Genomic DNA, 57,671 nt, shown 5'->3' on the forward strand with positions numbered 1-57,671 from the left:
ATCGGGCAGATGAACCTGCAACTGTTCACGGAGCGTACGTGGCGTCAGGACGGCACTGTCATCGGCGCAGAACCAGGCAACCAGGGCCTGAACGCCCCGCTCATCCTCGCGCAGCAATACCAGACTTTCCCGTACGCCGGGCACCTGCGCCAGCCGCGCTTCGATTTCCCCCAACTCCACGCGCAAGCCACGCAGTTTGGTCTGAGAGTCGTTGCGGCCAATGAATTCGATATTCCCATCGGCGCGATAACGGGCCAGGTCGCCGCTGCGATAAAGACGTTCGCCCGTCACGAACGGACTGTCGATGAAGCGCTCAGCGGTCAGTTGGGGCAGGTTCAGATAACCACGCGCAACGCCTGCGCCACCAATGTACAACTCGCCCGTGACACCCGTCGGTACCGGAGCACCGAGGGTGTCCAGCAGGTAGATCCGGGTGTTGGCGAACGCCCGCCCGATGGGCAGCGCGCCCTCGATCAGGCTGTCGGCGTTGACCTCGAAACAGCTGCTGTCGATGCTGGCTTCGGTGACACCATAGGCATGAACGATCTGCACGTGATCGCCACACAGCCTGCGCAGTTGCCGGGCGCTGTGAACCGTCCAGATATCCGAACCGCAGACCACCGTGCGCATGAACGACAAGTCTTGCCCCTTGCTTTCCACCCAGGCCAGCAAAGGGTTGAGCACGGCCGGTACAAAATCGGCGAAACCAATACGGGCTTCACTGAGCAGACGATAAAGGCCCGGCGGGTCCATCAGGGTTTCACGCGGGCACAGCACCAGGGTGCCGCCAAAACCCAGCGAGCGGATCAGGTCGGCGCTGAACACGTCGAAAGAGAAACCTGCCATTTGCAAATGGTTGAGCGGTGCGCGCAGGTCATACCGCTGTTCCCACGCGGCGCTGACTGCGCGCAGCCCGTGATGCTCGACCATGACGCCCTTGGGCGTGCCGGTGGACCCTGAGGTGTAGATCACATACGCCAGATGGCGAGCAGTGAGACCGACCGCACGAGGGTCGGGGTTGTCCGCAGGCTGTGCCGCCCACCGAGAGGTTTCAGCCAGATCCAGCAATACGGGCAGCACCGCGCAACCCTCGAGCGCCGCCTGCAAAACCCTGTCTGCCGACTTTTGCGTGAGCACCACAGGTGGCGCACTGTCAGCGAGCATATGGGCCAGACGGGCCTGCGGATAACCGGGATCCAGCGGCACATATGCGCCGCCAGCCTTGAGCACCGCCAGTACGCCGATCAGCATGTCCAGCGAACGCTCGACGCAGATACCGACCCGTACATCCGGGCCAACGCCCAGGCTGCGTAAATAGTGGGCCAGGCGGTTGGCCTGAACGTTGAGCTGTTCGTAACTCAGCGCACGCTGCTCGAATCGCACAGCGACGGCTTCAGGTTGAAGACGCACCTGTGTTTCGAACAATTCATGCACATAACCATTCTCGTCGAACGACTGCTGCGTTGCGTTCCAGTCGTGGACCAGTCGCTGGCGTTCCGCGTCCCCGATCATGTCGATCGACAGGACCGGTTGTTCAGGCTGCTCGACCATTTTCTGAAGTGTTCGGCGCAGGTAGCCGACAAGGCGCCGGGCCGTCGAGGCGTCAAACAACGCCGTTGCGTAATGCAGGTGCCCGTCGACGCGCCCCTCCGTTCCGACAAGGCTCAAGGCCAGATCGAAACCTGCCGGCAAGGCCTGATGGTGGTCACCGACACACACCACCTGAGCGACTGGATCTGCATTTTGCACAGGGTAACGCCGGGAAGCCTCATCGACGTCACGATGCACATGGTCAAGCAACTGATTAACCGTCATGGCGTTGGTCAATGGCACCCGCAGCAGCCGCGAATTGTCACAACCCGGTGCGCGCGTGCCGACCATGATCTCGTGTTGACCACACAACCGCGCCAGCACTGCAACCCAGGCAGCAAGCACAACAGCGAACAGGCTGCAGCCATCGGAACTCAGCGCTGCCAGGTGGTAAACGAGCGACTCATCCAGCTCGAACACCTGCGCGTCGCAGCGCAAATCCTGTACACGCGGTCTGGGACGATCCACTGGCAGCTCCAGCCACTGCAGCGCGTCCGCCGGCCCGTCCTGATTGCAATTGTGCTGTACGGACAAAGAAGCGGAATGCGCAGGGCTCTGCCCACGCGAAGAAGATCTGTCGAGCATCGGAAATCACCGTCCATGACTACTTTTTTTATGTGAAGGCGGCCATGCACCGATCGCTCAGGCAGGCGCCAGGCCCCGACGCACAGGCCGGAATGGTTCAGGTCTCAGGATCGAGCGATCAGGGGGAAGGCGCGGCGCGGGCTCGCGGGCCCAGGGTATTGTCGTGCGTAAAGACGACCTGGAAGACCGACTGAATGACTGTAAGGCGCAGGCATGCCGGAGCCACGTCATGGCGTGACCCGCGTGCAGCGAAGATTCGGGAAGGCGCTATGGCGACGTCGATCGCACGAGCCTTGAAGCTGGAGATTGCATACCGCCTGACCACTTTAAACCTCATCTTTCGTTTGAGGGTCAACGACGGGGAATGGCCTGCGCAGGGGTGTCAGCGCCTGGGTTGTCCCGATCGGCTGAGATTGCCCGGCTTGTAGTCGTGGCAATCCTTGGCCCGGGTTCGTGACCCGGAACGCAGCCGATAATAACCATGAATATAAACGCGAAAGCAAACAAAAAGTGACAAATTCGAAAGTCTTCACAACATCACTTGCGATATGGATAACAGACGTAAGTATGGCGAACCGCGTGAACTAATCAGTTCAAGAAAGTGATATCAAAACGCCCTACTCCTTAGTGGATCATGCTTTCCAGGAGCCAGCACGTACAAAACTTCGAACTTCTCGACCCCTGCTTAACAGTGTGAATCTTGTGCGCTTCATAGCGAGCACCCCACCGTCAGGAATCGTCCATAAAAAACACGGAAAATATTCAGTGTCCGCATTAATGCCCATTCACTTTGCACTCTTGCAGCGAACGTGTGACGGGAAACAAATGCAACTAAAACGCCATCATCCCTTTTTCTATCCCGAGCCGAAAAAATGGAATTCGTTCACTATTTCAACGACCTATCACCCTGAAAAATAACTCGTGATGCATTATTTATATGCATAGAAACCTGTATCAATTCTGAAATAATTCTGTTGCCAATTGAGTACGTGCGGACTATGTTCTTACGGCGCTCGATAGGGAGCTAATCAGTTTACAGGTGTGCATGGATGCAAAAGTCGAGAGCCGTTAGTGCCGTCCGTTATTCTTTCAAACCTGCTGCAACAGGCGCCCTTTGCGCACTTTCCTTCACTTTCGGCTGTTCTGCCTACGCCGACTATGTCGAACAAGGCAGGTTGGGCGATGCTGCCAGTTGGCGGTCCGCCGAGTTCCAGAGTGACTGGGGACTTGGCCGTATTCAGGCCGAACACGCGTATGCCGCAGGCATCACTGGCGCGGGTGTGAAAATCGGGGCGCTGGACTCGGGTTTTGACCCTTCTCACCCTGAAGCCAGTTCGTCACGTTTTCATGCTGTAACCGCCAGTGGCACCTATGTCGATGGCTCGCCGTTCAGCGTCACCGGCGCCATCAACCCGAACAACGATACTCACGGTACTCATGTGACAGGCACCATGGGCGCAGCCCGGGATGGCGCGGGCGTGCATGGCGTGGCGTACAACGCGCAGATATACGTAGGCAACACCAACAAGAACGACAGCTTTCTGTTCGGTCCGAGTCCGGACCCGCGTTACTTCAAAGCGGTGTATGGCGCACTGGCCGACGCCGGTGTGCGCGCCATCAACAACAGCTGGGGCAGCCAGCCCTCTGACGTGACCTACGCCACCGATGATGGCATGCGCGCTGCCTATGCCCAGCACTACAACCGAGGCACCTGGCTGGACGAAGCGGCCAGCGTCTCGCGCAAGGGCGTGATCAATGTGTTCAGCGCAGGCAACAGCGGTTATGCCAATGCCAGCGTGCGAGCCTCGCTACCGTATTTTCAACCTGACCTGGAAGGCCACTGGCTGGCCGTATCAGGCCTGGACAGCACCAATGGTCAACGCTACAACCAATGCGGCATCGCCAAGTACTGGTGCATCACCACACCTGGACGCCTGATCAACGGCACCGTGCCGGGCGGCGGTTACGGGATAAAGTCCGGTACCTCGATGTCGGCACCCCACGCCACAGGTGCGCTCGCGCTGGTGATGGAACGCTTCCCGTACATGAACAACGAGCAGGCCCTGCAGGTACTGTTGACCACGGCGACTCAACTGGATGGCTCGGTCACCCAGGCACCGAACACCAATGTGGGCTGGGGCGTGGCCAATCTGGAGCGGGCGATGCGCGGTCCGGGCCAGTTGCTCGGCACCTTCGATGCAACACTGGGCGCAGGCCAGACCGATACCTGGAACAACGACATTTCCGACCAGGCTTTGATCCAGCGTCAGGCCGAAGACCGCACCGAGCAGGCCGCATGGCAACAGACGCTGGTCAGCAGAGGCTGGCAGAACGGCGTGGCGAGCGCGGCCAGCCAACAGGACCAGACCGATTATGCAGTCGGCACCGCACGCGCGGCAGCTGCTGCACAGCGCCAGTATCAGGGCAGTCTGATCAAGTCCGGCACGGGCCGGTTGATTCTGGAAGGTGACAACACTTACCGCGGTGACACGCTGGTCAATGCAGGCCTGCTGTCGGTCAACGGCTCGCTGGTGTCTGCAGTGCAGGTCAACACTGGCGGTACGCTGGGTGGCACGGGCCGGATTGGCGGGCTGACGGCGCGCAGCGGTGGCAGCGTTGCGCCGGGTAACTCCATCGGCACCTTGCAGGTCAACGGCGACGTGGTTTTCGAGCCGGGATCGACTTACGCGGTCGAGCTTTCGCCGACAGCCAGCGACCGTCTCATCGCCACAGGCAGTGCGACCGTGTCAGGGGCGAACATGACGCTGGCGCTGGATGAAACACCGGTCGCATTGAATGCTTCATCCGTTCAGACGCTGGAAGGCCGTCAGTACAACGTGTTGCAGGCTGCCAATGGCGTCAACGGCCAGTTTGGCAGCGTGTCGTCGAGCTACGCCTTTCTGGGTGGTCGACTCGATTACGCCGCCACCGGCATCGCCCTGAATATCGATCGCACCGCCGCGTTTGACAGCGTCGCGCAGACGCCCAATCAGGCCGCAGTCGCCACGGCTGCCGAACAGCTGGGTGCCGGAAACGCCGTATACGAAAATCTGTTGCTCTCTCCCTCTGCCGCGTCGGCACGCAACAGCTTCCAGCAGTTGTCCGGCGAGGTTTATCCGGCGATCGGCACCGTGCTGATCAACGACAGTCGCCAGGTGCGCGATGCCGTTGGCGAGCGTCTGAATGCGAGTGCGTTCGGCACCGAGGGCGATACCCCGGCGCAGGACAATGTGTGGCTAAAGGCACTGGGCGCCTGGGGCAAGACCGACTCACGCGATGACACCGCCGGCTACACCACCTCGATTGGCGGTCTGCTGGCCGGTGTCGATGGCAAAGTGGCCGACGACACCCGTCTGGGTCTGGTCGCAGGCTACAGCGACAGCTCGCTTGCCATGGGTTCGAACACACATTCACGTGCATCCGTCGACAGCTACCATCTGGGCGCTTATGTCGGTCATGAAATGGGCGCGCTGCGTCTGACACTGGGCAGTGCCTACAGTTGGCACCGTATCGACGCCAAACGCGATGTTCAGGTTGGCGGCGCAAGCGGTCGGGAAACCACCAAACACGACGCCCAGACCGCGCAGGTGTTCACCGAAGCGGCGTATCGCATCCGCCTGCAGCCAGCGACGATCGAGCCCTTTGCCAACCTTGCTTACGTGCATCTGGCCACTGATGGTTTCACCGAAAAAGGCGACGCAGCCGCCTTGTCAGCCGGTCGCGACAAGCGTGATGCCGTACTGAGCACCCTCGGCGCACGCGCCTTGAAAACCATCTCCCTCAATGATCAACAGAAACTCGAGCTGTCGGGCAGTCTTGGCTGGCAGCACAACCTGAGCGACACCGACTCGCAGCAACATTTGGCGTTCGCATCCAGCGGCGCAAGCTTCGGAATCGAAAGCTCACCTCTGGTACGCGATGCCGCGCTGGTCGGTGCCCACGCCAGTCTGGCAGTGAGCAAGGACGCCCGGGTAAGCCTGGATTACAACGGCCAACTGGCCAGCCGCGAAAAAATCCACGGTATCGGGCTGAGCCTCAACTGGCAGTTCTGATTCCGTAGCCCTCTCGCTTCAAAAAAGAACAACGCGCATGCCCATGCATGCGCGCGGAGTTTTGTGTGCGTCAACTAAGGACGGTAGTTTCATGAACGATGCGTTTATCACCCGACAGACCTCTGTCACCTCCCTTCGTCAGTCCATCAGGGCGATCAACCGCGTCTCCTGCGGCGCACTGACGGTCTACCTCGCGACCATGAACGTTGCGCAGGCCGCGCCTTACGTCGAGACCGGACTGCCCAACAACCCCGCTAGCTGGCGAACGGCCGAATTCAACGCCGACTGGGGACTGGCCGCCATCGAGGCCCAGTACGCCTATGCCGCGGGCTATACCGGCAAGGACATCAAGCTGGGCATTTTCGACCAGCCGGTGTATGCCGCGCACCCGGAGTTTTCGGGTCCGGGCAAAGTGGTCAATCTGGTTACCAGCGGTATACGCGAATACACAGACCCGTACATTCCTGTGAAAGCGGGCGATGTATTTCGCTACGACGGCACACCGACTCTGGACTCCGGGGGAAAGCTCGGCAATCACGGCACGCATGTCGGAGGTATTGCGGGTGGCAGCCGCGATGGCGGCCCCATGCATGGCGTGGCCTTCAATGCGCAGATCATCAGCGCCGACAATGGTGATCCGGGGCCCGAGGACGGAATTGTGCTGGGCAATGACGGTGCCGTCTATAAAGCGGGCTGGGATGCGCTGGTCAACAGCGGCGCTCGTTTGATCAACAACAGTTGGGGCATCGGCATCACCGACCGCTTTGCGAACGGCGGGCGTGATCCAGCCTTTGCGCACTTCACCGTGCAGGACGCACAGGTGCAGTTCGACGAAATCGCGCAGGTTATCGACTCCCCGGAGGGAGGCGCTTACGCAGGTGCTGTCAACGCTGCACGCAGTGGCGTGGTGACGATTTTTGCCGCGGGCAACGATTACAACCTGAACAACCCGGATGCCATGGCCGGTCTGGGGTATTTCGTTCCGGACATCGCACCCGACTGGTTGACCGTTGCCGCGTTGCAACAGAATCCGAACGCGGCTGCGTCGGCCACCACGCCCTACACCTTGAGCACCTTCTCCTCACGTTGCGGCTATACCGCGAGCTTTTGCGTATCGGCACCGGGCACGCGCATTTATAGCGCGGTGATCAACGGCAACAGCCTTGAGAACCTTGCCAGTGACTGGGCCAACAAGAACGGCACCTCCATGGCCGCGCCCCATGTTGCGGGCAGCATGGCAGTGTTGATGGAGCGCTTTCCATATATGACCGGCGCGCAGGTTGCCGAAGTGCTGAAAACCACCGCCACCGACCTCGGCGCCCCAGGCATCGATGCGCTGTACGGCTGGGGCATGATTAACCTGCGCAAGGCCATCGACGGCCCTGCCATGTTCGTGACCGAGGCGGACATTCCGGCTGAATTTCGCATCGAGGGCGGCTATGGGGACAGCCAGTTCGTGGCCAATATTCCGGGCATCGGTGCTGTGGTCGACGCAGGCAAACCCACACAGCGTACGTGCGCCGGGCCGCAGTGCGGGCTGGATGTCTGGAGCAACGACATTTCCGGACATGGCGGTCTGACCAAACAAGGTATCGGCACGCTGATGCTGACCGGCGCAAACACCTACAGCGGGCCAACACTGGTTGATCAAGGCCTCCTGTCGGTGAACGGTTCACTGACATCAGCCGTGATCCTCAACGACAACGCTACGCTGGGTGGCAACGGCCGCATCGGCTCGCTGCTTGCCAGACGCAGCAGCACCGTTGCGCCAGGCAATTCCATCGGTACGCTGCGCGTGGACGGCGATCTTACCCTGGCGCCGGGCTCGCTCTACGCGGTCGAGCTTTCGCCTTCAGGCAGTGACCGGATCGTCGCAGCTGGCACTGCCACAGTCACCGGTGCCAACATGATGCTTTCACTGGAAACCAACCCGTCGCTCCTGAACAACAGCCAGACCAACAGCATCCTCAACCGACCGTTCGATGTACTGCAGGCTGCGGGCGGCGTACAGGGTCAGTTTGATTCGGTCCTGACGAACACTGCGTTTCTGAGTGGAAATCTGGCGTACACCGGCACCGGTATCACCCTGGCCGTCGAGCGCAATGGCAACAGTTTTGCCAGCGCTGCACAAACGTCCAATCAGCGCAGTGTTGCCTCGGCCATCGAGCAATTGGGCGCTGGCAACGCGTTGTATGAGAGTGTGGCGTTGAGTCCGGACACCCTCACGGCTCGTCGCGCGTTCACGCAACTGTCGGGTGAAGTGCATCCGGCCATCGCGACCCAACTGATCAACGACAGTCGTCAATTGCGCGATGCCGTGGGCGACCGCCTGCGGGTCGAAGGGCTGTACGACCAGCCGGCACCGGGCAGCGACGACAATAATGTCTGGGTCAAGGCGCTGGGTGCCTGGGGCAAGAACAGCGGCAGCAGCGACGGCGCCAGCTCGACGTCATCGCTGGGTGGCTTGCTCGCGGGCGTCGACGGCCTGATCAGCGACCACACGCGACTGGGCGCAATGGCCGGTTACAGCGACACCTCGTTGAGCCTGGGTGATGACACTCACTCGCGTGCATCTGCAGACAGCTACCACCTGGGTGCCTATATCGGGCACGAGCAAGGTGCGATGCGTCTCACCGCGGGCGCGTCTCACAGCTGGCACCGCATCGACGTAAAGCGTGACCTGCAATTCGGTCCGTTCTCGGACCGTCAGAAGGTCAAGCGTGATGCGCAGTCCACTCAGGTCTTCACCGAAGCGGCGTACCGTTTGAACGTGCAACCGCTGGCACTGGAGCCGTTCGCCAACCTGGCTTATGTGCATCTGGACAGCGACAGCTTCACCGAGAAAGGCGGCGCCACGGCACTCAAGGGCGGTGACGATACCCGCGACACCGTACTGTCCACGCTGGGTGTACGCGCAGGCAGCCGTTTCAACCTCAACGACACCCAGAAGCTGGACGTTTCGGCAACCCTGGGCTGGCAGCACAACCTGAGCGACACCTCGTCCGAACAACATCTGTCGTTCGTCAGCGGCGTGAACACTTTCGCGGTAAAAAGCGTTTCGATAGACCGTGACGCTGCGGTCGTCGGCGCTCGCGCCAGCCTGGCGCTGGGCAAGGACGCACGCGTCAACCTGGACTACAACGGCCTGCTGGGTTCGCGTGACAAGACTCACGGCGTGGGCCTGTCGCTGGACTGGCAGTTCTGATGGATGCCTGGCTCATGAAACACATCATGGGGTTCTGAAACAACGCGCTTTCCGTGGGACGCGGCTTGCCGGCGATACGTCTTTTCAGGCGCTGTATCAGCGACTGAGCGGACGCCATCCCCGGCAAGCGACTTCCAGCAGTACGCAGTGCATCCACGACACTGTGACACCTGACTTATGACTTATCCACGCCCCGCTTTTTGCCCCTGAACACTCGCCTGTCCAGATTGTTCGACCGCCCGACAATGTGAAAATTTTGTTAAGTATTTGTCCGCGTGAGCTTTTTCTGAAAGAAACAATCTGTCACACTAACGCGAATCATTCTTATCAACATTATCATGCAGCCAAGGAAGGCGTTCAGGGAGTGTCAGGTTCATGTCGGGCCAGCAACTGCAAAGCCGTTTTCGTTTCACGCCATGCCTGTTGGCTATCGGCATCGGGATAGCAACCTCTCAAGGGGTTTTTGCCGCAGAACCCGACCCCGTACAAGCGACCGGTACGATGGAACTGGGCGCCACCGAGATCAGCGACGACCGACTGGGCACGACTACGGAAGGCTCCGGCTCCTACACCACCGGCGTCATGCAGACTGCCACGAAACTGCCCCTGAGCATGCGCGAAACCCCACAAGCCGTGACGGTCATCACCCGCCAGCGCATGGACGACCAGGCCATGACCAGCGTCAACGATGTGGTCAGGAATACACCCGGTCTGTTCCTCAGCCAGGCCAGCGGACCGGGCCGACAGACTTACACCTCCCGCGGCTTTGACATCGACAACATCATGTACGACGGCATTCCCGCCTCGTACTCAGGCTTCACGATGGGCGTGCAGCCGAATCTGGCGATGTTCGACCGCGTCGAAGTGATTCGCGGCGCCACCGGCCTGATCACAGGCGCAGGCAACCCCTCGGCGGCGATCAATATGGTGCGCAAGCGTCCGACGGCAGAACCTCAGGTCTCCCTCACCGGCAGCGCCGGAAGCTGGGACAACTATCGCGGCGAGTTCGATGCATCGAGCAAGCTGAACGACAGCGGCACCCTGCGCGGCCGCGTGGTCGGCTCCTATCAGGATGCCAACAGCTTTCGCGACAAGGAAGAGAGCGACCACGGCCTGTTTTACGGCGTAGTCGAGGCTGACCTGAGCGACGCCACGACCGCCACACTGGGCTATTCGCGCCAGGAAGACGAAACCAACTTCTTCTGGGGCGGCCTGCCACTGGGCACCGATGGACACCACCTGAACCTGCCCCGCTCCACTTACCCAGGATCCGACTGGGAAAAGAAGAAGCTGCAGATCGATACCGTCTTCGCCGAGCTGGAACACCGCTTCGAAAACGACTGGAAACTGCACCTGGCCGGCACCGCCTCGTCCCTGGACGGGCTGTTCTCGGGCACCTACCTGTCGCGCTACAACGGCCCGCTGGAAACCACGGCTTACCAGTCGCGCCCCGAGGAAAAACAGACAGCTTTCGATGCCTTCGCCAGCGGTCCTTTTCAAGCACTGGGGCGCACCCACGAGCTGGTGATCGGAGCCAGTCGACGCGTCTATGACAAGGACAGCAAGGAATACAGCCCCTACGACACCGGCCTGCCGATCGCCGCGCCGAAGCCGAACTTCGTACGCGACGGCAACCTGCACAGCGTTGCCACGCAGGAAGGCGTCTACCTCACTACACGCCTGAGTCTGGCCGATCCGTTGACGATGATTCTGGGGGGTCGTCTGGACTGGTACGACTACGATGACCGCACCGGCGATGGTGATTACAAGGTCACCAAAAACGTGACGCGCTACGGCGGCCTGATCTACAAGCTGGACGACACTTACTCCGTGTATGCCAGCTACACCGACATCTTCCAGCCACAGAACTATCAGGACCTGTCCGGCGCGCAGCTCAAGCCCGTCGTCGGTGAAAACTATGAGGTCGGCATCAAGGGCGAATACTTCAACGGCGCGCTCAACGCGAGCCTCGCGGTGTTCCGCACTGACCAGACCAATCTCGGAACCCAGACCTCGACCCAGGCAGGCTGCCCGGTGCTCACTTGCTACGATGCGTCAGGCCTGGTGCGCAGCCAGGGTGTCGACATGGAGCTGCAAGGTGCACTGACCGAGAACTGGCAGGTTGGCGCAGGCTACACCTTCACCCGCGCCCATTACATGAAGGATGCCGACCCGGCGAACAAGAACCAGCGCTTCGACACCGACACACCTGAACACCTGTTCAAGGTGTCGACCATGTACCGCTTTCAAGGCCCGCTGGAAAAACTGCGCGTAGGCGGCAACGTCTACTGGCAAAGCCGCATGTACAACGACATCGCCCTCACCGACGGCAGCTATCGCCTCGAACAGGGTAGCTATGCCGTCGCCGACCTGATGGCCGGTTATCAGGTCAACAAGCATCTGGACCTGCAACTGAACGCCAACAATGTGTTCGACCGGGTCTACTACGCGGCGATTGGTACCAGCTCGGTATGGGGATCCACCGACACCTACGGCGATCCGCGCAACTACACGCTGACGGCCAAATACAGGTTCTGATTGGTGGAACCGTCGTTCCAAAGGCTGAGGGGTGCAGGGCAAAGCATTGGCACCCCGCTGTCGAGACGGCACCTGTGAGACAACGTATCGATCTATTGATACGGCCACTTTCGGGTGGCTTTTTTTGCAGTCAGTCTGATAAACGTTTGCAAGACAGCTGGAACTTCTTCTTGAAAAAAATACGCCACACCCAGACCCGCACTGCCGAGATGTTCTAAAAAGGGACGTCATGTCCCGTGCCTCCACCGACACGCCTTGTCGATGATTCAATACCAAAGTTCTCGACGCCTCCGGTGAGCGTCTAAATGTAGTCCTCATCCGGTTTGGCCACGATGTCGTCAGCCTCGTTCACGTAATACGGCATGTCGGCTTCGACTCCGTTCTCTCCCGTTTTAGCAACAAGCTGCCTGTACCGTTTGCCGTCCCACAGCCTGAAGATCAGCGTAGAATTTTCCCCACCCGAGAGAATCGAACCTTCACTTCCAATGAGCCTGCTACGGGCGCCAGCTGTCAGAAAGCTGTTCTTTCCAGCGGTCAACCGGCTTTGATCTCCAGCCATCAGCGTACAGTCATTACCTCCCGTCAGTTTGCTTCGATCACCGGCAGTCAGGTAGCTGTTATTACCGGCCAGCAATTTACTGCGATCACCCGCGGTCTGATTACTGTCTGCACCGGCAATCAACTTGCTGCGATCACCGGCCATTTGCACACTGCCCACACCGGCGATAAGGGTGCTGCGAAAGCCCGCTGTCTGCGAACTGCCCTTGCCGGCAATGAGCATGCTTTTGTGCCCGGCAACCTGAATGCTTTCATGGCCCGCGATCAGCGAGCTCCCATAACTTGCAATCTGGTTACTGCCGTAGCCGGCAGTCAAGGAGCTGCGCATTCCCGATGTAAGACTGCTGCCGTAACCTGCAATCAGAACGCTGCGAAGTCCGGCGATCAGCGTACTTCCATAGCCGGCGGTTAACAGACTTCGGATTCCGCTGGTGAGGGTACTGCCATAACCGGCTATCAAAGAACTGTCTTCTCCCGCAGTTGCGGTACTGCCATACCCTGCCGTCAAAGAACTTCCGCGTTCTGCGGTTTGTGTGCTGCCGTATCCCGCAGTCAGGGTACTTTCATACCCTGCTGTTTGGGTGCTGCCGTATCCCGCAGTCAGGGTACTTTCATACCCTGCTGTTTGGGTGCTGCCGTAGCCTGCGATCAGCGAACTGGCAAAACCGGCGGTGGAGGTACTTCCGTAGCCGGTGGTGAGCGAGCTGTTTTCCTGGGCAGTCTGCGTGCTGCCATAACCGGCGGTTAACGTGCTTTCATAACCTGCTGTCTGGGTACTGCCGTAACCTGCGATCAGCGAGCTGGAATAACCGGCAGTAGACGTACTTCCGTAGCCGGTCACCAGGTCACTGAGCTCCTGTGCCGTCTGGGTGCTGCCGTAGCCGGCAGTCAACGTGCTCTCGTAGCCTGCCGTCTGCGTACTGCCGTAACCCGCAATCAGCGAACTGGAATAACCGGCAGTGGATGTGCTTCCGTAGCCGGTAATCAGATCACTGCGCTCCTGTGCCGTCTGCGTACTGCCGTACCCGGCAGTCAGGACACTCTTGAAGCCCGCCGTCTGAGTGCTTCCATATCCGGCTATTAACGAACTGTTCGATCCGGCAGTTGAAGTGCTGCCATAACCTGCAACCAGATCACTACATTCCCGGGCGGTCTGAGTGCTCCCATACCCTGCGGTCAGTGTGCTTCTGTAACTCGCTGTCTGCGTACTGCCATAACCTGCAATCAGCGAACTGCTCGAACCTGCCGTGCCGGTACTTCCATACCCTGCTATCAGATCGCTTCCATCTCCGGCCGTTTGCGTGCTGCCGTAGCCGGCTGTAAGTACACTTCCTTGTTGCGCGGTCTGGGTACTGCCGTAGCCCGCCGTGAGCGAGCTGTCACTGCCAGAGGTCTGTGTGCTGCCGTAGCCGGCGATCAGCGAACTGTCGGCACCTGCTGTCCCGGTGCTGCCGTACCCTGCAGTCAGGTTGCTGCCTTCCTGAGCGGTCTGCGTGCTGCCGTATCCCGCCGTCAGCGCGCTGTCCCCGCCCGAGGTCTGTGTGCTGCCATAACCCGCGATCAGCGAACTGTCAGATCCTGCGGTTCCGGTACTGCCATACCCGGCAGTCAGGTGACTGCCCTCCTGAGCGGTCTGCGTACTGCCGTAGCCTGCCGTGAGCGAACTGTCACTGCCCGATGTCTGGGTACTGCCATATCCGGCAATCAGTGAGCTTTCCGAACCGGCGGTCCCGGTGCTGCCATATCCAGCAGTCAGATTGCTGCCTTCCTGAGCGGTCTGCGTGCTGCCGTATCCCGCCGTCAGCGCACTGTCCCCACCCGAGGTCTGTGTGCTGCCGTAACCCGCGATCAGCGAACTGTCAGATCCTGCGGTTCCGGTACTGCCATACCCGGCAGTCAGATTGCTGCCTTCCTGAGCGGTCTGCGTACTCCCGTAGCCTGCCGTGAGCGAACTGTCACTGCCCGATGTCTGCGTGCTTCCATAACCGGCAATCAGAGAGCTATCGGAGCCTGCGGTGCCAGTGCTGCCGTAACCGGAAGTCAGATTGCTGCCTTGTTGTGCGGTTTGCGTGCTGCCGTAACCGGCCGTCAGTGCGCTGTCACTGCCAGACGTCTGTGTACTTCCGTAGCCTGCAATCAGCGAGCTATCGGAGCCAGCTGTACCGGTACTGCCGTAACCGGAAGTCAGGTGACTGCCCTTCTGGGCCGTCTGTGTACTGCCGTAACCGGCGGTGAGTGAACTGTCTCCCCCGGAGGTTTGCGTGCTGCCATAACCCGCGATCAAGGAACTGTCCGATCCTGCCGTGCCGGTACTGCCGTAACCCGCCGTCAGGTTGCTGCCCTCCTGAGCGGTCTGGGTACTGCCATATCCCGCCGTGAGCGAGCTGTCTTCTCCGGAAGTCTGGGTGCTGCCGTAACCTGCGATCAGCGAACTGTCGGAACCCGCAGTCCCGGTGCTGCCGTAGCCAGCAGTCAGATTGCTGCCTTCTCGTGCAGTCTGGGTACTCCCGTATCCCGCCGTCAGTGAGCTATCTCCGCCCGAGGTCTGCGTACTGCCGTATCCGGCGATGAGTGAGCTGTCGGAGCCCGCAGTCCCGGTGCTGCCGTACCCTGCGGTCAGGTTGCTTCCTTCCTGTGCGGTTTGGGTGCTGCCGTAACCTGCCGTCAGCACACTCTCCCCTCCTGCCGTTTGGGTACTGCCATAACCTGCAACCAGCGAGCTGTCCGAACCCGCGGTTCCTGTACTGCCATAGCCTGCAATCAGGTCGCTGTGGTTACCGGCTGTTTCTGTACTTCCATAACCTGCAATAAGCCTACTGTTGTTTTCGCCACTCAACGTTCCGCCATACGTAGCGGTCTGCAGTGTCTGCGGCGTTGCCGCGGGCAGAGTGTGCTCAGGGTGATCAACTCCGTTGAACAGGGCAACGTCGAAAATCTCGTGACTGGCGGTGTGTTCTGCTACGGGAAAAACGGCGGTTGCAACAGGAGACGAAAGGTTGGCTGCGTAGTCGGCCTGATGTTTCGAAATGAACCGGGATGCACTGATCCTGTCCCCCACATGAACGACTTCCGCACGCGGAAACTTCACCATTCCGAGCTCTTCCAGGCCGATGAGGTCTGTAACAATAACTTCACAGACAACCCATCGAGCATCTGCGTGCAGACTCAGAAAAGCATGTGTCCCTGCCCCCCATAACAAGCCGACCAGTCCGTTCTCGTGCTTTCTTGTCAATTGCCAGTACTTGCATTCAACCATGCCGGAATCGGGCCAGACGAGGCCGCAATGATCGGCCATATTATTGGCACACGTACGCAACACTAACGCCTTATCGATAGTCATTTCAGCATCCTCATAGAACCATCAAAAGAAAAAGCCGCACTCATCGAGCGCCACTTTTTTCAAGACAGTCATTCATGTAAGGTTTTGCATCCAATAGCAGACAGGGGCGCATCGAGCACCTTGCCAAGCGCACCCCGCCCTGAATAACAACTACCGCCATACACTAACAAATATTTGATCGCATAAAGCGATTCACACTAAATAACTTGATAATTTCATAATTAAAGTGCCAAAAAATGCAAAGCAAAACCTGAACAGACTACGCTTGCCAATAGCAGCCTTGTAGAACTGACCCATTGCTTTTTTCAGTTAAACAAACACCTTTATTACATCAACTCTATCAAGCTTATGGCAGGCGAAGCACCCAACACTTAGTTGAATAATAAGTTTTCCATAAGAAACAACCCACTAGCCAGGACAGTAAAAGACTAGGTTTTGTACGAAAAGTCGGCGAGCGAAGGTCAGGCAAGGCAAAAACAGGCGAGGAAGCGGAGTCTACGTGTTGTAAATGAGCATTCCGATCGGACTCGCGCACGAGCCTGTTTTTAACGCAGCATCACCGAGCGCAGCCACTTTTCGTACAGAGCCTAGAACTGGGCTGCATAGGCCTTGAAGGGTCAGGGCACGGCGACGTCGTCGCCGGCCTGCGGGGCGGGCGCAAGGCCGGGCGATCAGCTTGCAAAGGACATGATCGCCAGGATGCGCGGGCAGGCCACCCGTTCTGCCAACATCACTGTTCGCGATAAGGCACGCCCTCATCCGGCCCCAGATAAATCGGGACGCGCCATCCCACATCACGCAATGACCGTTGCACCTGATCTTCAACACCCAGCAGCGAAGCGAAGATCGCCATGCGCACGGCAATGCCGTTGTCCGTCTGCTTGAAAATCGCCAGCCGGGAGTCGAGATTCAGGTCGGTGCTCAGGTCGTTGGCATCCGGTCGCGAGTCCCTTGGCAGCGGGTGCATGATCAGGGTGTTGGCACCGCACACCGCATTGACCAGCGCCTGATTGATCTGGAAATCAGCGCTGTAACCCTCAAGCGTTTCCTGCTCGGCGAAACGCTCTTTCTGAATGCGCGTCGCATAGACCACATCGGCACCTTTCAAGCCGTTGGCCAGATCCTGGGTTTGCTCCACGCGGTGGCCCTTGTCCGCAAGGTATTGCACCAGATGCTCAGGCAGCGCCAGCGCAGTTGGCGAGACCAGGGTGAAGGTCAGGTTGCGATACAGCGCCAGCAGCTTGCTCAACGAGTGCACGGTGCGTCCATATTTGAGATCGCCCACGAACGCGATGTGAGCACCGTCGACCAACTTATCCAGACGCGAGAACTCGCGCTGAATGGTATAGAGATCCAGCAGCGCCTGGCTGGGATGCTCGCCCGGACCGTCGCCTGCGTTGACGACCGGGACATGAGTGGCTTGGGCAAACTCGGCGACCGCGCCCTGTTCAGGATGGCGCACGACAATGACGTCGGCGTAACCGCTGATGACACGGCTGGTGTCGGCGACAGACTCACCTTTGGCCATCGATGAAAAGGTGAATCCGGTGGTGTCGCACACCGCACCGCCCAGCCTTGCAAAAGCCGAGGCGAAACTCAGCCGCGTGCGAGTACTGGCTTCGAAAAACAGATTGGCCAGCACGGCACCCTCAAGCACACGCGTGGTTTTCTGGCGACGAGCGACTGGCTGCATCATGTCGGCGATACGCAGCAGTTCTTCGACAGACTCACGGGTATAGGTCTCGACCGACAGCAAATGCCGGGCAACTTCCTCGTTGCCGTGCGGCCTTGAGCCGACATGCTGCAAAGCACTTGCACTGCCCTTCAGAATCTCCAGAACGAAGCGTTGTGCGATGTCCGGCATCTTGCGCATTTCGACGGACTCGTCAGGTAATAACCAGCTGTCCAGCGCACGGCGCGAGACGCCAAGACGCTGAGCGAGCGCGTCGCGGGTGAAGTTGAGACGGCGCATGGCGTCGCGGAGGAAGACTTGTTGGGACATGTGAAAGACCAAGTCGAATATACACGCTGCGTATACTCAACATCTTTGAATCACAATTCAAGCGTATACACCGATTTAGGCGACAACCTTAGGGACGCTGGACGCTCTGCGCCCCTATACGCGCTGACGACGCAGGCTGACCGGTGATCAGCGCAGGACTTCAGACAGGAGAAATCGGCAATTCACGCTTGTGAGCAGTCTTGAGGTAAGCCGCTTCGATGATCGTCGCAGCCGATGCCGACACATCCTTGCCCAGCAAGTAGTTGTCGATGTCGTCGTAGGTGCAGCCGTACGCCACTTCGTCCAGCTTGCCCGGATCCAGGTCTTCAAGGTCGGCCGTCGGGGCCTTGCTGACGAGGTGGGCCGGAGCACCCAGCGCACTTGCAAGCAGGCGAACCTGACCTTTCGCAAGACCGCTCAGCGGTGCCAGGTCGCAGGCGCCGTCGCCGAACTTGGTGAAGAACCCCATCACGGCCTCGGCGGCGTGGTCGGTCCCGACCACCAGACCACCGACGAAGTTGGCAATCGCATACTGCGCCAGCATCCGGGTACGGGCCTTGACGTTGCCCTTGGCAAAATCGGTCAGCTCCGGGCTCGGATCCAGGCCTTCGATGGAGATTTCGTCCATCACGCTGTCGACCGCACCGGCGATATTCACGTTGGTGATCAGGTCGGGCTGGATAAAGCTCAATGCCGCCTGAGCATCGTGTTCATCGGCCTGAGTCTTGTAAGGCAGGCGCACGGCAACGAATTTAACGTTGTGACCATCGCCTTTCAGCTCATTGACCGCGAGCTGGCAGAGGCGTCCAGTGGTCGATGAGTCCACCCCGCCGCTGATGCCCAGCACCAGCGCTTTGGCGCCGGATTCAAGCAGCACGCCTTTGATGAAGCCGATGCGTCGGGCGATTTCGGCGTTCACGCTGGCAGCGTCGGTGATGCCTCGGTCAATGCCCAAGGCTGACTGGATCTCGGTTTGCAGACTGGTTTGCGTATTCATGATGTCCTTACTCCTTGACCTGAAAAACCTGCTTGAGGTACGACAGAAACTCCGGCGATTCACACTGACTCTTGCCTGGCGCATCGGAGATTTTGGCCACGGGCTGGCCCTGGCAATTGACCATTTTCATCACGATGCTGAGCGGCTTCACGCCCTCGACGCCGTTGGTGAGGTCAGTGCCGATGCCGAAGGAAACGTTGATGCGCCCCCGGAAGTGACGCAGGATTCGCAGCGCCTTGTCGCCCAGATTCAAGCCATCGCTGAAGATCAGCGTCTTGGTCTGCGGGTCGATGCGCAGCGATTCGTAGTGCGCAATCATGCGGTCGCCCCACACCAGCGGATCACCCGAGTCGTGACGGCAACCGTCGAACAGCTTGGCGTAGTACGAATCGAAGTCACGCAGGAAGGCGTCCTGATTGATGCAGTCGGCCAGGGTCAGCCCCGGATCACCCCGGTACTCCTTGATCCAGCCGTCCAGCGCCGCTTTCTGGCTGTCGACCAGGCGTGGCCCCAGTTGCTGATGCGCCTGAAACCATTCGTGAGCCTGTGTGCCCACGGCGCGAATATCGAATTCGCGGGCCAGTTGAATGTTGCTGGTGCCGACGAACTCACCGGGAAAGTCGCGCATCATGGTGCGCACGACTTCTTCCTGGGCCAGGTACGAAATCCTGCGACGCGTGCCGAAATCGGCGACCTTGAACGCCGCCAGTTCTTCCGTCGTGGCATTGGCTTTCAACCAGTCGAACTTCTTGTAGAGACTTTCACGCACCTGCTCCAGAGACAGATCCGGGTAGACGTGACGGTTACGAATCTCGCTGACGATGGCCAGAATCTTGACCTCGAACGGCGAAACGCCAACCCAGGGACCGCGTGCACGGATTTCCAGCTGACCGTCTTTCTCGCCGACCTTGACGAAGCGCGGCTTGAGGCGGAAATCCTCCAGATAGTCGATGTAGTCGGTGCTGATGTAGGGAATACCACGCAGATGACGCAGCATGTCCTGACTGCTTTCCAGCTCCTGAAGCTGATCGACTGCTTCGCGGATTTCGTTGATGTACGGCGTCAGATCGTCCTGAGAGCGAACCCGCAACGCCCATTCGGTATCGGCGCTGGGATAGGCGTGGTAGATCGCCTGCCCCATCGACAGCTTGTACATGTCGTCGTCAGTCGGCGAACGCACGATCGGTTTGCTGAAATCGTAAACACTTTCCATGTCTGTCTCCCAGGCCTCAGGCCAGTTCAGTCAATTCTTGCGCAGTGTTGGCAATCAGAATGCCGGCCTGCGCCATTTCAGCCAGCGCCATCAGCGAACCCTCCTCGCTGATACCCCGGCAGGCAGGCACATAAAGCACCACGACAAATCCGGCTCTGGCCAACTGCAGGGCGGTGGTCTTGACACAGAAATCCAGCGCAAGGCCGCCGACGATCACGCGTTCGATCCCGTTGGCTTTCAGGTATTCGATAACGCCTGTGGACAGTTTTTCATCCAGATCATGCCAAACCGCTCCGTAGGGATGCAGATCCGGCTCTACGCCCTTCCAGACGAAGTAGTCGTATTCGAGTGGCTCAGGCAACACATCCAGCAGCTTGAAGCCTTCGGTGCCCGGTATGCAGTGGCTCACCCAGGTCAGGTCGGCGTGCTTCAGCCCGGTTGGCTGGAGCATGCCTTCATGGGTTTCAACGATCCAGGGTGCATTCACAGCGTGGGCATCCTTGCTGCCCAGGCGCAGTCGGGCAAGGGTCGCCATAAAGTTGAGCGCTTCACCAATCTGGTCTCCCCCGCTGACGGGCAGCTCGTCAGGGCACAACGGCGTGAAGCTTTTCTGGGCATCGACATCGAACGAAGCAGTCTTGATCTTGTTGGCATTCATGATGTGTTCCTCGTTTGCATGAAGCAAAAGTACACCTGATGTACTTTTACGTCAACGCCAATTTCAACTCATTTTCAAATGGGTAAGAAACGCAGGACGAATGCACCTTCAATATCCCTGGAAGCTTCGAGGCACTGAAGAACCTGCGCGCACGAGGTGATTGCCCAATAAGTACATCTAGTGTACTTTTATCTCAACAGGAGAAACGCCATGTATGAGATTGCAGTCTACGGCGGAGCCTTCAATCCGCCCCACGCCGGCCATGCCAACGTCATGATCCACGCTTCCCGAGAGGCGAGGCTCACCTTGGTGGTGCCGTCCTATCAGCACCCTTATGGCAAGGTCATGGTGGATTACGACCTTCGTCTCCAGTGGCTGCGCCTTATTACCGACAACGTTCGCAATCAGTGCGGCGGTGAGCTGTCGGTCAGCGATATCGAACGAGAACTCTTCAACCAGAGCCCAGGCCCTGTCTACAGTTTCAACCTGCTGACCTGCCTTGCGAACACGACAGGCTGCACGCCGAAAAGCATCGCACTGGTGGTCGGTCAGGACGTGGCTGACGCCCTGCCCAGCTTCTATCTGGGACCAGAGCTGCTTGAAACCTTTTCGATCATCATCGCCCCCGAACAGATTGGCGTACGCAGCACCGCTGTGCGCAAGCAGGTGCTGGAGGGCGCCCCGCTCCCGCCTCACTGGGTTGCGCCAGGGCTTGAGCCGGTAAACTACGACATTTACGCATCAGGTGCCGTTTGACATGAGCCAGACCGAACACGACACCCCGTCGAAAATGGACTACCTGCACACCATCGACCTCGTGGTTTTGCGCTACTGCCGCAAGACCCATGCGCTCGAGGTTCTGCTGCACAAACGCCCCAGCGAGCCTTTTGCCGAAAGCTGGGCGCTGCCAGGCCTGGTACTCAATGGCGAAGTGCGCGATGTGTCGATGGACGCCGGGGTCAAGCGCCTGATCGAGTCGGAAAAGATCGGCGTCAGGCTTGGCTATATCGAGCAGGTCGGCACCGTGGGCAACGCGTTCCGTGACCCCAGATGCTGGTCGTCGTCGACCTTCTACCTCGCCATCCTCGATCAGGACGCCAAGCTGAACGAGCGACAGCAATTCGTCCCGCTTCAGGCGCTGCTGAGTCGCGAAAGCCTGCTGCCTTTCGACCACAACGATCTCATCGATCAGACCGCTGAACGTTTGTATTCGAAGTCGCTCTACTCCAGCCTGCCCCTGCTGTTTCTGGGCAATGAATTCAGCGCGCCGGAAGCGACCGCCATCTACTCTGTGGCGCTGGGCCGACCGGTTCTCAAGTCGAGCATGCGCCAGCGGCTGATCAAACTGACGGAAGAAGGTTATATAAAGGAAACCGGGCGCAAGAAGTCCGGCGAAGGCGTCAAGGCACAGGCCACGGTCGAAAACATCAGGCCTGGCAGGATTTTCTATTTCGACCGTTCGTTTGCCTGAAAAAACGTGATGAACCAGCCAAGGACATGCACATGAGCGCCCCTACGAAACAACCTGTTATCACCACTCTGTTGAGCACCCGGTTCTTCGACGTCATCGACGTCAATGACGGAACCCGGCCCGAAGGCCAGGGCTACAAGATCATCAAAGAGCCCAAGCCCATCAACGGCGTAGTGGTCGTGCCGGTTCTGCCGGATGGGCGTGTGGTGCTGGCGTCGCTGATGCGTCGCGCCATCGGCCGGATGTCCATCGAATTCCCACGTGGCAAGATCGATGACGGTGAAACCGCAGTGCAAGCCGCCGTACGCGAGCTGCTTGAGGAAACCGGCATGGTGGCCCTGAACACCACCGAGATCGGCAAACTGCACAGCAACACTTCACTGCTGGCCAGCGCCGTTTCCGTGTGCGTCGTCGAAGTGTCGGGCGACGTCAGCGGAGAAACCGACGGTGAGGTGGATAACATCATGATCAAGCGCATCAAAGACGTTCAGCACATGATTCTCAGAGGTGAAATCACTGACGGCCACACGCTGTCCGCGTTGACCCTGCTGAGCTGCCACACTGATGCCTGATGACCACCTTTGCCCTGCATTTCTGGATGCTGCCTGAATGAAAGCACCTAAACGTCTGTGCCTTGTCCTCGGCGATCAGTTGTCCTTCGACCTGGCGTCGCTGCAAGGTCTGAATGCAGAGCGCGATACGGTCTTGCTGGTCGAAGTGATGGAAGAAGCCAGCCATGTGCCGCATCACCCGCAAAAGATCATTCTGATCTTCAGCGCCATGCGCCACTTCGCAGAAGCCCTGCGCGACCGCGGTTTTCAGGTGCAGTACGTCTCCCTTGAAGACCCGGATAACACAGGGTCGGTGCCCGGTGAGCTGCACCGCTGGCAATCGCTGTTGCAGGCTGACGAAGTGCACATCACCGAATGCGGCGACTGGCGTCTGGAGCAGTCCATCAAGGACACGGACCTGCCGATTCAGTGGCATGCCGATGGCCGTTTCCTGTGCTCGCGCAACGAATTTTTGGCCTGGGCACAGGGCAAGAAGCAGCTGCGCATGGAATTCTTCTACCGCGAAATGCGCCGAAAGAGTCGGCTGCTGCTCAATGGTGACGGCACACCGGTGGGAGGTGCCTGGAACTTCGACGCCGAAAACCGCAAGGCGCTGCCCAAGGGCGTCACCGCGCCCTACCCCGCACGCTTCGCGCCGGACACCATCACCCTCCAGGTAATAACGCTGGTGAAAGAGCGTTTCTCCAGCCACTACGGTGCTATGGATACGTTCGACTACCCGGTGACCCACGCCGATGCCCAGGCGCTCTGGGCGTACTTTCTGGATTTCGGCCTGGCCGCCTTCGGTGACTATCAGGACGCCATGGCCAGCAACGAGCCGTTCCTGTTCCATGCCCGCATCAGCGCGGCACTGAACATCGGTCTGCTGGATCTGCGCCAGGTGTGCAGCGATGTGGAGTCGGCGTACTGGTCGGGGCAGATTGCCCTGAACGCCGCCGAGGGGTTCATTCGCCAGTTGATCGGATGGCGCGAGTACGTACGCGGCGTCTACTGGTTGAGAATGCCGGAATATGCCACCGGCAACCGGTTCGGCAACACCCGGGCGCTTCCAGAGTTCTACTGGACCGGCGACACAAAGATGAACTGCATGCGTCAGGCCATCGGCCAGAGCCTGGGGTACGCCTACGCGCATCACATTCAACGGCTGATGGTCACCGGCAACTTCGCCCTGCTCGCGGGCATCGCACCGACCGAAGTCTGCGAATGGTATCTGGCGATCTACATGGATGCCTTCGACTGGGTCGAGCTGCCCAACACGCTGGGCATGGTCATGCACGCCGACGGCGGGTATCTGGGTTCCAAACCCTACTGCGCCAGCGGCCAGTACATCAAGCGCATGTCGAATTACTGCCGCGACTGCCATTACAAAGTGAGCGAAAGCACCACCGAAGACGCATGCCCGTTCAATGCGCTGTACTGGCATTTTCTGATGCGCCACGGCGACCTGCTGCGCAGCAATCAACGCCTGGGCATGGTGTACAAGAATCTGGACCGCATGCAGGACACCAAGCTGGATGCGCTCTGGAATCGGGGTCAGGCTCTGCTCGCCAGACTGGATGCCGGGGAGTCGCTGTGAAAAAGAGCGAGCTTCCGGTCAAGGCCTGCATCGTGTGCGGACTGCCGTTCACCTGGCGGAAAAAGTGGGCGCGTTGCTGGGACGAAGTGCGCTACTGCTCGGAGCGTTGTCGCAGACACAAAGCGAAGCCTGCATCCACCGACTGACGACGATCAGATTGAACCGTCTGGTACAAAGTGGTTCAGAACCTCCATGACTGTTCATTCACAGGAGAAACCTCATGACCCAGACCGCTTTGGTTGTTGGCGCAAGTGGCATTGTCGGTAGCGCAATCACGCAATTGTTGCTTGAACACAATTGGCAGGTGGCTGCCCTCTCCCGTAGCCCCTCGTCCGTGCCCGGCGTGATTCCAGTGGCTGCCGACCTTCAGGATCCGGCATCGCTCAACGCCGCGCTGGCCGATCTCAAGCCGACTCACGTGTTCATCACCACATGGTCGCGCCAGGCCACCGAGGCCGAGAATATCCGCGTCAACGCGGCCATGGTGCGCAATGTGCTGGACGCCGTCCGTCCCGCCAAAAGCGTGCAGCACGTGGCGCTGGTGACCGGTCTGAAACATTACCTCGGCCCATTCGAAGCCTATGGCAAAGGCACGCTGCCCCAGACACCGTTCAGAGAAACCCAGCCGCGCCTCGACATCGAGAATTTCTACTACGCACAGGAAGATGAGGTCTACGCCGCTGCCGAGAAAGACGGCTTCACCTGGAGCGTGCATCGTCCTCACACCGTGACCGGTGTGGCAGTCGGCAACGCGATGAACATGGCGACCACGCTGGCCGTCTACGCCACGATCTGCAAGGCCACTGGCCGTCCTTTCGTATTCCCGGGCTCGCGCGTCCAGTGGGACAGCCTCACCGACATGACCGATGCCCGCCAGCTCGCTCAGCAACAGCTGTGGGCAGCGACGACCCCGGAAGCCGCCAATCAGGCCTTCAACATTACCAACGGTGATGTGTTCCGCTGGAGCTGGATGTGGGGCCAGATCGCCGACTACTTCGGTCTGCAGGCCGCCGACTTCCCCGCGCAGCCCGCGCCGCTGGAAGAGCAAATGGCCGATGATCAGAAGGCATGGAGCGAGATCGTCAGCAAGCACCAGCTCAAGGAAAGCGATATCAATCGCCTGATCTCACCGTGGCACACCGATGCCGACCTGGGTCGCCCGATCGAAGTCGTCACCGATATGTCGAAAAGCCGCAAACTGGGCTTTACCGCATTCAAGGCGAGCGACGACGCGTTTTTCGAAGTGTTTGAAAAACTGCGTCGCGAGCGTTTGATTCCTTGAATCATCACCCCCATGATCGGGACCGTCCGGGCTGACCCGGCCGGTCCCACGATGACAGGAAACCCCATGAAAATTCTTGTAGCTGCTGCCTTCGCTGCCCTGAGCCTGAGCGCCGTTGCAGCTGAACCAAAACCGGTTTTGTCAGGCTGCAACCTTGTTGAACAGCGAGCGCTTGAAGGCCGGACCGGTGGCACGATCACCGACAGAAACGAAGCGCATATTTCCACGAGAGCGAGCGTATTGCAGGCGGATATCGGCAGTCTGTACAGAGCCGGTCGCCTGACGCAAAAGCAGGCTGACCCGCTGTACATCCGTATTGAGAAAATCCGTTCCGACAGCGCAGGCTTCGTGAAGACCCAGGGTTTTCTCAGTGCCGCAGAGCGCGCCAGCTATGATCGCGAACTGGATGCGATAGCGGGCAGTATCTGCAAACCTTGAACGCAACCTAGCCTTTCGCGTCCTGCTTGCGCTTGCGAAACTCGGCCACCTTATGCCGATTGCCGCACAGCGCCATGCTGCACCAGCGCCGTTTGTGCGATTTGGTTCGGTCATAAAACATGAGCGAGCATTCATGGCTCTCACATTTGCGCAGCAGCGACGAGTCACCCTCGGCCAGCAATTGTGCGGCCGCAAAAGCGATCTCCGCCACGACGCGATCCGTCGCATTCGGCTGACAGAAACGGTCCAGTTCCGGGCCTTTTGACGGCTCCCATACCAACTGCGGCACAGCCCTGAGCAGAAAGGTATTCAGTCGTGACGGATCCGCAATGCGGTTCTCCAGACGCGCCTGAACAAGCTGTTCGATGCTCCCGCGCAGTTCTTGCAGTTCATCGAGCAATCGCTCATCGAACGCATCACTTCCCAGACCAACCTGTTCAAGCCATTGAATCGCCGACGCGTGACCGATCAACAGATCGCGGCGCTGCCCGTCAATCATCATCCGGGTGTTGAGCAGATCCAGCGCGGGATGGTCGGCGAGTATCAACGGGGCCGGGAGCCGGGCGGTCGAGCCAGAGGTGGTCATCACAGTACTCCTGAAATTCAGGCAGGCATTGTAACCAATAAATACTACTTGAACAGTTACCGGCGGACGCAATGGCTTGTCTCACCCGGTCAGTCCGGAGGGCATGAGAGCTCCCGCAGGTTACGAAGGCAGTGAGGGGCTGCGCAGCGGCCCCAGGTCGCAGATTCTGCCGGCAAGCGGTCTCCCGAAGACGGGAGCTAGCGACTGGAAAGCGGAGTGCCGGTATCGCCTCATCCTCAACATCCACCAACCGCTCTGGCACGAGGCTGTCTTCCATTTCCGATGCCATTGATCCTTCAACACATTTCGACATGAAAACTCACTGAACTATCGCTTTGGCGACACGATCCTTTCCTATGCGCAGTCAATGCGACCCCGGCGGCCGGTAAATTCGTGCCGTGACCTGGCCGGGCATCGCTGAACGATAAGGAGCCGCTATGACCGTTACCGCCCATCCCGCTTACCGAAGGACACCAGGCCCGCTTCACGCGATCCTGCTGGCCGGGACCGTGCCGTTGTTTCTCGGTGCATTGTTGAGTGACATTGCCTACTACCAGACCTTCCAGATCCAATGGGCCAACTTCGCCGCCTGGCTGATCGCCGGGGCGCTGGTGTTCTGCGGTTTTGCGCTGTTGTTTGCGTTGGTGAATCTGGTCCGTGCAGCGCACAAGGCCGGGCGTCCGGTGCTGTATTTCCTGCTGTTGCTGATCACTTGGGTGCTGGGGCTGGTCAACGCGTTCGAACACGCCAAGGACGCCTGGGCCGTCATGCCTTCGGGCCTGGTGCTTTCAGTCATCGTGACCCTGCTGGCTGTCGTGGCCGCCTGGATCGGACTGACCAACCTGCGTTCGGGAGATGAGCAATGAGACCTCAAATCGCACTGACAGCCTTGAGCATGGCGTTGTTGTTGAGCGCCTGTGGCGGTGAGCCGGACAGCACTCAGGCGCGCGGCCCGGACCCTAAGCTGCCGGAACCGCAACGCGGCCTGCTGCCGAGCATGAAGATTGCCGAGCCCGTGGCCTGGGGCGATCAGAAGCCGACCGTACCTGACGGATTCAAGATCACCGCGATTGCGACCGACCTGCGCATTCCGCGCCAGACGCTTGTTCTGCCCAACGGTGACATCATCGTCGCCGAAGGCCGTGGTGGCAGTGCCGCCAAGCTCAAGCCCAAGGATGTCATCGCCAGCGTCATCAAGGCCGAGGGCAACACCAAGGTCAAGGGCGGCAACCGTCTGACATTGCTGCGTGATGCTGACGGCGATGGCACCTATGAAACCAAGACCGTGTTCGCCGAAAACCTCAACGCGCCTTATGGCCTGGCGTTCGCTGATGGCAAGCTGTACGTGGCTAATCAGGACGCGCTGGTGCGCTTCGATTATCAGGAAGGCCAGACCCAGGCCAGCGGCGCGCCGACCAAAGTCGCGGACCTGCCCTCGGCAATCAATCACCACTGGACCAAGGCACTGACCATCAGCCCTGATGGCCGCTTCCTGTACGTCGGCATCGGCTCCAACAGCAACGTCACCGAACGTGGCATGGAAGTCGAGATTGATCGTGCGATGGTGTGGCAGATCGATGCTGCGACTGGCGCGCACAAGCCCTACGCCACCGGCATTCGCAACCCGACAGCGCTGACTATCCAGCCTGAAACCGGACAACTGTGGGCCGTGGTCAACGAGCGTGACGAACTGGGCCCGGATCTGGTGCCGGATTACCTCAGTTCGGTGAAAGAAGGTGGCTTCTACGGTTGGCCATACAGCTACTGGGGCCAGAACGTCGATACCCGCGCCCAGCCGCAGAATCCGGAAAAAGTCGCCGCCGCGATCAAACCGGACTACAGCCTTGGCTCGCACGTCGCTGCTCTGGGTGTGGATTTCTCCATTCCGGAAATGGGCGACAAGTTTGCCAATGGCGTCTTTGTAGGCGAACACGGCAGCTGGAACCGCGACAATCCGGTCGGCTATAAAGTGATCTTCGTACCGTTCAGCAATGGCAAGCCATCAGGTGAACCGCTGGACTTCGCGACCGGTTTTCGTGGCGATGATGGCAAGACCCGAGGCCGGCCTGTCGGCGTAACGGTCGATCCCAAAGGCGCGCTGATCATTGCCGATGACCTGGCCAACACGGTGTGGCGAGTGACGCGCAATCAGTGAAGCCAAGGCCTCTTTGATTGCATGAACAGCCTTCATGAGAACTGACAGCTGAAGACGTCGGTCGGCAACCGAGCTTTTAAAAGCTGTTGCCGACCGGATGTTTTGAAGACTCCTGTACAGCAAACACCACGCCCCGGCACATGGCGCTCCATTGCTTGTCACCCATCGTGATGCCCGCAGAGATTCGCCTCAGCATCAGTGCTAAAACTTGAAATTCCCTACCAGGCGATTCAGTTCAACCGCAAGGTTGGCCATTTCGCCGCATGCACTCGCCGTTTGACTGGACGCCGCCGCGCTTTGGGTTGACAACTCACGAATAGCGGTCAGGTTTCGATCAGCCTCTCGTGCGACCTGTGCTTGTTCCTCGGACGCCGTAGCGATCTGTGAGTTGCTCTCGTTTATCAGGGTAATCGCCTCGACGATCTGCTTAAGGGAGGCATCTGCGCTCTGGGCGACACCGATTGCACGGGTGGCCATATCCGAACTCACATTCATCGCGGTCACGGCCTGCGTAGAATCACCCTGGATTGCGGAAATCATTTGTTCTATCTCAAGCGTGGACTGTTGAGTTCTGTGTGCCAGCGCACGGACCTCGTCGGCCACTACTGCAAATCCACGCCCCTGCTCTCCGGCCCGCGCAGCTTCAATCGCCGCATTGAGCGCGAGTAGATTGGTTTGCTCGGCGATAGCACGAATGACTTCCACCACTTTGCTGATGTCCTGGGCCCTAGTGGACAACGCTTTGACCTGAGTGCCTGTCTCAACAACGTTTCCAGCGAGCCCCTCGATGGCCTTCAACGTCTGGGCCACGTTTTCTATTCCACTCAGTGTGTACGTCATTGTCTGGCGTGACGTGATTGAGGCCGCTTCGGCATTGCGAGCCACTTCATCCACGGCCGCCGTCATCTCAGTCACTGCCGTCGCGGCCTGACCCACTTCATCGTTCTGACGAACCAGGCCTTTACTGGCGTTTTCAGTAACCGCTGTCATTTCTTCCGAAGCAGACGCCAGTTGTGTCGATGAGTCAGAGATACGAGAGATGGTATTACGCAGATTAACTTGCATTGTCTCCAGAGCAACCAGAAGCCTGCCAGCCTCATCGCGCCCGCTGGGATGAATATCTTCAGACAAGTCGCCCGCCGCAATTCGCTCTGCGATCGCCAAGGCTTCACGGGTCGGCGAGATCACACTTCTGATGAGCAGAGTGGCCAGTATCAAGGTCAACACCACAACGATTCCAATCAAACCCACGACCGTCCAGAAGCCTTGAGTATAGAGAGCGGATGCCTTTAACCCGGCCTGCCTGGCACCTTCATCATTAAAGAGGGTGAGTGCATTGATTTTCTCCCCGAGTGCATTGGTCAGAGGACGAATGACATTATTAATCAGTAATACAGCACTGGCGTTATCCTCTGCACGAACCAGACGCTCGAAGGCATCCAGTTGTTTCGAGTAATTACCCGCTTCCGTGTTGACTGCCAAGTACAAACGGCGCTCTTCTTCACTGGCGATGAGCGGCTCATATTGAGCAACTGCGTCATCCAGTTTACGTCGAAAACCATCAAATTGAACGATTGTATCTTGCCTGATTTTTTCATCCGGCGTGGTCACAGCCCTGAGGCTTTCCAGGCGCAGCCGTAGCACACCAGAGTTCATGAGGCCGGTCTGCCGGATGCTCGCCATCCAGTTCAACTCAACGTCCTGCTCCACCTCGTGCAACTTTTCCATTTGGTTTATCGCGACGATGCCGAGCGCGATCACAATAGAGATGATCAATGAAAAGAATACGGCAGAGCGTGGCGCTAAATTCAGATTTCGAATCTTCATAGCAGGACCCTTTTTGTAATTATTAATAAGAAACACTTGCCCTTAAGGCAGTGTTGTATCGACTCTTGAAAATACGGACGTCAGCGTCTTCAATGGTATGAATAAAGCACCGCAATCAATGCTGATTCGCACTGCGTTTGCTAACGACGTGTCCAAGACGCTGCCAACACCCGCATCAAAAACCGCGTATCAGTCTACGCTTGACTCACGTGATAACACTTCTCGTTGCCAGTAACGTATTAATATGTCTTGATCAGCATTCTGCAATCAATCACCAGAGAAATGGCCAAGTGATATCACTCTAGCGCAGCAAACGTGAAATTTATGTAATTTTTTGAACGATCATTCAATATCGGATAAGACTTTAGTCTCGAAAAATAATAAGTCAGCTAACCATAATATGAGCAAACTAACGAAACTTGCTGAGCTGTCCGGGCCATAACACCCGTAACACAGTGATCCGGGTATTGGGTATTTGCAATGAAGGCACGCTGCTGTAACGGGCCATGAGCTGTTGCAGCGCAGGCAGCGCAAGGCGACGCACCGCAAATGATGGCAAGACCTGAAACTACCCCCCGGACATCGAAATCGACCTGACTGTGACCCACAAGATGGTTGATGTGATCGGCGACGGGCATGACGCGGGCATCCGGTTCGGCGGTACCGTCCCGGAAGACATGATTGCCCGGTGTCTGTCGCCCGACGTGGCCTGGGCGGTGGTCGGCACGCCTGATTACCCGCAACGTTTCGGCACGCCGACGCACCCCGAAGACCTGAAACAACAACGCTGCCTGCGCATTCGTCTAGGTTTTGTACGAAAAGTCGGCGAGCGAAGGTCAGGCAAGGCAAAAACAGGCGAGGAAGCGGAGTCTACGTGTTGTAAATGAGCATTCCGATCGGACTCGCGCACGAGCCTGTTTTTAACGCAGCATCACCGAGCGCAGCCACTTTTCGTACAGAGCCTAGGCAATGCCCGACTCTATGACTGGCAGTTCATGAAGGAGGGCCAGGCGCTTGAAGTCGAGGTGCCGGGCACTATCACCATTGATGAAACACGTATCGGCGTTGCGCTGGTCACCCGTGGCGTGGGCCTCATGTACGTGCCGGCCGCCATCGTAGAACCTTACATCGCAGCCGGTTCATTGCAGCGCGTACTGGAAGACTGAACGCATGTGGACCCGGGTTTTCACGCTTATTACTCCAGCTTCAGGCAGGTGCCCGTCGGACTGCGTCTGCTGATCGAGCTCATTCGCGAACTGCAGCCCATGGGTGCCCTGCCCCAGACAACGTCCTACCCTTCCTGACGCTTGCTGAACACGTCCTTGAAGATCGGCACTGCCGAGAACGTATTCGGCCAGCCAGCATAGAACGCCAGTTGCGTGAGCATTTCAGAGGCTTCGCTCTGCTTCAGGCCATTGTCCATGGCGCGATTGAGCTGAAAAGTCACCTGTGCAACCTGCCCGTTGGCGACCAGCGAGCTGACCGTAATCAGGCTGCGATCTCTGGGTGCCAGCCCCGGCCGCAGCCAGAGATCGCGGAACAGTGCCTTGGTCGTGTATTCCACGAGGCCCGGCGCAACGGAGCCGACGTTCTTGTCCACTTGCGCAACGCGCGCCTGTTCGGTGGCCTCGTCGAGGGGGAGTCGTGCGGGCGAAACCGGTGCCAGTTGATCGGCATCGATATTACGCACGGCAAACACCTCCTTCGCAATCAGGAGGGTTGCCGTGGCATTGCCCCAGCCCGAGTAATACGCCAGATGATTAATGGTTTCCGAAAGCTCCAAAGGCGTGACGCCATTATCCAGCGCCCGATTGAAGTGGTACGCCATCTCGACCGTCTGGCCTCGCGATATCAATACCGCCACAGTCACCAGGCTCCTGTCGCGCGGGGACAGACCGGGGCGTTTCCACACCTCGCCCAGCAGCAGTGCATCAGTATTGTGGGCCAGTGCCGGAGACACGGCGCGTGCGTCGCCGGGCGTGGGAACCTCATGCTGGAGAGTCCTTTGTCAGTGGCGGCACAGGCGGTGAGCAGAACCGCGAACGTCGAGAGAGCCAGTTTGCCAGCCGTCATAACGCGGCCTCATATTGCGCTTCAGTCACGGCCTCCAGCCACTCGACGTTCTTGCCGTTCTGCGCTTCCTGAATGGCCATGTGCGTCATGCCGGTGGTGGACGTCGCCCCATGCCAGTGCTTGACGCCCGGCGGCGTCCATATCACATCGCCCGGTCGGATCACCTGCTTCTCGCCACCCTCCTGCTGAATCCAGCCTGTGCCGGACGTCACGACCAGGGTCTGCCCCAGCGGATGGGTATGCCACATGGAGCGGGCACCGGGCTGGACCGTGACGTAACCTGCCGACACCTGCGATGGCGAGCGGGCAGGAAGGAGCAGGTCAGCATGAATCTCAAGGTGGTGATTCACAGCGCCAGAGCCTCGATCCGCGTGACACTGGATCAACTCACTGATGCCTCAGCGTCGACAGACATCGTCATTGACCTTCACCGCCAATCCACACTGATGGAGTGCATCGCTGTACTCAATCGGCTCGACAAAGAGCTGTTGAACGCCAACGTCAATAACGCCATAAGTTCCTGAACATCAGGATCGCTGATACGGTCTTCAATCTTCAAAGCCTGGCGCGCGCTCATCGTGTCAGGGCGCAGGTTTTTTCGACGAGGGGGCACAGGAACGCAAGGCGGGCTCGGCAGGGACGCTTGATCAGTGTCCCGAAAACGCAAAAAACCCGCCGGAGCGGGTCGTTTTGCGAACATGACCATTCCGACATCCTGTCAGTAGCCTCCTGGCAATGGTCGATCTTCCCTGATCGCTGCACCGTTCCTTCGCTGCAGCTGTTGAATTGGATCCTACGTTGCTGGCGAGCCAGGCAACAGAGCCAATAACGTCTGACGCTGTAAGCCTTTTGCTATACCTGCAACACGCCCTCTGTAGCAAGGCACCGATATGCGGACACCAGGGTTGCGCTGGGGCAGGTTTGCACAGCGTTCGACACTGACGCACAGCCCGACACCACCCAGCATTGAGCCCTTCGCAAACCCGGTGCTACCATGCGCGACCGCCATGCAGGCAAGGGAATATCCGGTTCATGAGCAGCATTCGCGAGCGCAATAAAGAACTCATCCTGCGCGCCGCCAGCGAGGAATTTGCCGACAAGGGCTTCGCTGCCAGCAAGACCAGCGATATCGCCGCCAAGGCCGGTGTTCCGAAACCCAATGTCTATTACTACTTCAAGTCCAAGGAAAACCTGTACCGCGAGGTGCTGGAAAGCATCATCGAACCTATTTTGCGCGCCTCTACCCCCTTCAACCCCGAAGGCGTTCCGGCCGAAGTGCTCAGCCGCTACATTCGCGCCAAGATTCAGATTTCCCGAGACCTGCCGTTTGCGTCGAAGGTGTTTGCCAGCGAGATCATGCATGGAGCGCCGCACCTGACGCCTGTACAGATCGAACAGCTCAACGGACAGGCCCGCCACAATATCGAATGCATTCAGGCATGGATCGACAGCGGACAGATTGCCCCGCTCGACCCGCACCACCTGATGTTCACGATCTGGGCAGCGACCCAGACGTACGCCGATTTCGACTGGCAGATCGCAACCGTGACCGGCAAGGCTGCGCTGGAGGACAGCGATTACGAAGCGGCGACCCGGACCATCCTGCGTCTGGTGCTCAAAGGCTGTGAGCCGGACAGGTAGCGCGGCAAAAAAACGCGTTCCCCAAACGCAAAAAACCCGCCGAAGCGGGTCGTTCCTGCACATGTCCATCCCGACATCCTGTCAGTAGCCTCCTGGCAATGGCCGATCTTCCGTGATCGCTGCATCGATCCTTCGCTGCAGTTGTTGAATTGGATCCTACATTCACTCAGGGGCATCCGATAGAGCCAATGACGCCTGTTGGTGTAAGCCTTTCGCTATGGTTTCAAAATAGTTCCGCAACCCTGCAAATAAATGTGACGGTCATCTCATGTTTGGTCATGATGCGCCGAGAAGCTGGAGAGGCCCTGATAGTCGGCGTTGGCGCCAGTCGGGACGACCGCTTCAGGGAAGAAAAAAGAAAAAGAAAATAACGTATGGGGTAGAGATCATGAATATGCGCAGTTTGTCCATCAGCCGTCGGTTATGGCTGATTCTTATCGTTTCTGTGCTGATGCTCTTTGTCCTCGCAGCCACCCTGCTCAAGCAGATTCACGACGATCTCTATCAGGCCAAGGCCGAGAAGACCATGCATGTGGTGCAGACCGCCAGCGGCATTCTTACCTTCTATCAGGGCCTTGAAGCCGCCGGCACCCTGCCACGCGAGGCCGCCCAGCAACAGGCCTTGAAGGAAATCAAAGGGCTGCGTTACAGCCAGAATGACTATTTCTGGATCAACGACCTGCAGCCCGTGATGATCATGCACCCGACCAATCCCAAGCTTGAAGGCCAGAACCTGTCGGCCATTCGGGACCCGGACGGTTTTGCGGTGTTCAACGAAATGGTAACGGTCGTCAAAAGCCAGGGCGCTGGTCTGGTCAATTATCGCTGGCCCAAGCCAGGCGCCACCGATCCGGTGAAAAAGACCTCCTACGTCCAGTTGTTTCAACCCTGGGGCTGGATTCTTGGTTCCGGCGTATACGTGGACGATGTGGCCGCAGAGTTCAAGACGCAGATGTGGAACGCCGGGATTTTCATCGCGGGCATCGTGGTGGTCATGATCCTGATGCTGACCCTGATCGTGCGCAGCATTGTTCGCCCTCTCAGAGCGGCCGTCAGCGCGATGGGCAATATCGCTAGCGGCGAAAGCGATCTGACCCGCACGCTGGAAACCCATGGCAGCGACGAGATCACTGAACTGGGCACTCATTTCAATGCATTCATCGCCAAGCTGCGCAACGTGGTGGGCCAGTTGCAGAACTCTGCCGTGACACTCGGGCAGGCGTCCACCGATCTGGGCAACAACGCCGAGCAGGCGCAGAACCGCAGCCAGCAACAGTCGCAGCAGATGGATCTGGTGGCCACCGCCGTCAACGAAGTCACCTATGGCGTGCAGGACGTGGCCAAGAATGCCGAACACGCTGCCAGTGAGATGCGCAATGCCGAATCCCAGGCGCAGCAGGGTCAGGTCAACATCGACAACAGCCTGCGCCAGATCGAGCACCTCTCGGACACGATCGGCCAGGCGGTGGAAGTCATGCAGACGCTGTCCAGCGAAAGCACCCAGATTGGCGGTGTACTGGAAGTGATCAGCTCGATTGCCGAGCAGACCAACCTGCTGGCGCTGAACGCGGCCATCGAAGCGGCACGCGCCGGGGAACAGGGTCGCGGGTTTGCGGTGGTGGCGGACGAAGTACGCCTGCTGGCGCAGCGCACGCAAAAATCCACGGCCGAAATCCAGGCGATGATCGAGCGCCTGCAACGGCATTCGGATGCGGCGGTCAAGGTCATCGGCGACAGCAGTCGTTCCTCGCAGTTGACCATCGAACAGGCCAATCAGGCGGGCCAGAGCCTGACATCGATCAGTCAGGCCCTGCGCAACCTCAACGGTCTGAACGCCTCCATCGCCAGCGCCACGTTGCAACAGTCACACGTGGTCGATGACATCAACCAGAACGTCACCCAGGCCGCACAACTGTCGCAGAGCACTGCGCTGGCAGCCGAACAGTCCACCACGGCCAGCCAGCACCTGAGAAGGTTGAGCGACCAGCTGAACGACCTGCTGAAGCAATTCCGCGTGTAATTGATCGCTTCAACGGTGTGTGCGGGAACCTCCTGCACACACCGTTGCCTGAGACCTGTTCACTAACTGCAGGGGGTCACATGCGCACACTGGAATTGGCAGGCAGCACCGTGCCAGTGCTGGGTCAAGGCACCTGGCACATGGGTGAAAAAGGTCATTTGCGCTCGGCAGAAATTGCCGGGCTGTGTCGCGGCATCGAACAGGGTCTGACCCTGATCGACACCGCTGAGATGTATGCCGACGGCGCCGCCGAAGAAATCGTCGGTCAAGCCATTGCCGGACAGCGCGACAAGGTGTTCGTCGTCAGCAAGGTGTATCCGCACAACGCCAGCCGTACGGGTATTCCGAAGGCTTGCGAGGCCAGCCTGCGTCGGATGAACACCGATTATATCGATCTTTATCTGTTGCACTGGCCGGGTCAGTACCCGCTGACCGAGACCGTCGAAGCGTTCGAACGCCTGCGCGAAGACGGCAAGATCGGTGCCTGGGGTGTTTCCAATTTCGATGTACCGGACATGATCGAACTGGACAACCCGCGTTGCGCCACCAATCAGGTGCTGTACAACCCGGAGCAGCGTGGCATCGAGTTCGACCTGATGCTATGGAGTGCCAATCGTCATTTGCCACTCATGGCGTACTGCCCGATCGGTCAGGCGGGTGATCTGCTGTACCACCCTGCCCTGCATGAAATCGCCAATCGTCACAGCGCCACGCCTGCGCAGATATCGCTGGCATGGGTGCTGCGCCAGGACAACATGATCGCCATCCCGAAAGCGACCGATCCCGAGCACATCCGCTTGAACGTCGAGGCGGAACAGATCAGGTTGACCGAACAAGACCTGGCCGATATCGATCGGGCCTGGCCGACGCCCACCCGCAAGATGCCATTGGCAATGGTCTGATCACTTGGGACGGGGAATGTCGAACTGATCCAGTACAGGGTTCACGGTCCGGCTGAAGGCTTTGCGTTCCTTGCGCTCCTTGACCGAACTGACGATCTCGGAGATGCCCATCCCCAGCCCGATGGCGCCGCTGACCACCCAGCCCACCGGACCTGCCGCCGCGCCAATCGCTGAAGCGGCGGCGGCACCGGCGGCCTGACCGGCAATGGCGCCCACAATCCGGCCGCCCACCGCGGCTGCGACACGCCCTCCAAGCCCCACCGCGGCCTGTGAACCGGCGCGCTTGACGCCGATCTTGTCACCAATGTCGGTCACTTCCTGAAAGGCACTGGCGGCAAGTTTCACGTCTTCTTTCTTGTCATTGGTGTTTCTGTTGGTGCCGCCCGGTACGAACGCCGCGGACATGCCCGGTGCGCCGGACGTGGCTTTCGCAGAAGCCGTCTGGTTGACCACGCTGGCCAGCGCCGGATCGCTGCCCACAATCATCTGCGCCTGTCTTTCGACGTTGTCGCCCAGAAACGCCTGTACATCCGGGTCATTCTGCAATTGGGCGATCTTCTCGCCCAGCGCAGTTTCAGTGGCCTCGGTGCCGCGAATCGAGCGCCCGGCGACCACGTATTCACTCACCTGCTGCAACTCCACCAGAACGGCTGACTTCTGCTCGCCACTGTAATTCTGCGGGTTGGCGAACACGTCCTTGCCCAGGCTGCTGATGTCGGTCTTAGCCACGGCACCTACCGTCGCCGCATCCGAGATCACCCGGGAAAAGCCTTCGTCATCCACAGGCGCCTTGTTCTTGATCCAGGCGCTGATGTCTTTCTTGACCATCAGACCGTCCGGCGCATGGGTCGCCAGCTTTTTGCCGCGCCGGTTGCCCTGATCCATCATCTCGAACATGCCCGGCTGCGCCCAGGTGGTGGCGGCATTCCTGGCGAGATCGGAAAGGCCGGGATTCTCTTCGCTCATGGCCTTCAGCCCGGCACTTGTGGTGCGTCCGTTCACCTTCTTCTGATCTTGCGCGCCCTGAGCGTTGGACGGATCAGATGCTGCGGTGATCGGTTCATAGGCCATCATCATGGCAGCGGAACGTACCAGCTCGGTGGACTGTGGGCCGGCGTCAGGGTTGTCCTTGCGGTAATCATTCAGGCTGTCAGTGCCGCGCTCGACCTGTTTTTCCATATTGCGGGCAAAGGTCCGGGCATCCTTTTTGGTGATCTTGCCATCCGCCTTGCCACCCTGAGCGGTGTCCATCGCGGTTTTCAGATCGGGGTTGGCCTCAAGGAATGCCCAGGCCTTGTCCGCCTGAGGGCCGCCCTCGGCGATCATGCGGGCCACGGCGATCGGCCTGTTCAACTCTCGCGCAGCCTGATCCCTTTCAGCCGGTGGCGTACCGTCGAGCAGCGCATCCCACTTTCCGAGCGCCTTGGACGAGTTGAAGCCCGACTGGTCGATATCCGTGTAGCCGCTCTGAACCGTCTGTGTGTTCTGCCCTGCCAACTGGCTGCTCAAGGCGCTCAGCAGCCGTTTCAACAACGACTCTGCGCCGGTCTGGGCGACGTTGCTGCTCAGCAACTGAGTGAGCGTGCCGGGGTTGCCATACTCGACTCCCGACGCAGCCGGTCCGGACGTCTCGTTCACTTGAGGCGATCCACCGACAGGGTTGAACTGCCCTGATGTAAAAAGCTCGGGGATACTCGTTTCGCGGGAAGCGCGGGCGATCGGGTCACTCATCGGGGGTACCTGCAGGTTGAAGAGACAGCAGCATTCGCCCTGAGTGGCCCCGGAAAGAGCTGAGTTCCAGCGGCGCGAGAAAAGAAAGATCCCGTAACAAGTCGTCACAAATCTGAAATAACCGCTTGTCATCATGCGCACTTCGCCTCCCCGTCCGGGCCTGGCCGCACGTGGACTGCCATGAACAACAGCATCGCGCACCATCATCAGGACTCCGATCTGTTCGGGCTGCTTTACGGCTTCCGCTTTCGGCCCGGTGAAAGCGGTCAGGAAATCGGCTCGGTCGCGGCGCTCGACTATCTGCAGAATCCGACCGACAGCAACGACTTCATCTGGCTGCACCTCAATCTCTCGCACGCAGCCTGCGAACGCTGGATGAAGACCCACCTGGAATTGCCTGAAGAGTTTTTCGAGGCCCTGCACGAAGGCTCGCGCTCGACCCGCATCGAGCATGTGGACGCCACGTTGCTGGCGGTCGTCAACGACGTGGTGTTCGACTTCAACCGGCTCTCGACCGATATCTCCACCCTGTGGGTCTGTGCCCGGCAACGGCTGTTGATCACGGCCCGGCTGCAACCGTTGCGCTCGGTGGACAAGCTGCGCTCGGCAGTCAAGCGTGGCGAGCAGTTCGACTCGCCACTGGAGCTGCTGGCTCACCTGTTGAGCGATCAGGGTGAGGTGCTGACCCAGTTCCTGCGCAAGACCAGCGTGAATGTCGACCGCATCGAGGACCAACTGCTGTCCCAGCGCCTGAGCAACAACCGCTCGGAACTGGGTGCCATGCGCCGAGTGCTGGTTCGTCTGCAACGTCTTCTGGCGCTGGAGCCGGGCTCGCTGATGCGCCTGCTGCATCGCCCGCCACAATGGTTGCGCGAACAGGATGTGCAGGCGTTGCGCCAGTCCATCGAAGAATCATCGCTGGTCATCAACGACCTGACGGCACTGGGCGAACGCATCAAGCTGCTGCAGGAAGAGATCGCCGCCAACCTCAACGAGCAGAGCAGCCGCACCCTCTTCACCCTGACCGTCGTCACGGTGCTGGCGTTGCCGATCAACATCGTCGCCGGCTTCTTCGGCATGAATGTCGGCGGCGTACCGCTTGCCACTGACCCGGAAGGCTTCTGGATTCTGGTGGCCCTGGTCGCGACCTTCACGTTGGTGGCGGGTCGCTGGGCCTTTCGCAAGCGCGGCGATTACTGACGCCTCCCTTGAAGGAGATGACGCTGCCGGTTATCAGGAAACCTGTCTGAATACCCGATGAATTGATCTGTGTCGCATCTCTGTCACATTTTGCAATGACCATGGCAGTAATCTTTCAATCAGGTATTGCGCACATGGCTATCAACGCACTTTCCCCCGACGCCTCTGGCGGGGCGAGCCTGTCGGCAACCCAGTTCGGGCGCAAACCCGGTCGCCTGACCATGACGATCTTCTTCGCCATTCTCATCGCAGGGCTTGCGTTCACCGGTTACAGCCTCAAGCAGGACGTGGATGACATGGGCACGGTGGTCACCACCTGGACGCCTTTCATCCTGTTGGGCGTGGCATTGCTGATTGCGCTGGGCTTCGAATTCGTCAATGGCTTTCACGACACGGCCAACGCAGTAGCTACCGTGATCTATACCCACTCCCTGCCGCCGGGCTTCGCAGTGGTCTGGTCAGGGTTCTTCAATTTTCTGGGTGTGATGCTGTCCAGCGGTGCGGTCGCGTTCGGCATCATCGCCTTGCTGCCGGTGGAACTGATCCTGCAAACCGGTTCGTCAGCCGGTTTCGCAATGATTTTCGCGCTGCTGATTGCAGCGATCATCTGGAACCTGGGCACTTGGTGGCTCGGCCTGCCCGCTTCGTCTTCGCACACGCTGATCGGCTCGATTATCGGCGTCGGCATTGCGAACGCCTTGATGCACGGGCGTGACGGCACCAGCGGTGTGGACTGGTCGCAGGCGACCAAGATCGGTTATTCGCTGCTGCTCTCGCCACTGGTGGGGTTCGCTTGTGCTGCGCTGCTGTTGCTGGCGATGCGCATGTTCATCAAGAACCGTGCGCTCTACAAAGCGCCGGAAGGCAACGCCCCGCCGCCATGGTGGATCCGCAGCCTGCTGATCGTGACCTGCACCGGCGTATCGTTCGCCCACGGTTCCAACGACGGGCAGAAAGGCATGGGGCTGATCATGCTGATTCTGGTCGGCACCCTGCCGATGGCCTACGCGCTGAACCGCACCATGCCTGCCGATCAGGCGACGCAGTTCGCGGCAGTGGCCGAGGTCACGCAACAGGCGCTGATTCGCAGCGCCCCGCTGCCTGCCCCGACAGATTCGCGCCAGACGCTCTCGGATTATCTGGTCAGCAAGGAATCGACGCCGGACCTGATTCCAGCGCTGGCGGTGATGGCGGGCAAGATCGGCAATGAAGTACGCATTTACGGCTCACTGTCCAAAGTGCCTGCCGAGGCGGTCACCAACGTGCGAAACGACATGTACCTGACCTCGGAAACCATCCGCGTGATGGAGAAGAAAAAGGTCGGAAATTTCGACGTAGACACCCAGAACAAGCTGGAAGCCTTCAAGAAACAGATTGATGACGCCACGCGCTTCATTCCAACCTGGGTCAAGATCGTGGTCGCCATCGCGCTGGGCCTGGGCACCATGGTTGGCTGGAAACGGATCGTGGTGACGGTGGGTGAGCGAATCGGCAAAACTCACCTGACCTACGCCCAGGGCGCCTCGGCGGAAGTGGTGGCGATGTTCACCATCGGCGCAGCGGACATGTACGGCCTGCCGGTTTCCACGACCCATGTGCTGTCTTCCGGTGTGGCGGGCTCGATGGTCGCCAACGGCTCCGGCCTGCAGATGCGCACCTTGCGTAACCTGGCGACGGCCTGGGTGCTGACACTGCCCGCCGCGATTTTGTTATCGGGCTCGCTGTACTGGGTGTTCAGTCATTTGTTTTGAATGAGCAGTCCTGGCTGATCGTTCCCGACGCTCTGCGTGGACAGGCAGACGTGGGATCGATCACCCAGGCAGTATCCGCGGATCAAGGCATCGTCGGATCCGGCGGCACATCACCCTCGGTGCTGGTGTCGATGCTCACCACCACCGACATCCCCGGCCGCAGTCGTTCAAGCATCGGCTGGTCATCGTCGACCACGATGCGTACCGGGATGCGTTGGGAGATCTTCACGAAATTGCCCGTGGCATTGTCGGCGGGCAACAGGCTGAACTCGGACCCGGTGGCAGGCGATATACGCTGCACGCGACCATGCATCGTCTGGTTATCCAACGCATCGACGGTGAAACTGACCGATTGCCCCAGACGCACGTCGGCCATCTGGGTTTCTTTCATATTGGCGATGATCCAGCGCCGCTCCGGCACCAGCGCCATCAATTGCGCGCCGGAATTGACATACGCCCCCAGACGCACACCGATCTGTCCCAACTGACCGTCGCGTGGCGCCACGATGCGGGTGTTGTCCAGATCGATCCGGGCCAGTTGAATCGCCGCCTCGGCGTTGGCGACCGACGCCTCCAGTGAGCCCCGATTGACGATCACCGTCTGCAGGTCCTCGCGGGCGATCTGCAAGGTCGCCTTGGCTTCGGCGACGGCGGCGCTCGCCTGAGCATCGGCGGCACGGGTCACGTCCAGTTCGCTTTTCGATACCGAACCATCGGTCACCAGCGCCTGATTGCGCCGCAGGTCGGCGGCACTTTTACGGCTTTGCGCAATAGTGTTCTGCAACTGGGCCTGACGCTGGACAATGGTCGCTTCGGCACTGTGCCGCTGTTGCAGGTTGTTGGCCAACGAGGCCTTCTGCACATTCAGCTGGGCCAGCGACTGATCCAGACGTTGCCGGTAAATGCGATCGTCCAGCCGCACCAGCAGGTCGCCCGTTTTGACGAACTGGAAGTCCTGCACCGGCACTTCGTACACGTAGCCACTCAGTTGCGGGCTGATCAACGTGGTCTGGCCGCGCACCTGAGCATTCTCGGTACTCTGGATCGGACTGGTGAACGGGGGCAATTGCCACGCATACAGCACGATCAGAACACCGGCCAGCGCGACGGTACCAAACAGGACCGAAGAGATGACGCGCTTGCGCCGCGAACTTGGGCGACTGGTGACCGGAGATTTCAGTGGTGCGGGAGCCGGACCGTCAGTGCGTTTGACGGTTTCACCACTCGCGGCAGTGCTGCGCTCGGCGTCTGGTTTGGAGTCAGGAGTGTTGGGTTCGGTCATGAAGGTTGTGCGCCGGTCGGTGATACGGAAGGCGGTGCGGCTGGTGCAACAGGGGCCAGCGCCTGGGGTTGAGTGGTCATTTTCAGCCAAATGACCCGGAAGGAAATCCAGACCATGGTCAGTACCGCAATCAACGCGATCAACATGAACACGTCGTTGTAAGCCAGCACATTTGCCTCGCGGGTGGCCGCCGTGGCCATGGCCCGGATGCCCTGAACGTTGCGTTGCGACGGGTCGGCGATCACCGAGCCGTAACTGGCGCTGTAGCTTTGCAGCCGCGACTGCACCAGCGGATTGATCAGGGTCAGGTGTTCGACGATGTGGCTGGAGTGGAATTTCTCGCGCACGACCTGAAACGTGCCCAAGGCAGCAGACCCTATCAGGCCGCCAATGTTCTGCGTGATCCCGAACAACACAGAAAAACTGATCATGTTGCGCGGATTGGCGAGCACGCCGCTGATGCCCAGTACCAGCGTCGGACCCAGAAAGAACGTACCGCCGAACGCCAGCAGGAACTGACTGAGGTACATGTTCGACTGACGGGTCAGGTTGGTCGAATGACTGTCCATCCACGCCCCTGCCGCCATCATCGCCAGCGAGATCAGCAACGGCTTGATCAGATGCGCAGGATTGATGGTCAGGGCACTGACCACAAGCCCCGCGACACTGCCCAGCAGCATCACCAGATAGAGCGTGTGCAGTTGCTGACTGCCCATGTTCAACGCCTGAAGAAAGCCGACTGCACCCACCGACTGCTCCGACAGCACGATGCGAAACAGGATCACCGCCAGCCCCAGCCGCAGAATCGAGCCGCTGCCCAGCCAGCGAGTGATCAGCAACGGATTGCTGCGGTTGTGTTCAATGGCAAGGCCCGCGCAGATCAGCGCGATGGACGCCGCCGACGCAATGCCGATCCACGGCGCTTCCAGCCACCACTCGATGCGCCCCAGCGACAGCACCGCGCACAGCAATGCGAACCCCGGCGCGAGCAGGCCGAAGGTCAGGAAGTCGAGTTTTTCGAACGCCTTGAAACGATCCCCCGGCGGCAGTTTGAGCATCAGCACGCAGCCCAGCGACAGCATCGCCATGCCCAGTTCGAACAGGTACAGGCCGCGCCATTGTGCAATCTGCAGCAGGTCCTCGGAAACCAGACGCGCCAGAGGAGTGGCCAGCTGCGCGGTGCCCAGGCCGAGTACCAATGCCTTCATCCGCCATTTCTGCGGGAAGGCCTGAATCATGTAATACAGGCCCAGCGTACTGAGCGCTGCGCCGACCATGCCGTGGGCGGCCCGTACTGCGATGGCCGAATCGATGTCGTTTACGAACAGATGCGCCAGCGTCACCAGCGCATACAGCACCAGAAACAGCTCGGTGAAGGCACGCAGACCGAACTGCTGACGGAACTTGACCAGCAGCAGATTCATCGACACGTTGGTCATGATGTAGGCGGCCGGCAGCCAGGCGATGTCCTGAGAAGTAGCGCCCAACGCACCTTGCAGATAAGGCAGGTTGGCGATGACCAGTGCATTGCCCAGCGCGCCGGTCAGCGCCACGATCACACCTACCAGCGCGAACGCCCAGCGCCGCGCATTGGAGTGCAAGGGCGTCGACGGCGAACCCGGCATCGTGGGACGTTCATGGGGCGCCCATTCGCGCGGGGCGTATTTATCGCTCACCAGAAGTCGCTCATGGCAGGTCGTTCATGGAAATCATTTCATGGAAGGGCTTGAGGAATTCCCATGTGTGACAGTCACAGCAGCGAGAATACTCATGAACGCCACGATGATTCATGTGGCAGGCAGATGGATTAAAGCTCATCGCACCGAACAGAGCCGCAAACGATGGCAATTTGAAACTTGGGGCTATGCTTAAACGCAGTTTTGCTTTGCAGATTTGCACTGCTACGATCGGCTGCGACGCCGGGAACAGACAAGAAAAAAAGCGCAAACGAACAAGGAGTTCAGAATGAGTTCACAGGCTTCATCCGCCCTGCCGGTTCGACGACCTGTCAATCGGGGCGCGATTCTGGTCGATGTACGCAATCATATTGGTCACCTGACACTCAATCGCCCTGCGGACCTTAACGCGCTGGATCTGGAGATGGTGCGCACCCTCAGGCAACAGCTCGACGCGTGGGCCGATGACGAGGGTATCCATGCTGTCGTATTGCGCGGGGCAGGCGGCAAGGCGTTCTGTGCAGGCGGCGACATTCGCTCGCTGTACGAGAGCCACCGCAACGGACTGGATCTGCACCAGACGTTCTTCGTCGAAGAGTATGCGCTGGACCTGACGATTCACGGTTACCGCAAGCCCGTGATGGCCCTGATGGACGGGCTGGTCCTGGGTGGCGGCATGGGGCTGGTTCAGGGCGCGGATCTTCGCGTGGTCACCGAACGCACCCGACTGGGCATGCCGGAAGTGGCGATCGGTTATTTCCCTGACGTGGGCGGCAGCTATTTTCTATCCCGGCTGCCGGGTGAACTGGGTATCTGGCTCGGCGTGACCGGCAGTCAGATCGGCGCTGCCGACGCGCTGTATTGCGGCCTGGCCGACTGGTCGATGAACAGCGAAATGCTGCCGCGACTCGACCATATGCTCGATCACCTGAAATGGAAGTCGACCCCGCTCAAGGACCTGCAGGGTGCAATGGCCAAGCTGGGCACCCAACGCTTGCCCTACCCTCCCCTTGAACTCCTGCGCCCCGCCATCGACCATTTTTTCGGCCTGCCCGATATCCCGAGCATCCTGGAGCAGTTGCAGGAAGTGACCATCGCCGACACCCATCAGTGGGCGCTGGATACCGTCAAACGCATGCAAGGCCACTCGCCACTGGCAATGGCCGTGACCCTGGAAATGCTGCAACGGGGTCGCCACCTTTCATTGCACGCCTGCTTCGCCATGGAGCTGCACCTGGACCGCCAATGGTTCGAGCGCGGCGACCTGATCGAAGGGATCCGTGCCCTCATCATCGATAAAGACAAGAAGCCGCGATGGAAACACGCCAGTGCGCAGGACGTCAGTGCGGCGCACGTCGAAAGTTTTTTCAGCGGCCAGGAGACCTGAATCATGCACGACCTGGAACTGACCGAAGAGCAGATCATGATTCGCGACATGGCGCGCGACTTTGCCCGCAATGAAATCGCCCCGCACGCCCAGGCCTGGGAAAAGGCCGGCTGGATCGATGACGCCCTGGTCGGCAAGCTTGGTGAGCTTGGCCTGCTGGGCATGGTGGTGCCCGAGCAATGGGGCGGCACTTATATCGATTACGTGGCCTACGCCCTGGCCGTCGAAGAAATCTCTGCGGCCGATGCGGCCACCGGCACACTGATGAGCGTCCACAGCTCGGTGGGCTGCGGACCGATTCTCAACTATGGCAGCGATGAACAGAAACACACCTGGCTGGAAAAACTCGCCACCGGCCAGGCCATTGGCTGCTTCTGTCTGACCGAACCGCACGCAGGCTCAGAAGCGCATAACCTGCGCACCCGCGCCGAGTTGCAGGGCGGTGAGTGGGTGATCAATGGTGCCAAGCAGTTCGTCAGCAACGGCAAGCGGGCCAAGCTGGCGATCGTGTTTGCCGTGACCGATCCAGCGCTGGGCAAGAAAGGCCTGTCGGCGTTCCTGGTGCCCACCGAAAACCCGGGCTTCGTGGTGGACCGCAGCGAACACAAGATGGGCATCCGAGCCTCGGATACCTGCGCAGTCACCCTCGATAACTGCCGCATTCCGGCTGCCAACCTGCTGGGCGAGCGCGGCAAGGGCCTTGCCATCGCGCTGTCCAACCTGGAAGGCGGCCGTATCGGTATTGCCGCCCAGGCGCTGGGCATCGCCCGTGCAGCATTCGAAGCCGCGCTGACCTACGCCCGTGAGCGTGTGCAGTTCGACAAACCCATCATTGAACACCAGAGCATCGCCAACCTGCTGGCCGACATGCACACCCGCATCAATGCTGCACGCCTGCTGATCCTGCACGCGGCCCGACTTCGCAGTGCCGGTCAGCCATGCCTGTCAGAGGCGTCACAGGCCAAGCTGTTCGCCTCGGAAATGGCCGAATGGGTCTGCTCCAAGGCGATACAGATTCATGGCGGATACGGCTACCTGGAGGACTACCCGGTGGAGCGTTATTACCGGGATGCCCGTATCACTCAGATCTACGAGGGCTCCAGCGAGATTCAACGCCTGCTGATCGCACGCGAACTGCGCCACTATCCGGTCTGAGGAACGGTCCCTGGTGCGAATGCCCCGGGGACCGGCTGCGCCCGGTGACGCATCAATGTCATCAGCCGATGCCAAGCTCCGCCGTCTAGCGCACCAGCCGCTCGCGCCCCAGCAAAGTCACCAGCAGAGCGACGGTGTCGGCATTGGCGAGCATGATGTCGGTGCGTTTCTGGACATCGGTGTAGAACACATCGCGCGCCTCATCCAGCGTCGCTTTGCCGGCAAGACGCAATATCGTTTTCTTGCCTTTACCGTCTGCGTGCCGCAAGTCCCGCCAGCGATTTTTGTCCAGATGTTTGAACAATTGACTACGGTCCGTCTGGTACGAAAGCGTTTTCTGCTGAAGAGCGAGTTGCGCGTTCTTCAACCTTAATCGATAGCCGGCGGTATCCTCCAGAAGATCGGCAAAAGGGGCTTGAGCATCGACGTAAGCCAGGTCTTCTGTCTTGAGGACCAAGTGAGACAACTCGTGAATCAGAATAGCGGCACGGTAGTGCGCGCCGTAATGGAAGTGTCCCGAACGCATGGCACTGACCTTGAATCGGTAGCTCGGCAACCGGAAAAACTGCTCGGTCAGAAAAATCCTTTTCATCGGGTCCGTACTGAAGATGAAGGCTGATGAGTCGTGCCCGATCCGGTTGACCCCGATGACATAGCGCGGTGAATCCAACGGCGACAGCGTCGGGTCCATCAACGCGCCATAGATCTGCGTGACGGCATGCTGCACAACCTCGTACATCCGCTCATCGGGCTCGCTTTCGTCAAAGAAATCGGCAAGAACCTTTTTGACACGCGGTTCCACCGAACCGTCAGGCCGTTTCTGGCAAAGGTTGTCCAGGCAGTTCTCCAGGTAATGTTGAGCCTGGGCGTGGCCCTCTTCAATCGCCTGCGCCATTCCCCGGAATGTCCGGCGGATCTCCAGCATTCCCTGGCTATCCACCGACATGACATCGTCCACGCCGGCATCGACGATACTGCTTTTGACACGCGTCAGCAGTGCCCCTCCGCCCTTGAGCCCGCCATGAAGATCCAGTTTCCAGCGTTGCTCCTCGTCCATCACGACCGGGGGACCTACCTTGTCACCAGCGACTATGAACCACCCATCCTGGTCCGACTTCAGCTCGTAGACCCTGCCGTTGATGGCCGCATATTTCTTACCGTTGACGGGATCATTGTAGGTATTAAACAGGTCATCCTTACGCAGCGTGTTGAGAGACACACCTCGGATTTCGAACGGGCGCAGGCGGATCAGAATTTCCTGTGTCAGTGAGTTGTTCGACCAGGAGAACCGCGGAAAAGCCTCGGCCTCGGGAGGCTCGTCCAGCGCCTCAAGGACCTCTTCGTCCAGCGAGACCTCCACCTCTTCCGGGGACGACACCTCAGTCGCCTGCGCGCCCATGCCCGAGGAAATCAGCATGCTGAGGGCAGCCATAAACTCGGCTAACGCCTTTCCCCACTGTCGCTCACCGGCAGAAATTGCGGAAAGGTTCAACAGGTCACGACCTTGCCAGATGCCCACCAACGCCCCTAAACGGCCTGGCAGAAAAGCCATGGTCTGCTCGGCGACCAGACCGAAGAGGTAGCGCGCGGCGGTAATTTTCAGCTCGGCGCTGGTCACACTTTCCTGCTTCACCTGCAGTTTCAGCGCCTGTATTGTGCCGTTTAACAACAGGTCGAGTACGTTGCCTTCATAGGGTTGAATGGACAACGTAACCGGCTTTGGACGTTCGAAGGGCAGGTCAAAGGTGGACTCCGCACTGAACGGCAAGTGCGGTTCCGTGAAACCGCCATTGTCGTAAAGCTTGCGCTCTTGCGGATCGATGCGCTCCAGAATCATCGCCTGAAGATCTCTGGACGTGTGGATATCCGTTAACAGCGCCGCCTCATCAGCGTACTCCTTGAACGCAAAATCGTTGTGAAAGGGCGAGTACAGCACCCAAGGCCCAGCATTGCCTCGTTCCGGGGCAATAATATAGATATTGATGACCGTGGTCGGTGCCCAGCCCTCGCTGGCAGGCAGAAGACGCAGCGGGCTCAATACCACCTTGCGGCCCCCGACGGGCAGACGGGCGATTCCGTCGGGCATATCCATGACCGCTGCGATAAAGTGAAAAGCGTCTTCGGACAGCTCCTTTTTCAACTTCGACGTGAACGCTCTCAAGAGGCCGGTGGCCGGTAGTTGCTCGGCAAACAGCTTCTGTCGCTCCGCATAGGCTGGGTCATCCTTGGCCATCATGCCGTCCATCAGGCTTCGGTAGCCTTGGGCCACATTGAGCGAATCGACCATGTCCCGAACGTAAGCTACCGTCAGCGGGCCTGACAAAGGGGTGCCATCTTTTGCCGAGAGTGAAATGACGCCGTCCTGACGGGACATGAATCGATTGACGGCAAATTCACTGAGCGTCTGGCTGACGCGCTCCGTTGCAGCAGGAATGGCAGTCGGTACTTCGCCGGGGATGGCAAGGCCGGACACATAATGTGTCAACGTAACCTTGACCTCTTCCGGGTCAAGCGTCTGCTGCGGAAAGTCGCGTGCAAGCCTGTTGGCCAGTTGCTGAAGTGAGTAGTCATAGAGACTTGGAAGACCGAAGAGGAAATCCTTTTGCACAACGCACGCCACATAGAAGTGCTGCAGAATGTTGATCAAAATGATCTGATCGGTGGACGACGCGGTATTGACCCACTCTGGCAAGGAGGTCTTATTAATGACGTTTTGAATGATCATGCCCAGGCGATTGAGCACTTGACGATTGGCATCCCTGGATTCGACAGCGCTCATCAGGTGACGAAACAGGTCGGCGCTCAGCTCTCGCTTAAGGGCCTTTTGATAGAGACAGGTTGCTGTCTGCTGCTGCCGCTTGATCTCGCCCGCCTGCAAGGTCTCGATGAAATGTCCCTGCGTAGCGTGCAGCTCAACCTCCATAGACGGCGCGCCCTCCTGTCGAAAGAGACTGGTCACAGCTTCTATGTCGGGCTCCGCCAGGGCATACACCAGATGAGCACGCTGATCAGTCATCTGCCGAGAAAACCAGCTCTTCATGTCCTGTACGGTATCGAAGCGTCTCAATCCGGAGGCCGACAGCCACAGCACGACGCTCCCGATGTGGCCGGGTTTAGTCAGTACGAACGCATTGGGAACCACAATAGCTTGCTTGAGCCCCTTCCAGCGAACGGACAAGGTATACGGATCGACGCGCTTATCACCCAGACTGTCTCTAAGTGCAGGCAAAGGTCTATTCAGAACCTGCTGGACACTTAGAAGCGTCTGATCATCAAGACCACCGGTACGGTTGCGGATGATGACCTCAAGGCGCAGGGCATACTCGCGAATAAGCCCGGTAGTATCACCGGGGTGCACGCCCATGTCCAGATAACGTATCTGACGTGCGTAGAAGCCGCTGATCTGCCGCTCGAAGCGCTGCGCAAAATCCGTCAGTACGCAGTCAACCATTTGCTCCAGCAGCGTCATGGGCAGACGCTTGTCCAGAGACTCACCCGGCAGCGGGGACCCGCGACGCATCACCCTCACGTCGGTGAAGTCAGCGTCGACATCGCCACACACCCGGCCAAGCACCCAGGAGAGCAACGGAACCGCCTGCGCAGCGCCGTCCTTCGAAGCGATCCAGAGCGTGCGGGCATCAAGTCCGGGCTCTCCGAGCAGCGCCAGGTAGTGGTTCAGTCCATGACGCATGCATCCGTCCACACCAGAATGCAGCAGAGAAACCCGCTCGAGCAGCAACTCCATCTTTTGCAGCTTGCCAGCCCAGGTCCCGGACGATTCCGGCTCCAGGTACGGCATGACAACGGGCGATTCCCATGCGCCTTCGAAGTCTGTCCGGCCGGCGCGCCAACGGCCCAAGTCATGCAGCTCCAATAGGCGGACGTCCAGCAGTCCCCTGATATCCAGCGCATCATCAAGCCGTACCGAGGTTTTTTCATAGCCTATAGGGGAAAGTGCGCACGCATGACGCAAACTCCGCTGCTGCAACGCAATGACCGAATCCAGGAACTGATCAAAGAGCGGCCCGGTGAACGAGCTGGCAAACAGCTCGATCCCCCCACTGGCGCGCAGTAAAGGGTGATCGTTCAACGACGAACACTGCAGAAGATCGGAGCGACCCTGTGCGCTGGAAAAAAGAGTGCCGATACCGTCGAGGTCGTCAAAACGGCGGAACCCGTTCAGGCACGAGTACAGATAAAGCCCCTCGGGACTGCCGGATTCGAAATTGATCACGAACAGTCCGATCAGCTTGACCGGCTCCTGCCCACCCACAGCGGCCGACAAGCGTCGAACCCTTGCCTGTCGTGACTCGGGCGACACGCCGGACGCCGGCAGCAGTGTGCGCAGCCCTTGAAACTGCTCCTCGGTAAGCAAGCCATCATTGCGCCCTGCCAACAGGTGATAACGCAACGTCTCCGCCAGTGCTCGAGCGCAGAACTCGCGAACACTCAGGCCGTCACCGCGCCTGGACGACCAGTAAGCCATCAGCGACCGTTCGTAATAAGCGCCCATCTCGGCCACGGCATCCGACACCGCCTTAGAACAGATGCCTGACTGCCTTTCCGAAAGTATTCCTCCCGAAGCATCCAGGTACTGCCGCTTCATGCCGGCCGGCAACGTCTGATAAACGTACTGGTCCACCGCGACGTTGACCAGACTGTCGGTCCCGACCACGTCGGTACCGGACACATCCGTATTGATGAGTTGTACAGGATGATTGAAAGCATCGAAACGCAGCGCCGCCTCCTGCGCCTGAAGCTTATCGGTCAGGGCCCGTCCAAGTGCCGTGCGCAACTCGGGTAACTCATGCACCTGCTCCCAGGTCTGCTCCAGATGCTTTGCCTGATGAACAATGATCAGCCGTGTTCGGGCAGGAAAAATCGGGCCGTCCACCTGTTGGGAGTCAATTTCGATGGACGGGTCTTTGATTTCATCGAACCGCGCTCTCAATGCAACAAGCAACGACTGACGGCTATCGAATCGTTCGATCCCTGACAACAAGGTGCTCAGGAATACCGGTGCCTCAGGGTTGTCCGGATCGCTGACCATGAGTGCGGTCGCCAGCTCACTCCCCGTCTGCGCACCGTCGTCCCGGACAAACCGGTCAACCCTGGGGCGAACGGAAGCCTCCTGCGTATCGTTACCTTCACGGGTCAATATGCCTAACCATAGGCCCTGCTCGGAAGTGATACGAGATGCGCTGACGGCCTGCTGAACGTCTTGGCTGAAACGAGCGCTGAGCGACTCGCTGGAAAAATATGGAGGTAATGCTGACATGGGCGGTTTCCCTTGAATGACACCTTGCCCCACGCATCACTGCGGGGGCGAGGTCAAAAGGAAACAGCTTATTCAGCGGGGAAAAATGGCTGCGTTACATAAGGCAATCAATTGAAAAACGGCAACGTGCGCTGGTCGAATCACTGGACTGAAGCATTGCTGTTCTTCTCGACCCAGGCAGCGAAGGCGTCGATGAAGGTCTGCAGGAACGGGCGGGTCTTGTCGGAGAGCGTACCGGCCTCATCGAAGAAGGTCCCGGCATTGCCAAGATACGATTCCGGCTGCTGCAGGCAGGGCACGTCAAGAAAGACCAGCGACTGGCGCAAATGATGATTCGCACCGAACCCGCCGATGGCACCCGGCGATGCGCTGATCACCGCTCCCGGCTTGCCGCTGAAAGCGCTCTGGCCGTAGGGGCGAGAGCCCACGTCGATGGCATTCTTCAAGGCGCCGGGCACCGAGCGGTTGTACTCGGGTGTCACGAACAGGACCCCATCGGCAGCGGCCAGTTGCTCGCGAAATGCGGTGTAGGCCGGCGGCGGAGTCTCTCCATCGATGTCTTCGTTGTACAGCGGCAGATCGCCGATCTCGACGATATTGAGCTTCAGTGTCTCCGGTGCCAGCTCCGCCAACGCCAGAGCGATTTTTCGGTTGATGGACTCTTTGCGCAGACTGCCGACCAATACGGCAATGGAATGAACCTGGCTCATGGAAATATCCGTCATCTGATTCAAGGAAAGGTTAGGTATAGATCACGCAACGGGTTTAGACGAACCGAGGGCGCTTTCATTCCCTGCCCTGCAGACACAGGCGCTGACTATTTTTTCGCGGGCGGCAAACTCCCCTATAAATCAGTGGTCTACACCCCTCGATGAATTCGTAAACCAGCAGTTATATTCAGCTTCAGAGGTTTCAAAGCAAATGGCTTCAGTTCTCGTCGGACAATTCCATGCCAGAGATGCGGAAGGTCGCGTTTATCCAGTGCATGAATTCCATGAATCACAGCCCGATGAGGCTCAGGGTCAACCTGTGATCACTTATCGTCTGGCTATCGGCGACCGGGTCAAGCATTTGGGCGGAGATGACTTTGAGCTGGTGCAGTCCGGCGTGAAGATGACGCGTCTGCCGAAGTAAACCCGGACAACCAGGCCCTGTTCATGCGCAGATCAGGGCTGGGGAAAAATCAGATACCAGAAGATCGCCGATTCGCGGGTTTGCGGATCAATGCCCCTGTAGCGCATGTGGTCCACACCGCCCACCACGAATCCACAGCGCTCATACAACCTGCAGGCCGCCAGATTGTTGTTCTGGGTTTCCAGCATGATGCCGGGAAGGTTGCGCTTGCGGCTCCAGAACTGGGCGACGTCCAGCAGTGACCGTGCGACGCCATGACGTCGCGCCGACTCGTCCACCGCCAGTTCGTCGATATAGGCATAGCCGCTCCAATGGGTACTGAGCACCATGTGCCCGACAGCGCGCCCGTCCAGCCAGGCGACCAGCACTGAACTGCCGGCAGAATCCCGGTAATCACAGAACTCCTGTGAGTCGATGCCGTAATTCTTGCGATAAGGCTCTACCGGCTCCACCTGCCAGGACTCGACGCTTTCCCCGACCTTCGGCGTTGCGTAACCGCGAACGGTGAACGTGAATTCGCTGTTGAGGATGTAATCCTCGAAGCACTCGTCCGCGACGCGGATGCTCAGAGCAGGGTTTGCCACAGTCATGTCACCACTTTGCCGGTTGCTATCAGGATGAAGCCTGCGCCTGGGCCTCCAGCAGCTGCACCCACAGCGCAGGCGCGCCGGATGCCTTGGCGATGGTAGACATACGCACTTCGTGCTCGGCCAGTTCACTTTCGCTGGCGTGAATGATTCGGCACGGGGTGCGATCGGCAGGCAGGCGACGGATTTCACTGCCACGATTGTTCGACCCGCCATCCGAACCATTGCCATCGGACGCATTGCCCGCCAGCGACAGACTGGTCTGTCCGCCGGTCATCGCCAGATAAACGTCAGCCAGAATCTCGGAGTCGAGCAAGGCGCCGTGCAGTTCACGACCCGAGTTGTCGACGCCGTAGCGCTTGCAGAGTGCATCAAGGCTGTTGCGCTGCCCCGGGTGCCGCTCGCGGGCCATCATCAGGGTGTCGAGCACCGTGCAGTGCTGGCTGATGTCGGTCTTGTCGTGAGCGCCCATCAACGCGAATTCGTTGTTGATGAAGCCAACGTCGAACGCCGCGTTATGGATAATCAGCTGAGCGCCCTTGATGAACTCGAAGAATTCATCGGCGACTTCGGCAAAGCGCGGCTTGCCGACCAGGAATTCGTTGGTGATACCGTGCACGCCGATCGCACCCTCATCGCTCTCGCGATCCGGTTGCAGATAAACGTGAAAGTGCCGCCCGGTCAGGCGACGACCGATCAGCTCGACGCAACCGATCTCGATGATGCGGTGCCCGTCGGTCACCGGCATACCGGTGGTTTCGGTGTCGAGTACGATCGATCTGTTGTCTGTGTTTTGCAATGCCATGAACTGATGCCTCGTTTGCAGACCCCGATATTAGCATGTCGTGGCGGATGGCTGAATGTCGTGTCGATGCGCGCCTGACTGCCTCGAATGCTGTTTTTACAGCGTATCTCGATTTGGTTTTGCCGCTGAATGTGCAGGTATGACGGGTACCTGGGGCGTGACCAATGTACGGGCGGTCAACTGTTCTGCGCTGTGCATCATTTCGACCAAAGGCCTTCGCAAGCGCTTGCTGGTCGAGCAGCAGCAACTGGCGCGGCGTTTCTTATCGTCAGTGAGCGTTGGCCGGACGTTTACGATTTCGCTGCCATGTCCGGGGTTGAGCCAGGCCGGATACTCGCTTCCCCCACCCTTCTATCTGGCCTTGATACTGATGCTGTGCTGCGGACTTTTGATTCGGTGTTTGCGATTGTTCAAGGGAGCTTCAAGAGGCCGTACCAACAGGCTACAGGGGGCGGATGTCTTTCCAAAGGTTAATGGCTGACGTTTATTCAAGCCGCCAGCCTCTGCTGCTTAACCGTGCTTGATACCACGCACTTCGTCGACGCCCCGGTTGGCCAACTGGTCAGCACGCTCGTTGCCGGGATGGCCGATATGGCCGCGTACCCACTGCCATTTCACGGTGTGTCGGCTGACCTGCTCGTCCAGTTGCTGCCAGAGATCGGCATTCTTGACCGGCTCCTTGGCCGCCGTTTTCCAGCCGCGCTTCTTCCAGTTGACCATCCACTCGGTAATGCCTTTCATCACGTATTGCGAGTCGGTGACCAATGTGACTTCACAGGGACGCTTGAGCTCTTCGAGGCCGCGGATGGCGCCGGTCAGTTCCATACGGTTATTGGTGGTATTGGCTTCGCCGCCCCACAGCTCTTTTTCGACGCCCTTGCAGACCAGCAGTGCGCCCCAGCCGCCAGGGCCGGGGTTGCCCTTGCAGGCGCCGTCAGTGAAGAGTTCTACGCTATCGCTCATTACGACCTTTCCAGAATGATGGGCTTCCTGGCGGGCATGGGCAGGTCTGGACTCAGGAATCCCGAGTGGTGCGACTGACCTTGGCCATGGGCAGCGGAATCAGCTTGCCCATGGGCTCGCGACGCACCTGGCGCAATGGCCTGAGGCCCACCACCAGCTTGCGTGCGACCAGAAGATAGAAGCCTCCGCCGGGGCTCTGTCGCCCCTCGCCAAGGTTTTCCAGCCCTAAAAGCCGCGACTGCCACGCCGCCGAAGCAAGGGGCGGACGATAGCACCCGAAGCGGCGTTTCTCCAGCGCGAAGCCCAGCAGGTTGAGCCAGTCGGCAACGCGTGAAGGCGAGATGCAACGGGCCTTGCGCAAGGCGTCGCGGGCGAACACGTGGCGAACGCCCCAGGCGCTCCAGGGATTGATGCCAATGATCAGCAAGTGTCCACCCGGGCGCACGCTGCTCGCGGCTTCGCGGAGAAGGCCATGGGGCGAAAGACAGAAATCCAGACCGTGTTGCAGGACCACCACGTCGGCGGCGTGCTCGCTCAACGGCCATGCCTGCTCCTCGCAGACGATTTCGACTCCCGGCAATGGCGCGCCGAGCCGCACATTGCGTTGCACCTGATGCGCCACCGGCGGGGTTTCGGCCGACGGCCCGTAATGCACCAGATAGCCGCCAAAATAGCGACCAAGCTCCTCTTCCAGAACCCGACGCTCCTCTTCGAGCAGAAGCTGACCCAGCGGGCCGGACAGCCATTGGCGGGCGGCGCTGATCAGGGCAAGCCACTCAGGATCAGCCTGAGCGAACGCTTCATCGGTCATGAGTTCTCCTCCAGAGGTGCTCGCATACCACAGCAACAGACTCTAAGATGCACCATTGTTCTCTGCGATGCGAACTGCGCCATGATACAGATCCATGCCCTTCCCGCTTTCAATGACAACTACATCTGGTTGTTACAAGACCTTTCGGCCAAACGCTGTGCCGTCGTCGATCCGGGAGATGCAGCCCCCGTGCTGGCCTGGCTGAACGATCACCCGGATCATCAGCTCACCGACATCCTGATAACCCATCATCACAACGACCATGTGGGCGGTGTCGCGCAGCTCAAACAGGTGACGGATGCCAGGGTGTCGGGGCCGCAGGCAGAGACCATACCTGCACGCGACGTTGCGCTTGTCGACCATGACGTTGTCACAGTGCTGGGCCTGGACTTCACTGTTCACGAGGTTCCGGGACACACCCTCGGCCACATAGCCTTCTACCATGATGACGCGACCCGGCCGCTGCTGTTCAGCGGCGACACCCTCTTTGCAGCAGGCTGCGGCAGGTTGTTCGAAGGCACGCCGGAGCAGATGCACACTTCGCTCGGCCGCCTGGCGAACTTGCCGGACAGCACCCTGATCTACTGCGCCCACGAGTACACGCTGAGCAACCTCAAGTTCGCTCAGGCG

Annotated in this window: 42 protein-coding genes and 2 pseudogenes (2 of these 44 running past the window's edge); 24 read left to right on the top strand and 20 right to left on the bottom strand. The window is 59.2% G+C overall.

The window, feature by feature from the left end:
- On the bottom strand, positions 1-2,175 hold the start of the coding sequence (locus KDX39_RS03850) for a non-ribosomal peptide synthetase (RefSeq protein WP_231659454.1). 7,533 nt of this gene lie to the left of the window's left edge; 2,175 of the gene's 9,708 nt are visible here — the first part of the coding sequence; the start codon lies at positions 2,173-2,175; the stop codon falls past the left edge of the window.
- A 1,049-nt stretch (positions 2,176-3,224) separates the two neighbouring features.
- Between KDX39_RS03850 and eprS the strand changes: the two genes are divergently transcribed.
- From eprS to KDX39_RS03865, 3 genes are all read left to right on the top strand, one after another.
- Positions 3,225-6,227 (top strand): autotransporter serine peptidase EprS, encoded by a 3,003-nt coding sequence (eprS, locus tag KDX39_RS03855; RefSeq protein WP_231659455.1) that lies wholly within the window; start codon positions 3,225-3,227, stop codon positions 6,225-6,227.
- Between the two features lie 91 nt (positions 6,228-6,318).
- On the top strand, positions 6,319-9,432 hold the full coding sequence (locus KDX39_RS03860; RefSeq protein ID WP_231659456.1) for an autotransporter domain-containing protein: 3,114 nt from the start codon (positions 6,319-6,321) through the stop codon (positions 9,430-9,432).
- A 375-nt stretch (positions 9,433-9,807) separates the two neighbouring features.
- A complete protein-coding gene (locus KDX39_RS03865) occupies positions 9,808-11,970 on the top strand; it encodes a TonB-dependent siderophore receptor (RefSeq protein WP_231659457.1) in 2,163 nt (720 codons plus the stop codon).
- Positions 11,971-12,271: 301 nt separating this feature from the next.
- Here KDX39_RS03865 and KDX39_RS03870 read toward each other — a convergent pair whose 3' ends face one another.
- From KDX39_RS03870 to KDX39_RS03890, 5 genes are all read right to left on the bottom strand, one after another.
- Entirely contained in the window at positions 12,272-15,823 is a 3,552-nt protein-coding gene (locus tag KDX39_RS03870; protein ID WP_442964525.1) for an Ice nucleation protein, read from the bottom strand.
- Positions 15,824-16,598: 775 nt separating this feature from the next.
- Positions 16,599-17,870 carry an aspartate carbamoyltransferase gene (locus KDX39_RS03875; RefSeq protein WP_231659459.1) on the bottom strand — a complete coding sequence of 424 codons (1,272 nt, stop codon included), beginning with the start codon at positions 17,868-17,870 and terminating at the stop codon, positions 16,599-16,601.
- A 160-nt stretch (positions 17,871-18,030) separates the two neighbouring features.
- Positions 18,031-18,867, bottom strand: a complete 837-nt coding sequence (gene nadE / locus KDX39_RS03880; RefSeq protein WP_231659460.1) for an ammonia-dependent NAD(+) synthetase — start codon at positions 18,865-18,867, stop codon at positions 18,031-18,033.
- 7 nt (positions 18,868-18,874) lie between these two features.
- Positions 18,875-20,080: a nicotinate phosphoribosyltransferase gene (pncB, locus tag KDX39_RS03885; protein WP_099228208.1), complete on the bottom strand. Its 1,206-nt coding sequence runs from the start codon at positions 20,078-20,080 to the stop codon at positions 18,875-18,877.
- 16 nt (positions 20,081-20,096) lie between these two features.
- A complete protein-coding gene (locus KDX39_RS03890; protein ID WP_231659461.1) occupies positions 20,097-20,738 on the bottom strand; it encodes a nicotinamidase in 642 nt (213 codons plus the stop codon).
- 210 nt (positions 20,739-20,948) lie between these two features.
- On the opposite strand from KDX39_RS03890, the gene KDX39_RS03895 reads away from it, so the two are divergent.
- From KDX39_RS03895 to KDX39_RS03925, 7 genes are all read left to right on the top strand, one after another.
- On the top strand, positions 20,949-21,494 hold the full coding sequence (locus tag KDX39_RS03895) for an adenylyltransferase/cytidyltransferase family protein (RefSeq protein ID WP_231659462.1): 546 nt from the start codon (positions 20,949-20,951) through the stop codon (positions 21,492-21,494).
- Between the two features lies 1 nt (position 21,495).
- On the top strand, positions 21,496-22,209 hold the full coding sequence (locus KDX39_RS03900) for an NUDIX hydrolase (protein ID WP_231659463.1): 714 nt from the start codon (positions 21,496-21,498) through the stop codon (positions 22,207-22,209).
- Positions 22,210-22,241: 32 nt separating this feature from the next.
- Entirely contained in the window at positions 22,242-22,781 is a 540-nt protein-coding gene (locus KDX39_RS03905) for an NUDIX hydrolase (RefSeq protein WP_231659464.1), read from the top strand.
- A 37-nt stretch (positions 22,782-22,818) separates the two neighbouring features.
- Positions 22,819-24,357, top strand: coding sequence for a cryptochrome/photolyase family protein (locus KDX39_RS03910; RefSeq protein ID WP_231659465.1), 1,539 nt, complete (start codon positions 22,819-22,821; stop codon positions 24,355-24,357).
- Entirely contained in the window at positions 24,354-24,503 is a 150-nt protein-coding gene (locus KDX39_RS03915; RefSeq protein ID WP_231659466.1) for a DUF2256 domain-containing protein, read from the top strand. The genes KDX39_RS03910 and KDX39_RS03915 overlap by 4 nt, the downstream gene beginning before the upstream one ends.
- Positions 24,504-24,577: 74 nt before the next feature.
- On the top strand, positions 24,578-25,639 hold the full coding sequence (locus KDX39_RS03920) for an SDR family oxidoreductase (RefSeq protein ID WP_210070240.1): 1,062 nt from the start codon (positions 24,578-24,580) through the stop codon (positions 25,637-25,639).
- 66 nt (positions 25,640-25,705) lie between these two features.
- On the top strand, positions 25,706-26,077 hold the full coding sequence (locus KDX39_RS03925) for a hypothetical protein (protein WP_231659467.1): 372 nt from the start codon (positions 25,706-25,708) through the stop codon (positions 26,075-26,077).
- 7 nt (positions 26,078-26,084) lie between these two features.
- Here the strand turns inward: KDX39_RS03925 and KDX39_RS03930 are convergent, their stop codons facing one another.
- Positions 26,085-26,663 carry a CGNR zinc finger domain-containing protein gene (locus KDX39_RS03930; RefSeq protein WP_231659468.1) on the bottom strand — a complete coding sequence of 193 codons (579 nt, stop codon included), beginning with the start codon at positions 26,661-26,663 and terminating at the stop codon, positions 26,085-26,087.
- Between the two features lie 437 nt (positions 26,664-27,100).
- Between KDX39_RS03930 and KDX39_RS03935 the strand changes: the two genes are divergently transcribed.
- Together KDX39_RS03935 and KDX39_RS03940 are read left to right on the top strand one after the other, a co-directional pair.
- Positions 27,101-27,529, top strand: a complete 429-nt coding sequence (locus KDX39_RS03935; RefSeq protein ID WP_099228198.1) for a DUF2231 domain-containing protein — start codon at positions 27,101-27,103, stop codon at positions 27,527-27,529.
- Positions 27,526-28,818 carry a PQQ-dependent sugar dehydrogenase gene (locus tag KDX39_RS03940; RefSeq protein WP_099228197.1) on the top strand — a complete coding sequence of 431 codons (1,293 nt, stop codon included), beginning with the start codon at positions 27,526-27,528 and terminating at the stop codon, positions 28,816-28,818. The genes KDX39_RS03935 and KDX39_RS03940 overlap by 4 nt, the downstream gene beginning before the upstream one ends.
- Before the next feature lie 201 nt (positions 28,819-29,019).
- Here KDX39_RS03940 and KDX39_RS26520 read toward each other — a convergent pair whose 3' ends face one another.
- Positions 29,020-29,883: a methyl-accepting chemotaxis protein gene (locus KDX39_RS26520; protein ID WP_442964526.1), complete on the bottom strand. Its 864-nt coding sequence runs from the start codon at positions 29,881-29,883 to the stop codon at positions 29,020-29,022.
- Positions 29,878-30,645, bottom strand: a pseudogene (locus KDX39_RS26525) (MCP four helix bundle domain-containing protein); the annotation flags it as partial. The gene KDX39_RS26520 and the pseudogene KDX39_RS26525, both read right to left, overlap by 6 nt.
- Before the next feature lie 575 nt (positions 30,646-31,220).
- Between KDX39_RS26525 and KDX39_RS03950 the strand changes: the two are divergent.
- Both KDX39_RS03950 and KDX39_RS03955 read left to right on the top strand, forming a co-directional pair.
- Positions 31,221-31,448: pseudogene (locus KDX39_RS03950) on the top strand (LysR substrate-binding domain-containing protein); the annotation flags it as partial.
- A gap of 192 nt (positions 31,449-31,640) precedes the next feature.
- Positions 31,641-31,811 carry a hypothetical protein gene (locus KDX39_RS03955; protein WP_231659470.1) on the top strand — a complete coding sequence of 57 codons (171 nt, stop codon included), beginning with the start codon at positions 31,641-31,643 and terminating at the stop codon, positions 31,809-31,811.
- Positions 31,812-31,936: 125 nt separating this feature from the next.
- Here the strand turns inward: KDX39_RS03955 and KDX39_RS03960 are convergent, their stop codons facing one another.
- Positions 31,937-32,605 (bottom strand): carboxymuconolactone decarboxylase family protein, encoded by a 669-nt coding sequence (locus KDX39_RS03960; protein ID WP_231659471.1) that lies wholly within the window; start codon positions 32,603-32,605, stop codon positions 31,937-31,939.
- Between the two features lie 109 nt (positions 32,606-32,714).
- Positions 32,715-33,068 (bottom strand): (R)-mandelonitrile lyase, encoded by a 354-nt coding sequence (locus tag KDX39_RS03965; RefSeq protein ID WP_442964522.1) that lies wholly within the window; start codon positions 33,066-33,068, stop codon positions 32,715-32,717.
- Here KDX39_RS03965 and KDX39_RS03970 point away from each other — a divergent pair.
- The 4 genes from KDX39_RS03970 to KDX39_RS03985 all read left to right on the top strand — a co-directional run bounded on the left by KDX39_RS03970 (position 33,045) and on the right by KDX39_RS03985 (position 37,281).
- Positions 33,045-33,242 (top strand): hypothetical protein, encoded by a 198-nt coding sequence (locus tag KDX39_RS03970; RefSeq protein ID WP_231659472.1) that lies wholly within the window; start codon positions 33,045-33,047, stop codon positions 33,240-33,242. The genes KDX39_RS03965 and KDX39_RS03970 overlap by 24 nt on opposite strands.
- Before the next feature lie 508 nt (positions 33,243-33,750).
- Entirely contained in the window at positions 33,751-34,359 is a 609-nt protein-coding gene (locus KDX39_RS03975) for a TetR/AcrR family transcriptional regulator (protein WP_184319392.1), read from the top strand.
- A gap of 388 nt (positions 34,360-34,747) precedes the next feature.
- A complete protein-coding gene (locus KDX39_RS03980) occupies positions 34,748-36,379 on the top strand; it encodes a methyl-accepting chemotaxis protein (protein WP_231659473.1) in 1,632 nt (543 codons plus the stop codon).
- Positions 36,380-36,459: 80 nt separating this feature from the next.
- The gene (locus KDX39_RS03985; protein WP_231659474.1) at positions 36,460-37,281 is read left to right on the top strand and encodes an aldo/keto reductase; all 822 of its coding nucleotides are present in this window, start codon (positions 36,460-36,462) and stop codon (positions 37,279-37,281) included.
- Here KDX39_RS03985 and KDX39_RS03990 read toward each other — a convergent pair whose 3' ends face one another.
- Complete coding sequence (locus tag KDX39_RS03990) at positions 37,282-39,012, bottom strand: type III effector HrpK domain-containing protein (RefSeq protein ID WP_231659475.1); 1,731 nt, start codon at positions 39,010-39,012, stop codon at positions 37,282-37,284.
- Positions 39,013-39,192: 180 nt separating this feature from the next.
- On the opposite strand from KDX39_RS03990, the gene KDX39_RS03995 reads away from it, so the two are divergent.
- Both KDX39_RS03995 and KDX39_RS04000 read left to right on the top strand, forming a co-directional pair.
- Positions 39,193-40,212: a transporter gene (locus KDX39_RS03995; protein WP_231659476.1), complete on the top strand. Its 1,020-nt coding sequence runs from the start codon at positions 39,193-39,195 to the stop codon at positions 40,210-40,212.
- A 134-nt stretch (positions 40,213-40,346) separates the two neighbouring features.
- Positions 40,347-41,963, top strand: coding sequence for an inorganic phosphate transporter (locus tag KDX39_RS04000; RefSeq protein ID WP_231659477.1), 1,617 nt, complete (start codon positions 40,347-40,349; stop codon positions 41,961-41,963).
- An 82-nt stretch (positions 41,964-42,045) separates the two neighbouring features.
- Here the strand turns inward: KDX39_RS04000 and KDX39_RS04005 are convergent, their stop codons facing one another.
- Positions 42,046-43,245: an HlyD family secretion protein gene (locus KDX39_RS04005; RefSeq protein ID WP_231659478.1), complete on the bottom strand. Its 1,200-nt coding sequence runs from the start codon at positions 43,243-43,245 to the stop codon at positions 42,046-42,048.
- Positions 43,242-44,921, bottom strand: coding sequence for an MFS transporter (locus tag KDX39_RS04010; RefSeq protein WP_231659479.1), 1,680 nt, complete (start codon positions 44,919-44,921; stop codon positions 43,242-43,244). The genes KDX39_RS04005 and KDX39_RS04010 overlap by 4 nt, the downstream gene beginning before the upstream one ends.
- A gap of 289 nt (positions 44,922-45,210) precedes the next feature.
- Here KDX39_RS04010 and KDX39_RS04015 point away from each other — a divergent pair, with 289 nt between their 5' ends.
- Complete coding sequence (locus tag KDX39_RS04015; RefSeq protein WP_231659480.1) at positions 45,211-46,308, top strand: enoyl-CoA hydratase/isomerase family protein; 1,098 nt, start codon at positions 45,211-45,213, stop codon at positions 46,306-46,308.
- A 3-nt stretch (positions 46,309-46,311) separates the two neighbouring features.
- A complete protein-coding gene (locus tag KDX39_RS04020) occupies positions 46,312-47,463 on the top strand; it encodes an acyl-CoA dehydrogenase family protein (protein ID WP_231659481.1) in 1,152 nt (383 codons plus the stop codon).
- 85 nt (positions 47,464-47,548) lie between these two features.
- Here KDX39_RS04020 and KDX39_RS04025 read toward each other — a convergent pair whose 3' ends face one another.
- Together KDX39_RS04025 and KDX39_RS04030 are read right to left on the bottom strand one after the other, a co-directional pair.
- On the bottom strand, positions 47,549-52,741 hold the full coding sequence (locus tag KDX39_RS04025) for a dermonecrotic toxin domain-containing protein (RefSeq protein ID WP_231659482.1): 5,193 nt from the start codon (positions 52,739-52,741) through the stop codon (positions 47,549-47,551).
- A gap of 140 nt (positions 52,742-52,881) precedes the next feature.
- Positions 52,882-53,451: an NADPH-dependent FMN reductase gene (locus tag KDX39_RS04030; protein ID WP_231659483.1), complete on the bottom strand. Its 570-nt coding sequence runs from the start codon at positions 53,449-53,451 to the stop codon at positions 52,882-52,884.
- A 211-nt stretch (positions 53,452-53,662) separates the two neighbouring features.
- Between KDX39_RS04030 and KDX39_RS04035 the strand changes: the two genes are divergently transcribed.
- Entirely contained in the window at positions 53,663-53,875 is a 213-nt protein-coding gene (locus tag KDX39_RS04035; protein ID WP_004883932.1) for a hypothetical protein, read from the top strand.
- Between the two features lie 32 nt (positions 53,876-53,907).
- Here the strand turns inward: KDX39_RS04035 and KDX39_RS04040 are convergent, their stop codons facing one another.
- The 4 genes from KDX39_RS04040 to KDX39_RS04055 all read right to left on the bottom strand — a co-directional run bounded on the left by KDX39_RS04040 (position 53,908) and on the right by KDX39_RS04055 (position 57,041).
- A complete protein-coding gene (locus KDX39_RS04040) occupies positions 53,908-54,465 on the bottom strand; it encodes a GNAT family N-acetyltransferase (protein ID WP_231659484.1) in 558 nt (185 codons plus the stop codon).
- 22 nt (positions 54,466-54,487) lie between these two features.
- Positions 54,488-55,267, bottom strand: a complete 780-nt coding sequence (gene dnaQ, locus KDX39_RS04045) for a DNA polymerase III subunit epsilon (protein ID WP_099228176.1) — start codon at positions 55,265-55,267, stop codon at positions 54,488-54,490.
- Positions 55,268-55,777: 510 nt separating this feature from the next.
- On the bottom strand, positions 55,778-56,230 hold the full coding sequence (rnhA, locus tag KDX39_RS04050; RefSeq protein ID WP_004883928.1) for a ribonuclease HI: 453 nt from the start codon (positions 56,228-56,230) through the stop codon (positions 55,778-55,780).
- Between the two features lie 52 nt (positions 56,231-56,282).
- Positions 56,283-57,041 carry a methyltransferase domain-containing protein gene (locus KDX39_RS04055; RefSeq protein ID WP_099228174.1) on the bottom strand — a complete coding sequence of 253 codons (759 nt, stop codon included), beginning with the start codon at positions 57,039-57,041 and terminating at the stop codon, positions 56,283-56,285.
- 81 nt (positions 57,042-57,122) lie between these two features.
- On the opposite strand from KDX39_RS04055, the gene gloB reads away from it, so the two are divergent.
- Positions 57,123-57,671, top strand: partial view of a hydroxyacylglutathione hydrolase gene (gene gloB, locus KDX39_RS04060; protein WP_184319369.1) — the 5' portion only. It continues 231 nt past the right edge of the window; only the first 549 of its 780 coding nucleotides appear in the window; the start codon lies at positions 57,123-57,125; the stop codon falls past the right edge of the window.

Origin of the sequence: Pseudomonas sp. CDFA 610 (assembly GCF_021147865.1) — a bacterium.
GTDB classification, from domain to species: domain Bacteria; phylum Pseudomonadota; class Gammaproteobacteria; order Pseudomonadales; family Pseudomonadaceae; genus Aquipseudomonas; species Aquipseudomonas alliivorans.

Coding starts and splice junctions, on each gene's coding strand:
- KDX39_RS03875 (WP_231659459.1), bottom strand. CDS start 17,870: ATGTCCCAACAAGTCTTCCTCCGCGACGCCATGCGCCGTCTCAACTTC.
- KDX39_RS04035 (WP_004883932.1), top strand. CDS start 53,663: ATGGCTTCAGTTCTCGTCGGACAATTCCATGCCAGAGATGCGGAAGGT.
- KDX39_RS03865 (WP_231659457.1), top strand. CDS start 9,808: ATGTCGGGCCAGCAACTGCAAAGCCGTTTTCGTTTCACGCCATGCCTG.
- KDX39_RS03980 (WP_231659473.1), top strand. CDS start 34,748: ATGAATATGCGCAGTTTGTCCATCAGCCGTCGGTTATGGCTGATTCTT.
- KDX39_RS03925 (WP_231659467.1), top strand. CDS start 25,706: ATGAAAATTCTTGTAGCTGCTGCCTTCGCTGCCCTGAGCCTGAGCGCC.
- KDX39_RS04055 (WP_099228174.1), bottom strand. CDS start 57,041: ATGACCGATGAAGCGTTCGCTCAGGCTGATCCTGAGTGGCTTGCCCTG.
- KDX39_RS03910 (WP_231659465.1), top strand. CDS start 22,819: ATGAAAGCACCTAAACGTCTGTGCCTTGTCCTCGGCGATCAGTTGTCC.
- KDX39_RS03895 (WP_231659462.1), top strand. CDS start 20,949: ATGTATGAGATTGCAGTCTACGGCGGAGCCTTCAATCCGCCCCACGCC.
- KDX39_RS03860 (WP_231659456.1), top strand. CDS start 6,319: ATGAACGATGCGTTTATCACCCGACAGACCTCTGTCACCTCCCTTCGT.
- nadE (WP_231659460.1), bottom strand. CDS start 18,867: ATGAATACGCAAACCAGTCTGCAAACCGAGATCCAGTCAGCCTTGGGC.
- KDX39_RS03995 (WP_231659476.1), top strand. CDS start 39,193: ATGAACAACAGCATCGCGCACCATCATCAGGACTCCGATCTGTTCGGG.
- KDX39_RS03890 (WP_231659461.1), bottom strand. CDS start 20,738: ATGAATGCCAACAAGATCAAGACTGCTTCGTTCGATGTCGATGCCCAG.
- KDX39_RS03920 (WP_210070240.1), top strand. CDS start 24,578: ATGACCCAGACCGCTTTGGTTGTTGGCGCAAGTGGCATTGTCGGTAGC.
- KDX39_RS03955 (WP_231659470.1), top strand. CDS start 31,641: ATGAAGGAGGGCCAGGCGCTTGAAGTCGAGGTGCCGGGCACTATCACC.
- dnaQ (WP_099228176.1), bottom strand. CDS start 55,267: ATGGCATTGCAAAACACAGACAACAGATCGATCGTACTCGACACCGAA.
- KDX39_RS04030 (WP_231659483.1), bottom strand. CDS start 53,451: ATGAGCCAGGTTCATTCCATTGCCGTATTGGTCGGCAGTCTGCGCAAA.
- KDX39_RS03940 (WP_099228197.1), top strand. CDS start 27,526: ATGAGACCTCAAATCGCACTGACAGCCTTGAGCATGGCGTTGTTGTTG.
- KDX39_RS04025 (WP_231659482.1), bottom strand. CDS start 52,741: ATGTCAGCATTACCTCCATATTTTTCCAGCGAGTCGCTCAGCGCTCGT.
- KDX39_RS03970 (WP_231659472.1), top strand. CDS start 33,045: ATGAATCTCAAGGTGGTGATTCACAGCGCCAGAGCCTCGATCCGCGTG.
- KDX39_RS03975 (WP_184319392.1), top strand. CDS start 33,751: ATGAGCAGCATTCGCGAGCGCAATAAAGAACTCATCCTGCGCGCCGCC.
- KDX39_RS03905 (WP_231659464.1), top strand. CDS start 22,242: ATGAGCGCCCCTACGAAACAACCTGTTATCACCACTCTGTTGAGCACC.
- KDX39_RS03870 (WP_442964525.1), bottom strand. CDS start 15,823: ATGGCCGATCATTGCGGCCTCGTCTGGCCCGATTCCGGCATGGTTGAA.
- KDX39_RS03935 (WP_099228198.1), top strand. CDS start 27,101: ATGACCGTTACCGCCCATCCCGCTTACCGAAGGACACCAGGCCCGCTT.
- pncB (WP_099228208.1), bottom strand. CDS start 20,080: ATGGAAAGTGTTTACGATTTCAGCAAACCGATCGTGCGTTCGCCGACT.
- KDX39_RS04040 (WP_231659484.1), bottom strand. CDS start 54,465: ATGACTGTGGCAAACCCTGCTCTGAGCATCCGCGTCGCGGACGAGTGC.
- KDX39_RS03930 (WP_231659468.1), bottom strand. CDS start 26,663: ATGACCACCTCTGGCTCGACCGCCCGGCTCCCGGCCCCGTTGATACTC.
- KDX39_RS03900 (WP_231659463.1), top strand. CDS start 21,496: ATGAGCCAGACCGAACACGACACCCCGTCGAAAATGGACTACCTGCAC.
- KDX39_RS03985 (WP_231659474.1), top strand. CDS start 36,460: ATGCGCACACTGGAATTGGCAGGCAGCACCGTGCCAGTGCTGGGTCAA.
- eprS (WP_231659455.1), top strand. CDS start 3,225: ATGCAAAAGTCGAGAGCCGTTAGTGCCGTCCGTTATTCTTTCAAACCT.
- KDX39_RS04015 (WP_231659480.1), top strand. CDS start 45,211: ATGAGTTCACAGGCTTCATCCGCCCTGCCGGTTCGACGACCTGTCAAT.
- KDX39_RS04000 (WP_231659477.1), top strand. CDS start 40,347: ATGGCTATCAACGCACTTTCCCCCGACGCCTCTGGCGGGGCGAGCCTG.
- KDX39_RS04020 (WP_231659481.1), top strand. CDS start 46,312: ATGCACGACCTGGAACTGACCGAAGAGCAGATCATGATTCGCGACATG.
- KDX39_RS26520 (WP_442964526.1), bottom strand. CDS start 29,883: ATGCAAGTTAATCTGCGTAATACCATCTCTCGTATCTCTGACTCATCG.
- rnhA (WP_004883928.1), bottom strand. CDS start 56,230: ATGAGCGATAGCGTAGAACTCTTCACTGACGGCGCCTGCAAGGGCAAC.
- KDX39_RS03990 (WP_231659475.1), bottom strand. CDS start 39,012: ATGAGTGACCCGATCGCCCGCGCTTCCCGCGAAACGAGTATCCCCGAG.
- KDX39_RS04005 (WP_231659478.1), bottom strand. CDS start 43,245: ATGACCGAACCCAACACTCCTGACTCCAAACCAGACGCCGAGCGCAGC.